Below are 56824 nucleotides of genomic sequence, written 5' to 3'. Positions count from 1 at the left end.
GCGCGGCCACGCCGTGCCTCATTTCTGCGCGGCGCGCAGCTGGAGTCCGTGGCCGTCGGGGCCGGTGAGGGTCAGCCGGTCGGCGGTGACCTGCCAGGTCACGTCGCCCTTCAGTGTGGCCAGCACGGCCCGCTCCAGCTTGTCGACGTCGTCGGCGCAGGCCATCTTCGTGGTGAAGATGTCGGCGAAGGCGATGGTCTTCTCGGCGAGCACGGCCGTGCCGCCGAGGTTGTTGCAGCCGGTGTGGCCCTGCACCTTGCCGTCGGCGAATTCGAGGAAGGCGGTCGCGCCGGCGGGGACGGAGCCGGCGCTCTGCCCGTCGAGCACCGTGTCGACCTGCCAGCGGGTGCCGGTCAGCGGCCGGTCCGGGTCGGCGGACTCCTGGTCCTGCAAGGTGACCTCCATGGTGTCGGTGCGCAGGGTGAGCACGTCCCCGGCCAGCTCCCAGCGCGGCCCGGCCTGCAGGAAGCCGGAGACCAGCGCGTCCTGCTCGTGCAGTTTCGGGTCGCAGCCCATCTCGGTCATGCTCACGTCGCCGGTCATCCGCAGGCGGCCGCCGGACAGGTCGGCGTCGCCGCCCATGCTGTTACACCCGGCGGCGGCCCCGACATGGCCTTTGCCGTCCAGTGTGAGCCGGAGGCGGGTGCCCCTGAACAGCTCGTATGGTTTGCCGTCGCGGACGACGGCGGTGGACAGGAAGGTCCGGCCGGCCAGGACGGCGCCGTCGTCGGGCGGGCCGTCGGCACCGGCGTCGAGGGGCTGCGCGCATGCGGCGAGCAGCAGGACAGCCAGCAGCGGCACTACGCGCACTGTTTTCACGTTACCTTCGACCGCTGCGGGGCCCGCGCGGTTCCGCCCGATCGCCAGAACGCCCGGACCGTCTTCGCGGCCGAGCGTCCTGGCAGCTCGCAGGTGGTGAAGCGTGAGGAAGGGCACCTTCCGCTACGTATATCGATGTGAAGGTGCCCTTCCTTCAGCTCAGGCGCGGCACGGAGTGCCGGTGGGGTGGGTGGGGGTGCCGGTCACGCCGGCCTTGGATTCGCCGATGACGACGTCGGTGAGCAGGGTGTCCAGGACCAGGGCCTGCTGGGTGACGCCGGTGGCGGTGGTGGTGGTGCTGTTGAGCTTCAGGGTGCCGACGACCAGGGGGACGGTGAGGGGGCCGCTGCCGACCGTCACCGTCGCGCCGTTGACCTTCAGGTTGGTGATGGTGGACGAGCCGGTGAACTGCGGGACGAGGCCGCCGGGTCCGGCCACGCAGGTCGCCGAGGCGGTCGAGTTGATGTAGCCGACCTCGATGGTGACCAGGCCCGCGACGGTGATCTTCGTGGAGCCCGCGGCGGCGGTGGAGACGGCCTTGTCGCCCGCTGCCGGTGCGGTGCTCTGGTTGTTCGGGGTCAGGTCGGTGCTCGCGGACAGGCCCGTGGTCTTCACGGTGACCAGGCCCGCGTTGAGCGTGTTGTCGGGGCCGGTCGCGGTGGCGTCCACGCAGGGGTTGCTGGCCGGGTTGGCCTGGGCCGAAAGCTGTCCGGCCAGGTTGAGGGCGGTCGCCGAGCAGGTGAAGACGCCGTCGCGGTCGTTGTCCACGATGGTCGCCTCGCCCGAAGGGTCGGTCAGCGCCGCGCCGCTCGGCGAGCTGAGGCCCAGCTTGAAGGTCTCGTTGAGTTCGTCGACGGCGTCGTCGGCGATCGGCACGGTGACCGTCTTCAGGGTCTCGTTCGGGGAGAACGTGAGCAGTCCGCTCTTGGCCGTGTAGTCGGCGGCCCCGGCGGTGCCGGTGGTGGTCGCGTAGCTGACGCTCACCGGGAACGGGGCGGGCGAGGACAGGGTGACCGTGAAGTCGACCGTGCCGGCGCCCTCGTTGACCTGGACGTCGTACACGCTCAGGCCGGGCACGTGCACGGTCAGGGTCTGCACGTACCCGCGGCCGGCGCCGTCGATGAGGAAGTCGACCTCGCACTGGAAGGTCCCGCCGGCGGCCTCGCCGTCCACATCGACGGTCTCGCTGAACGCCGCGTCGTCACCGCTGGTCACGGTCCGCGACGCGGGGGACAGCGACACCGACAGCGGGTCGTCGCAGTCCACGCTCGGGGTGACCGTCACCTCGATGGCCTGGATGCCCGCCAGGATCGCGTCGGCGACCTGGTTGGCCGGCACGTTGTCCAGGAACACGCCGCCGGTGGCGTCGGTGACGGCCTGGATCTGGCCGTTCTGGTTCAGGCCGCCCGCGCCGACGTTGACCGCGACCACCCGTACGCCGGCCGCTTGGAGTGCGGCGATGACCTGGGCGCGGGTGTGGCCGAGGCTCGGTTCGTGCGAGACCGCGTCGCCGAAGATGACGACGATGCGGGTGCCGCCGGGACGGAACGTGACCGCGCCGGTGGCGAGCTGGTAGAGCGCGTTGAGGCCGTCCTCGGCGATGTCGCCGCCGCCGCCCGCGCTCCACGCGTCGACGCCCGCCTGCACCAGGGCCTGGTCGGCGGTGAGACCCTGGTTGACGGCGAACGGCGGAGTGTCGTTGACGTCCTTGTAGTTGGCCGCCGCGAACTGCGCGCTGGGCTGCGCGCCGCTGACGGCGGTCAGGATGTCGGCGGCGTTGGACTTCACGTTGGCGATGGCCCCGCCCATGCTGCCGGTGGTGTCGGCGAGGAACACGATGTCGGGGTTCGGCGGCACGGCGGGGGTGTGCACGACCTTGGCGATCGTGGCGGAGCCGCCGGGCGGCAGTGTGCGGGTGACGGCGGACGGCTCGACGCCGGGTGCGGCGGCGTACGCCGGCGGGGCCGGCTGGGAGAGCAGGCCTGACGCCGCCATGGCGGCCACCGTCAGGACACTCACGCCCCACCGGTGGGTAGCCTTCCGCCTGTGCAGGTGCAACATCTGGCACATCCTTTCGGGCAGCCCGCGTCGTCCGGCGGGTTTGCCGGAGGCGGGCTGCTGGGTGTGCCTAGAGTCAAAGCGATGAATCTCCACGCCATCAACGCTTGACTATCCGGCGTACGCCGACTAAGTGACCGCACGTGCGAGCGCGACTGCACTGCGTGACGGCCGTTGATCGCCCCGTTCGGCGTAACCTGATCGGACTACGCTGTGCCGGGCCGCGGTGTCGTGAGGTGAGTGAGCACCGCGTACACGTATGACGGGTATTCGATAGCGGGGAGCGCCGGTGGAACGCAGTCCGTTGGCGATCGCGGTGGCGCAGCCGCCGACGGTGGCGTACGACGTGGCGGCCAACGCCGTGACGCACGCCGACATGGTGCGCGCCGCCGGTGCCCGGGTGGTCGTCTTCCCCGAGCTTTCGCTCACCGGCTACCAGCTCGACGCGCCCGCGATCACCGTCGACGACCCGCGGCTGGGCCCGCTCGTCGCGGCGTGCGGCGACACCGGTGCGGTGGCGCTGGCGGGCGCGCCCGCCTGGGACGGGGCCGGTCACGCGTACATCGCGACGCTGGCGGTGGACGGCGCCGGGGCGCGCGTCGCCTACCGCAAGGTGCACGTCCACGAGTCCGAGCAGCGGTTCACCCCGGGCGAGGGACCCGCCGTGGTCGAGGTCGACGGCTGGCGGCTGGGCCTGGCGATCTGCCGCGACATCAAGTTTCCCGAGCACGACGCCGCGACCCTGGACCTGGGCGCTCACGTCTACGTCGCCTCGGTGGTCGACCACCTGCACGAGGCGCACCTCGCCGCCGAACGCGGTCGCCGGGTCGCCGCCGACCGGGCCGTCTGGGTCGCCGTGGCGAGCTTCGCGGGCCCCACCGGCGGCGGCTTCGGCCAGACCGCGGGCGGCTCGGCGGTATGGGCGCCCGGCGGCGTCGTGCTGGCCCACGCCGGTTCCGAGCCGGGCGAGCTCGCCCGGGCGACGCTGCGGCCCTGACTTCACCTACGCTGCCCTTGCGGTCGTGACGGGCAACCCGACCTGCGCCGCCGGCGAGGCGTGGCGAAGAAGGCTCACCAGCCCCGGTATTGCCCCGCGTCCGGCGGCCTGGTGCGGTCAGCCGCGCAGGTAGGCGAGGACCGCCAGGACGCGGCGATGGTCGTCGGCGTCGGGAGGCAGGTCGAGCTTGGCGAGGATGCCCGCGATGTGCTTGGCCACCGCGGCCTCGGTGACGACCAGACGGCGGGCGATCGCCGCGTTGGAGCGGCCCTCCGCGACCAGGCCCAGCACCTCGCGCTCGCGCGGGGTGAGCCGGTGCACCGGGTCGCGGCGGCGGTCCAGCAGCTGGCGGACCACCTCGGGGTCGATGACGGTGTGCCCGTCGGCGACCCGGACCAGCCCGTCCACGAACTCGCTCACCTCACCGACCCGGTCCTTGAGCAGGTATCCGGTGCCCGCGGACCGTCCCGCGTCGATCAGCTCCGCGGCGTAGGTCTGCTCGACGTACTGGCTGAGCACCAGGATCGGCAGGTCGGGCAGTTCGGCGCGCAACGCCAGCGCGGCTCGCAGGCCCTCGTCGCTGAAGCCGGGCGGCATCCGCACGTCGGTGACGACGATGTCGGGCCGTAGCCGCGGCACCTGTTCGCGCAGCGCGTCGGCGTCGCCGACCGCCGCGGCCACCTCGTGTCCGAAGTGGCGCAGCAGGCTGGTCAGGCCTTCGCGCAGCAGCACCGAGTCCTCTGCCAGCACCACCCTCAGCGCTCGCACGGCAGCTCCACCCGCAGCAGGGTCGGCCCGCCGGGCGGGCTGGCCAGCAGCAGCCGCCCGCCGACCGCCGCGGCCCGGTCGGCCAGGCCGGCGAGCCCGGTGCCGCGGGCGGGGTCGGCGCCGCCCGCGCCGTCGTCGTGGACCTCCAGCACCAGTCGCCGGTCCTGCGTCCATGCCGCGACCCGGCCCGCGGCCGCACTGCTGTGCCGGGCCAGGTTGGCCAGCGCCTCGTTGACCGCGAAGTATGCGGTGACCTCGACCGGTGCGGGCAGCCGCCCGTCCAGGCGCAGGTCGAGCTCGACCGGCACGGGGGAGCGCCCCGCGATGTCGCGGATCGCGGCGGCCAGCCCGCGGTCGCTGAGCACCTGGGGATGCACGCCGCGGATCAGCTCGCGCAGCTCGGCCAGCGCCGCCGCGGTCTGCTGCCGGGCGTCGTCGAGCAGCGGTGCGACCGGGTGCTCGTCGGCGACCTGCAGCCGGGCCAGGCCGAGGGTGACGCTCAGCGCGACGAGCCGCTGCTGCGCGCCGTCGTGCAGGTCCCGCTCGATACGGCGGCGTTCGGAGTCGAAGCCCGCGGCCAGCCGCTCCCGCGAGCGCATGACCTCGACCAGGTCGGTGTCGGTCGGCGCGAGCACCGCGCGGGCGATCGCGGCCCGCGCTCCGGCCCAGGCGGTGATCGGGTACGCGGTCAGCGGCAGCAGGACGAGCCCGGCGGCGCACAGCATGCCGGTGAACCACGGGCTGGCGGGCAGTTCGGCGCCGGGGCCGGAGGGCTGGAGCGGGGCGGAGATCAGCATCAGCGGCGGGAGCAGCGACAGCAGCACCACGGCCAGGTCGAGCCACCAGGCCACGCACGCGCTGAGGACGGCGTACCCGATCTCGCGCCAGGTGCCGGGCTCGCGCAGGCGCAGCGGCGGGCGCGCCGGCAGCGGGCGGGTGTCGACCAGGCGCAGCCGCCACCGGTCGAACCCGGCGATCAGCGGCCCGGCGGCCACCACGATCAGCAGCGCGGCCACCAGCAGGCCGATCAGCGCGGTGCGCCCCGGGCGCAGCAGCTCGATGCCGGCCAGCAGCGCCATCGGCAGGGCCGCCGGGAGCAGCCCCGCGGCCAGATACCCCAGGGACCGCCACGGCCAGGCCGAATGCGCCAGCCGCCAGGGCGGGGCAGCGGCGGCGGACAGGGCGGTGCGAGGGATCACCGCACGACCCTAACCTGGACCGATCGCCCGCACAGTAGTGCTGGGACTAGTGCCGATCCTCGCCGTCGCACCAGTGTGCCGGGGCCTGCGCTCGGATGAGGTGGACGCATGACATCAACGGCGACGGTCCGCCTGCACGCGGTCCGCAAGACATACCGGACCGGTGCGCACACGGTCACCGCCCTGGACGGGGTGAGCGCCGACTTCACCGCGGGCAGCTTCACCGCGGTGATGGGCGCGTCCGGCTCGGGCAAGTCGACCCTGCTGCAATGCGCGGCCGGGCTCGACACCGTCGACAGCGGGCAGATCACTGTCGACGGCACCGACCTGGCCGGGCTGTCCGAGCACGCCCGTACGCTGCTGCGCCGGGACCGGATCGGGTTCGTGTTCCAGGCGTACAACCTGGTCGGGGCGCTGACCGCGGCCCAGAACACGGCGCTGCCGTCGCGTTTGGCCCGGCGCGCGCCGCAGCCGGCGGCGGTCACGCGGGCGCTGGCCGAGGTTGGGCTGGCCGAGCGGGCCGGGCACTACCCGGCGCAACTGTCCGGCGGGGAGCAGCAGCGGGTCGCCATCGCCCGCGCCCTGATCACCCGGCCCGCGGCGCTGTTCGCCGACGAGCCCACCGGGGCACTGGACAGCACGTCGTCGGCGGTGGTGCTGGCGGCACTGCGGCGGCTGGTCGACGGGCACGGGCAGACCGTCGTGATGGTGACCCACGATCCGGCGGCGGCCGTGGTCGCCGACCGGGTGCTGGTGCTGGCCGACGGGCGGCTCGTCGACGAGATCACCGGCGCGGACCCCGCACGCATCGCGGCCCGGCTGGCCGCCGGGGCGGTGGCGGCATGATCGCGCTCGCCTCGCTGCGCGAACGGTGGCGCAGCCTGCTCGGCACGCTGCTGACCCTCGCCGTCGCGGTCGCCGTGCTCACCGTGTGCGGCCTGCTGCTCGTCTCGGCACGCCCGGTCGCCCCCGACCGGTACGCGGCGAGCCCCGTGCTGATCCGGCCGGTGCCGCCGACTGCCCCGGAGGCGTTCACCGAACCCCGCCCGTGGCCGAATGAGCAGGCCGAAGCGCTGGCCGTACGGTTGGCGGCCGTGCCCGGGGTGTCGAGGGCGGTGCCGGTCCACCGCTTCTACGCCCAGGTGCTGCGTGACGGCTCGCCCGTCGCGGGGGAACGCGACGCCTACAACTGGTCCGCGGCAGCGCTCGGCGGCCACGTGCTCGCCACGGGCCGGGCTCCTGCCGGTTCCGGGGAGGTCGTGCTGGGCACCTCGCTCGGGGTCCCGGTGGGGGCGCGGGTCGACCTGCTGACCGCGGCCGGGCCGGAGCAGTTCACGGTCACCGGGACGGTGCGCGGGGCCGGGATCTGGGTGGCCGACGGTGTGGCGGGCACTCGCACCGGCGGCGTGCCCTTGATCGGCTTGCTGACCTCGACCGATGCCGATGCCGATGCCGATGCCGACGCTGACGGCGGCGATGCTGCCCGCGTCGCCGCGGCGGCGACTGCGGTCGTCGGTGCGGACGGCGTCGTGCTGGCCGGCGACGCGCGCGGCGCGGCGGAACCAGTCGGTGACGCCCGCACCCGGTGGATCGGGATGCAGGTGCTGTCCGCCCTGTCCGCGCTGGGACTGTTCGTGTCGGTGTTCATCGTGGCGTCGACGTTCGCCTTCGCGACCCGCCAGCGCGAGCGGGAACTGGGCCTGCTGCGGCTGCTCGGGGCGGTGCCGCGGCAGGTGCGGCGCTGGGTGCTCGGCGAGGTCGTGCTGCTGGGCCTGCTCGGCGGCGCGTGCGGGGTCCCGGTGGGACTGCTGGCCGCAGGGCCGGTGGCGCGCTGGCTGGCGCGCACCGGATTCGAGCCGGCGTCGTTCACCGTGCTGTACCAGCCGGTCGTCCCGGTTGCCGCGATGGCCGCCGGGGTGCTGGTGGCGCTCGCGGGAACCTGGGCCGCGGCCCGCCGCGCGGGCCGGGTCGGCCCGCTGGCGGCGCTGCGCACGGCGGCAGTCGACGACCGCCCGGTGACCCTGGTGCGGATGCTCGCCGGTGGCGTGGCGCTGGCCGCGGCCGTCGCCGCCGGGGTCGCCGCGACCCGGGCGTCCGGCGCGGACCTGGGCACCTACGCGCTGTACGCGGCGATGGCGCTGGTCACCGCGGGCAGCCTGCTGGCCCCGGTGCTGCTGCCGCCCGCGGTGCGCCTGCTCACCGCGCCGTTCGCGCGCGGCCGGGGCGCGACCGTGCTGCTGGTGCGCCAGCACGTCGCGACCGCGGCCCGGCGGTCCGCCTCGGCCGCCGCGCCGGTGCTGCTCTGCGTGGCGTTCACGGTCCTCATCGGTGGGATGGTGCAGACCACCACCGCCTACTACGGGCTCAACCGGGTCACCGCCGCGAACGCCACGGCCGTGGTCGTGCCCGACGGCACGGCGGGCCTGTCCGACGCCGCGGTCACCGCCGCGGGCGGCCGGTCCGCCCTGCCGACCACCCTGTACGACGGCGTCGAACCGCTGCCCGCCGCCGGTATCACCCCCGCCGAGCACGTGCTGCTGACCGTCGCCGACGGCAGCCTGACCGCCCTGCACCGACCCTCGGCCGCAGGTCCATCGGACGTCGCGGGTCCTGCGGAGCAGGCCGGACCCGGTGTCGACCATGCGCTGCCCGCCGGGTCAGGCCCCGGACGGTCGGCCGGCCCGGTCGTTCCGGTCGCGGTGGCCGAGGGATTCGCCGCCTCGGCGGGCTGGGTCGCCGGAAGCACGCATCCCGTGTTCGGTCCGGACGGCCGCCCGATCACGCTGGAGGTCGTCGCGGTGCTCGTCGGCCGACCACTGCCGGCCGGCATCCTGCTCGACCGGGCGGTGGTACGGGCGATGGACCCGTCGGCGCTGACCGTCGTCGTCTACTCCGGACAGCCCGTGCCGGAGAGCGCGCTCGCCGGTCTGGGCGCGCGCCCGCTGTCCGCCGCGGCCTACGCGGCGAGCGGCCAGGACGAGGACGACCGCCTGGTGTGGGTGTTCACCGCGCTGCTGATCGCGGTGTCGGCCGGGTTCGGCCTGCTGGCGGTGGTGAACACGATGCTCATGTCGACCACGGGCCGGGCCGGGGACCTGCGGGTGCTGACGCTGTCCGGGGCCACCCGCGGCCAGGTGCTGGGCATGCTCGCCGCGGAGACCGCGGTGGTGGTGGTCACCGGGGCGGCGCTGGGGCTGGCCGTGGCCGTCGCGGCCCTGGCCGCGCTCGCCCGCGGGTTGAGCGCGCAGCTCGGCGTCGCGGTGCCGATGGTGATCCCGTGGGGCACGCTGGCCGCGACCGTCGGCGTGTGCCTGGTGCTGGCGGTGGCCGCGGCGGGCCTGCCCGCGCTCGGCTCCGGCCGGGCGACCCGCGGCTCGGCGAGTGTTTGAGCAGGTGGTCGCCTGGGGAACGTCAGGGAATGCACGGGGGAGCGGGAGTGTCGGACGCCGACCGTGCTCGGGACGGGACGGCGAGGTGCGCGAATGACCCAGGTGACGTACGACCCGTGGCACGCGGCCCTGTTGGATCTTCTGCACCTGACCCAGCAGGCGCAGGACGACGAGGTCGCCGAGTGTGTCAGCGCGGCGCTTCGCCCGCTCGGCCTGGAGGCCACCTGCTACCTGGTCGACGAGGAGCAGCGCCACCTGCGTCCGCTGCCGGAGCGCGGCCGGGAGCGGCCCGACGCGCTGGGCGTGGAGGGCACGGTCGCCGGGCGGGCCTTCACCAGCGTGCACACCCAGCGGGTGGGCGACGGCGCCGGCGGGCGGCTGTGGGTGCCGCTGGTGGACGGCACCGAACGCCTGGGCGTGGTGGACGTCGTGCTGCGCCGCGACGACTGCGACATCGAGGTGCTGCAGGACTGGTGCGAGAGCTACGTGGGCCTGGTCGGGCACCTGCTGGCGGTGAAGATGCCGTACGGCGACTCGCTGCAGCAGGTCCGCCGGACCCGGCCCATGACGGTGGCGGGCGAGCTGCTGCTGTCGACGCTGCCGCCGATGACGTTCACCTCCGAGCGGCTTGTGATCAGCGCGGTGCTGGAACCGCACTACGACATCGGCGGGGACGCCTTCGACTACGCGCTCGACGGCGAGACGGCCTGGTTCTGCGTGCTCGACGGCATGGGCCGTGGCCTGCCCGCTGCGGTCATGACGGTGACCGCGCTGGCCGCCATCCGCGCGGCCCGGCGCGACAACCGTGGCCTGTACGCGATCGCGCAGGCCACCGAGGACGCGCTGCGCGACCAGTTCGCCGACACCGCCTACGTCACCGGGGTGCTGTGCGAGCTGCACACCGGCACCGGGCGGCTGCGCTACATCAGCGCCGGGCATCCCGCGCCGCTGCTGCTGCGCCGTGGCCGGGCCGTCGGCGAGCTGACCGGCGGCCACCGGCTGCCGCTGGGGCTCGACGACGGCACGATCGACGTGGCCGAGGAGATGCTGGAGCCGGGGGACCGGCTGCTGCTGTACACCGACGGCATCGTCGAGGCGAGTGACCGGCGGGGGGAGCTGTTCGGCGTCGAGCGGCTCGCCGACCTCACCGAGCGGGCGGCGCAGGCGAAGCTGCCCGCCCCGGAGACGCTGCGCGGGCTGGCCCACCGGGTCGCCGAGTTCCGCGACGGCCCGCCCCGTGACGACGCGACGCTGATGCTGGTCGAATGGTCGGCGGAGGCGGCCCGGCGGGTGCTGCCCTGATCAGTCGGCGCTCAGCCGGACACCATGCCGAGCATCATGGTGACCTGGGCGGTGCGGGAGGAGTCGACGCGGGTCGCGAACTCCAGCACTTTCGGGTTGACCCCTGAGGCCAGCTCCATCCGGGCGTACTCGATGGCCTGGTGCTGGTGGCCGAGCAGCAGGTTGAGGAAGACCTTGTCGAACTCGGCGGCGGGGGCGTCGCGCAGCGCCTTGACCTCGTCCGGTCCGGTCGCGGGCAGGCCGCCGTGTCCGGCGTGCAGGTTCGGGTCGGTGGCGGGCGTGAGCGGCTTGGTCCAGGCGCGCAGCCAGCCCTGTACGGCGGTCAGCTCGTCGGCCTGCGTCACGTCCATCGCCGCGGCCAGATCGCGCACCTTCGTGTTCGCGCTGCGGGCGGCGGCGAGCTTCAGCAGCTCGGCGGCGGGACCGTACTGCGCGGACATCATCTGCAGGAACATCACGTCGGTGTCGTTGTACCCGCCCGACTCGGAGACCGCCGGCGGCGGCGACCCGGACGGCGGCGCGAACGACGGCACGGACGACGGCCTGGCGCTGACCCCGGGCGGCGCGTCACAGGCGGCCAGGGTCACCAGGGCGACGGCGAGCAGGACGAAGCGCTTCATGTGCGGGTGGCTCCTCGTGACCGGGCGTGCGGGCGGCGGCTCGGGGTGGGCCGGTCCGCGGCTCGGGTGAGCCGCGGACCGGGTCAGGCGGTGATCAGATGCGCTGCCACAGGGCAGGCACGTTGGGCGGCTCCCAGCCGGCGAGCGCGGTGTGCGCCTGCAGGCAGCGGTAGCTGAGCCCGCCGTAGGTCACGGTCGCGCCGACGGCGTACGCGGTGCCCGCTGCCCAGGTCCCGCCGGCCGGCGGCGGGTTGGACGGCGGCGGCGACTGCGGCGGGTTGGGCGAGGGCGACGTCGGAGGCGGCGTCGGGTTGCCGCCGCCGCTGCCGACCTGGAGGTCTACGCAGGAGTAGAACGCCATCGCGGTGTCGTAGATGTTCCACCGGGCCAGCACGGTGAACCGGCCGGTGCGCCCGCCGAGACTGACGTTGTGCGAGACCGTCGCACCGGGCTGGGCGCCGTTGTCGTTGAAGACCGCGATGCGGGTGCTTCCGACGAAGTACTCCCAGGTGCTGGTGCGGTGGCGGGCGGTGAGCACCCAGTTGAAGGTGACGTTGTTGCCGACCGAGGCCGCGGGCCAGTTCTTGCTGTTGTCGTTGAGCACCGCGAACCGGCTGCCGCCGCCGTTGCACTGCATCGAGCCCTTGGGGGCCTCGACGCTCTGCGGCTCGTAGACGATGTCACCGCAGCCGGTGACCCGACCCTGGGCGCAGTTGGCCTGGCGGCTGGGCGGGGACGAGATGTACCCGTGCGCGCTCGCCGGATTGGCGATCAGGCCGGACACCAGGATCGTGAAGATGGACAGGACGGGTAGGACGATCCGTTTTCGCATGTCTCCTCCTCGCTTCTGTGCGGGATGGACGGACCGGGAGGGACGAGTGCCGGTGTCGTGAGAGGAGACATCGACACTCGTTCACGAAAACATAAAATAAACAGTCCTAACTGTAAATACGCTTAACTGAGATTGCGTTCAAGTTGGCACGTGTCCGGACATGCACGAAGCCCCGGCCGCGTTCCGGCCGGGGCTTCGTGCATGTCGTCGGTCAACCGGCCAGGTGACCCCAGCCCGCCTCCAGCTCACTCCACGATCCCTGCGCGACCACCTCGCCGTTGATCAGCACGACGACCCGGTCCGCCTGCACGAGCGCGGCCCGCTTGGACGTCGAGCCGACCACGGTCAGCCCGTGCGCGCGCAGCGCCTGCCACAGCGCCAGCTCCGTGGTCACGTCCAGAGCGGACGACACGTCGTCGGCGATCAGCAGCTCGGTGCCCGGCGCCAGGGCCCGGGCCAGCGCCAGCCGCTGCAGCTGGCCGCCGGACAGCCGGGTGCCCTTGTGCCCGATGAGCAGCTCCATGCCGCTGCCCGCCGCGGCCAGGTCGTGCTCCAGCTGCGCCGTCGCCACCGCCTGCGCGGCGTCGACGTCGTGGCCGAGGCGGATGTTGTCGCCGACCGTGCCGGACAGCACCCGAGGCAGCTGCGCCACGTACCCGACCTGGTTGGGGCGCAGGAACACCTCCGGCTCGGCGACCCGGTCGCCGTTCCAGAGCAGCTCGCCGTCGTGGTGCACGATGCCCGCCAGGGCCCGCAGCAGCGACGACTTGCCCGAGCCGACCGGGCCGAGCACGAGCACCAGGTCGCCGCGCTCCACCGCGAGGTCGACCCCGCGTACGCCGACCGTGCCGTCCTCGTGCACCGCGCCGAACTTCGACAGCTCCAGCCGGTGCAGCGGGTTGCGCGGCGCGGCCACCGGACCGGGCGCGGTGCCCGCGGACAGGTCCACGCCCGGCACCGCCGCCGAGTAGGCGCCCACCCCGGCCATCGCCACGGTGCGCCTGGTCCACACCCGCGCCGACGGCAGCTGCGACACCAGCGACGCCGTGGTCCACGCGAACCAGCGCGCCGAGCCCAGCGTCGACACCGCGACCAGGGCCGCGCCCGCGCCCAGCTCGCCGGCCATGAACAGCGCCCACACCGCGATCGGCAGCAGGCCCGCCAGCAGCGAGGGCGTCGACCGCGCCCACACCTGCATGGCGATCTCCTGGCGCTGCCGTTCGCTGCGGGCGGCGTCGAGCCGGGCCAGCTGGCCCAGCACGGGCCGGGTCGCGCCGGCCAGCTTGACCGTGCGCGCCGACGACAGCGACGACACCAGGAACGTGGCGAACGCGGCCCGCGCCGCCACGGTGTGCGCGGCCGAGCGTTTCAGCACCGGCGCGAAGACCGTCGCGGCCAGCGCCGAGACCACCATCGTGCCGGTGAAGAACAGCGCGGGCACGATCGAGCCGGACACCAGCGTCATCGCGACGATCATGACGATGCTGATGGTCTGGTCGACCAGGTTGTCGGCCAGCATCACCACTCGCTCGTTGTCACCGCCCTGCGCGACGACCTCGGCCGGGGTGTGCGCGCTGACCCGGCGCGGCCCGGTCTGCCCGTGCACCAGCCGCAGGTTGATCCGCAGCATCTGGCGGACCCACCACTCCGGATACCACAGGCCCGCGAAGTAGCCCGCCGGAGTGGTCACGGCCAGCCCGGCGACGATGCCGACCGCCGGCCACCACGGGCTGCCGGAGCCGTCGACCACGTCGGCCCACAGCCACGGCAGCACCGTGCCGTCCAGGCCGAAGAGCACCATGACGGTGAACAGCGCGACCGACACCTGGCCGAAGCGGAAGTCGTTGACGGTCAGCCGGAAGATCTCGCGCAGGGTGCGCACCCGCTGCGGGGCGGGCAGCGGCGGCGGGTCGGCCTTGGGCGGCGCGACCAGGTCCCCGCCCGGGCCGTCGCCCGCGCTCACGGCCAGGCCGTCCGGCCGGGCCGAGCCGCCCTGCGGTACGTCGCCCGCCGCGCCCTCACCCGCCGACTCCAGGCCGTACGCGGTCGCCAGGACCAGCTCGCCGTCGGCCGCGCTGCTGTGGCTGGTCGCCAGCAGCTGGGCGAACCGCGCCGACTCCGACAGCGGCCCGGCCTCCACGACCCGGCCGTCGGCCAGCACCACGACCTCGTCGCAGTCGCGCACCGAGGACAGCCGGTGCGCGATGACCACGCCGATGCGCCCGCGCAGCAGCCGCTGGGCGGCGTGCTGCACGCGCGCCTCGGTGACCGGGTCCATCCGGGCGGTGGCCTCGTCGAGGATCACCACCTGCGGGTCGCGGACCAGGATGCGCGCGAACGCGACCAGCTGCTCCTGGCCCGCCGACAGCTTCTGGCCGCCCTCGCCGAGCTTCGTCCGCAGGCCGTCCGGCAGGGTGTCGACCCACGAGGTCAGACCCAGCTCGTCCATGGCCTGCCCAGCGGCGTCGAGCAGCTCCGGGTCGAACAGCGCGATGTTCTCCGCCAGCGTGCCGGCCAGGATCTCGGTGCGCTGCGGCACGATCGCGACCCAGCGCCGCAGCGCCTCGACCTCCAGGTCGAGCAGGTCCGTCCCGCCCAGGAACACCGTGCCCCGGGGCACGTCCACGGCCCGGGTCAGCACCTTGGCCAGCGTCGACTTGCCCGAGCCGGTCCGGCCCACCAGGGCGTACGAGCGCCCGGGCGCGAAGGTCAGGTCCAGCTCCCGCAGCGCCGGGCGGCGGCGGTCGGTGGAGTAATGGAAGGTCAGCCCGCGTACCTCGATGTTGCCGGTGGCCGGTGCCGAGCCGCCGGTCGGCTCCTGCGGGGTGTCGCGCAGCAGCTGGACCCGCGCCCACGCGCCCAGCGCGTGCTGGAGCTCGGGCAGCATCCGGCTGACCTGCTCGACGGTGCCGCCGAAGGCCAGCGCCAGCAGCCACGCGCCGGTGAGCCGGGCCGCGCCCAGGTGGCCCGCCGACAGCGCCCACACGCCGCCGAGCACCAGCACGGCGATGCCCGCCCGGGTCACGCCGGAGGCGATGGTGCTCACCCGCGACGACAGCGCCCACACGCGACGGCCGCGTCGGAGCACCTCACTGGAGCGCTGGGCGTAGAGGCGCAGCACGTACGGGCGGCCCAGGCTGGTGCGCACGTCGTCCTGGCCGTGCACCGACTCCTCCTGCACGGCGGCCAGGTCCGACCAGGCCTCCTCCTCGTGCATCCGGGCCGGGCCGATCGCGGCCGTCGGGCGGCGCAGCCCGAACCCGAGCACCAGCGACAGCAGCAGCATGGCCAGGCCGGCCGGCCACCACACCACGAACGCCGTCACCACGGACAGCACCGCGACCGCGCCCGACTGGGCCAGCCGGACCCCGCTGCCGCGCAGCTGCGAACCCACCTGGTACACGTCGCCGTCGATCCGGTCGAGCAGCTCGCCGACCGGGGTGCCCTCCAGCGTCGGCAGGCTCTGCCCGAAGGCGACCCGGCACAGCCGGCGGCGCACGTCGGCCGCCCAGTCGGCGGTGAGCCGGGCCATGATCAGGCTGAGGACGAGGTCGCTGAGCACCACCACCGCCAGCGCCGTGGCCAGCGCGGTGAAAGCGAGCGTGGACCGGTCCACCAGCACGATGCCGGCCAGGGCTGCGGCCAGCGCGGCAGAGGCGGCGCCGGCCACGATGAGCACCAGCACCGCCAAGGTTCGGCGGGGCGACGTGGCCCACAGGTCACGGAACAGACGCATGGCAGGCCCCTTGCAGCTGGTTTGATCTGGTCCCCAGCATGCAAGGCCGCGCCGCCCGAGCTCAACGCAATTACGGAGGCACCGGCGTGGTGATCACCACAGTGGGCTACTCGGCGACGCGCAGCGCCACGAGCATGCTCAGGAACGCGCCCGGGTGCACGATCGGGATGCGGTGCCGGCGGGCCTGGCGGGCCTTGCCCGACATGGTGTCGGGATCGGCCGCCACCAGCAGGCGGGTCGTCCGGGTGACGGCGCGGCCCACGGTCAGCCCGGCCATGCGGGCCCGTTCCTCCCACAGCTCCCGCGGCTCGGCGGTCTGCCCGGTGAACACCACCGTGTCGCCGGGCAGCAGCCGGAACGCCGGGGCGGGCAGCGGCCGCGTGGTGCGGCGGTGCGGATCGTCGGAGTCCGGGTCCAGCACCCGGTCGACGTCGGCGCGGCCCAGCCCGAGCAGCGCGGCGACGGTGTGCAGGTCGGCGCGCTCGGTCTCGGTCACCTGGCCGTCGTCGGCCGCCTCGACGGCGAGCGCCTGCAGGTAGAGCCGGTGCAGGTCCAGCACCTCGTCCCGGCTGAGCCCCAGCGCGTACGCGGCGTCGACCAGCGCGTCCGCCTCCATCGTGGAGACGTGCCGGTCGAGCAGGGCGTGGTCGAGCAGCGACAGGTAGCTGTCGGCCTGGGGCGGGGTCGGCACCCGGGGCAGCCGGTCGACGAGCCTGGTGAGGAAGTGCTCCTCCACCTCGTGCGGGTGGCGGCGCACCACCGGCAGCACCTCGTCGGACGGCAGCGGCGGCCAGGTCAGCGTGGCGGCGTCGAGCACCAGCTGCTGCCACGGCGGCGGCGAGCCGACCCGGTGCAGGTAACGCGCCAGCAGCCCGGCGGCCGCGCGGGCGTCGTCGAGCGCGCTGTGCGCCCGCTGCTGCGGGATGCCCGCCGCCAGGCAGCAGTCGCGCAGGCTGCGCCCGGCCGAGGGCAGCAGCTGGGCGGCGAGGTTCATGGTGCACAGGCCGTACTCGCGCCCGACCGGGGCCTGCAGCCCGAGCCGGGAGTATTCGGCGACCAGGAACGCGGCGTCGAAGGCGAGGTTGTGCGCCACGATCACCCGCTCGCGCAGCATGGCCCCGACCTGCCCGGCGAGGTCGGCGAAGACCGGGGCGCGGCGGGCCTCCGCGGCCGTGATGCCGTGCACGTGCTGCGGGCCGAGGTCGCGCTCCGGGTTGACCAGGCTCGACCAGTCGCCGGTGATCCGGCCGGACGCGTCGACGTGCACGATCGCGATCTCGCAGATCCGGTCGTGCCAGGTCGTGCGCAGCCCGGTCGTCTCCACATCGATCACCGCGTACACGCCGTCACCTCCACCGACCCGGCCCGACCGTCCCATCACGACCCGTCCCCGGGGATCTCACCCTATGTCCTGCGGCGCGGGCGCGGCTCCGCCGAGCGCACCGACGCGCCCGCGAATCCGGTGAACGTCACCTCCGGCGAACGCCGACCCACCCGGCGGCACGCGGCGGCGGGCTCAGGCGCGCCGGGAGCCCTCGGGCCAGACCACCACCACCGGCATGCCCAGTGTCCGCGCCCGGGCGACCACGGCCGCGGTGCCGCCCTGGTCGGCGGCCGGTCGTCCGTCCCACACGGCGACGAGCAGGTCGCAGTCGGCGAGCATGGCGGCGTTGGCGTCCTCGTACGCGGCACGCCCCGCCCGCGCATGCGCCATCACCCGGACCGACGCGGCGTGCCAGGCCATCCGGTCGAACGCCGCGGCGTGTTCCGCGGTCACCTTCGTGGCCCGGTAGTCCGCGGCGGGCAGCACGACCTCCAGCCGCCCGCCGTGCGCCACCACCGCCTCCGCGAAGACCGTGTCCGCGCCCGGGGCCAGGCACGACACCCCGACCAGCTCTTCCGGGCAGTACGCGGCCAGCAGCTCACGCAGCGCCGCGGCGACCAGTTCCGCGGTGTCCGCGGTCAGGTTGAGGTGCCCGGTGACGCCGATGCGGGTCGGCTCGGTGCCTGCGTCCATGGTCAGGCGGGGTCCTCGCGCCACAGCCCGTCCGGGTCGACGAAGCGCTGGGCCAGGGCGGCTTCGGCGTCAGGAGTGCCGATCTCGGCGAGCCGCCGGGCCGCGGCCTGGTGCGCCCAGTGCAGCATCGGGTCGGGCCGGCTGACGACCTCGCGCAGCGCCTCGATCTCGGCGGCGTCGGACATGCCGCACAGGCCCTCGATGGCCGCGGTGATCACCGTCGGCCGGGCCGAGCGCACCTTCTCCAGCAGCGCGGGCCGTTCGGTCTCCTCCTGCCCGCCGGCGCGGGCCGCGACCGCGACCATCTCCTCCCACGCCTCGGAGGAGTTCCACCACCGGTCGACCAGGTCGGCGACCGGTGCGCTGGCGGCGTTCTCGCGCGCCGTCGCTATCTCGTAGATCGCGGCCCGGACCGCGCCGACGCAGCAGAACCGGGGCTCGCGCCGCAGCGTGTCGTGTGCCTCCAGCAGCGCCGGGAGCGCTCGCGGGTCACGGGCCGCCTGCAGTCGGCGGGCGAAGGGGCCCCAATGCTCGTCGGCCGCGGGGCGTTCGTCGAACGCCGGGTCGGGCACCGGCGCGACGGGCTGCGACGCGTACGCGCCACCGCCGTCGAGGGTCGACTCCTGCTGCATCCGGCCGAGGTTCCGGCGACTCCTGGCGATTCCCACCGGATCATTGAACACTGCGCGGCCGATCACCCGATAGGGCGTACGCGCCTTCCCTCGATCGGATTACGGCGGGCGCGCACCGCCGTGGGCAGCGCACGCTCGGCCATAGCAGATCATCAATGGCGTGGGATGTCTCATGTGTGCCACCTCGATGCGGTGTAGCGATCTCTAGCATCGAAATTCGCATTGATTCCCATTCATGGAGGTGTGCTTTGAAGCGTGCTCTCATCGCCTTCGCCGCGGCCTCGGCACTGATCGCGACACCCGCGTTCGCCGCCGACGGCAACCTGCCCGGCGGCACCAGCATCGCCGTCACCATCGCGACTCCGGCAGACGGGGCCGCGGTCGCGCCGGGGCCGGTCACCGTCACGGGCACGGCCTCGGTGGGCACCGGTGTGCCGGTGGCGGGCACCTCGCTCATCTACGTGCTGGACGCCTCCAGCAGCACCGCCAACCCCGGGGCACCGAGCTGCGGCAACATCCTGCAGTGCGAGATCGCCGCCGGGCTGGCCCTCAACGCCCAGGCGCAGAGCGGCACGATCGGCGACGTGGGCATGGTGGCCTTCGGCGTCACCGCGGCCACCGCCGACGTGCAGCCGGGCGCGGGCGACCAGCTGCTGACCGGCCCGGCCACGGACGGCGACGGCAACGGCGTACGTGACATCGAGGAGGTCATCTCGTCGACGTTCATCAACGGGGTCGCCAAGTTCACCAACAAGAACGTCGGCGGCGGCCAGACGAACTTCGCCGACGCCATCGCCAAGGCGCGTACGGTCGCCCAGGCCTCGACCCGGGCCCGCAAGGTCGTGGTGTTCATGTCCGACGGCTTCGCGGTGGGCGGCGGCAGCATCAACGTGCCGCTCGCGGGCATCCCGGACGACATCGACATCTACACCTTCGCCGTCGGCGGGGGCGCCGACTGCGACTACGCCGGGCCGAACAACGAGGGCAGCCTGGAGCAGATCACCGCCGCGACCGTGCCGGGCGGGCACTGCGTGCAGGTCACCGACGTCGCCTCGCTCCCGGCGATCCTGCCCGCCGTCATCGGGTCCCGCCTCACCGCCCTGTCGATGCGGGTGGACGGCGGCGCGTTCACGCCGATCGGCAACGCCGCGATCACTCCCGACCTGCCGCAGGACGGCCCGGTCAACGTGAACTACAGCGTCGCCACCCCCGCGCTGGGCATCGGCAGCCACGAGATCTGCGTACGCGCCGACGGCACCGACGGCGGCGGGGCCGGTCAGGTGACCGACTGCCACACGGTCGTCGTCAACGGACCCGGGGGCGCGTTCGCCGTGGAGGCGACGGGCCTGGTCAAGGTCCCGCGCACCCCGGAGGCGGTCTGCCCGCCCGGCGCGACCAAGACCCAGGTCGCGGTCGACCTGCCCCCGCTGGTGACCACGGGTGCGCTGAACGCGAGCTGCTCCGCCACGGGCGGCACGACCACCGCGCGCTCGTCGGTGGACGGTGCGACGCTGCTCGGCGGAGCCATCCAGCTCAGCGCCGTTTCGAGCACCTGCACGGGCAGCAGTAGCGGCGTCAACCGGTCCTCGCAGGTCGTGGGCACCATCAACGGCACGCCGATCAGCGCCGGACCGGCCACCATCGGCATTCCCGGCGTCGCCACGGTCCACCTGAACGAGAGCACCACCGGCCCCGGCGGTCGCCTGGTGCAGAACGCGGTCCGCGTCGAGGTGCTCGGCCTGCTGGGCATCGTCACCCAGCAGATCGTCCTGGGTAGCTGCTACCTCGGCTGACCCCGCCCAAGATTGCGACGATCTTGCGCGAACTGTTGCCGATACACCCGAATGGAGTGTGTCGTCCCCACAGTTCGCGCAAGATCGTCGCCAAGGCAGGAACGGTCAGCCTTTGACGCCGGTGAGGGTGACGCCCTGGACGAAGGCTTTCTGGGCGAAGAAGAACAGGACCACTACCGGGATCATGGTGAGCATGGTGGCGGCGCTGACCAGGTGCCATTCCACGTGGTGCATGCTGCGGAAGCTGGCCAGGCCCAGGGAGACGGTCCAGTTCTGCTCGTTCTCGCTGGTGTAGAGCAGGGGGCCGTAGTAGTCGTTCCAGGCGTAGAAGAACTGGAACATGGCGGCGGCGGCGATGCCGGGGCGGGCCATCGGCAGGACGACCTTGAGCAGGGTGCGCCACTCGCCGGCGCCGTCGACGCGCGCCGCGTCCAGGTACTCGTCGGGGATGGTGACGAGGAACTGGCGCAGCAGGAAGATGGAGAACGCGTCACCGGCCAGCATCGGCAGGATCAGCGGCCACAGTGACCCGGTCAGCCCGGCGTCGGCCCAGAACAGGTACAGCGGCACGGTGGTGACCTGCGGCGGCAGCATCATCATGCAGACGATCGCGACCATGGTGACCGAGCGCCCGCGCCACCGCAGCTTCGCCAGCCCGTACGCGGCGGGCACGCTGGCCAGCAGCATGAAGCCGGTGGCCAGTGCCGCGTACAGCAGGGTGTTGACCAGGTAGCGCAGCAGCGGGGCCTTGGCGAACGCCTCGGCGTAGTTCTCGGGATGCCACGAGGTCGGCCACAGTTGCGAGGTCAGCGTCTGGTCGCTGGTCATGAACGAGGTCAGCCCGAGGAACACGACCGGGGCCAGGAACATCACCGACAGCGCGATCGCCACGGCGTGCCGGGCGACGAAGAGCAGCACGTTGCGTCGTGTCACCGGGTGAACTCCTTGAACCGGCGCAGCAGCAGCACCGTCGCGGTCATCGAGACCACGAACAGCACCACGGCCAGCACGTTGGCGTAGCCGAGCACGTGGTACCGGAAGCCGACCACGTACAGCCAGAGCGGGTAGGTGAACGTCGAGCCCTCGGGGTAGCCGAACGTGTCCGAGATGCCGCCGCCCCCGGTGACCTGCCCGGAGGCGACGCTGGCGGCGACAGCCGCCTGGGTGAAGTACTGCAGCGTGCCGATGATCCCGGTGATCGCCGCGAACGCCAGCACCGGCGAGATGCTGGGCAGCGTCACGTACCGGAAGCGCTGCCAGCTGCCCGCGCCGTCCAGGGCGGCGGCCTCGTGCAGTTCGGCGGGCACGTCCAGCAGCGCCGCAATGAAGATCATCATGAGGTCGCCGATGCCCCACATCGCCAGCACCACCAGCGACGGCTTGGCCCAGGCGGGGTCGTTGAACCACAGCGGCGGGTCGTCCACGCCGAGCGCCGACAGTGCCGTGTTCACCGGGCCGGTGCCGGGCTTGAGCAGCAGCACGAACGCCAGCGTCGCGGCGACCGGCGGGGCGAGCGCGGGCAGGTAGAACAGCGTGCGGTACAGCCCGCGGGCGCGCTTGACCTGGTTGAGCAGCAGCGCGGTGAGCAGCGCCCCGAGCATGCGCGCGGGCACCATCACGACGACCAGCCACAGCGTGTTCTTGGCCGCCCGGACGACGTTGTCGTCCTCGAACAGGAAGCGCCAGTTGTCCAGTCCGACCCACTCCGGGGCCTGGATCAGGTTGAACCGGGTGAACGAGAAGTACACCGCCGACACCAGCGGGTAGACCAGGAACAGGGCGAGCCCGGCCAGGGTCGGCGCGACGAAGACGTACGGCGTCAGCCGCCGCCGCAGCCGGGTGAGCCTGGGGGAGGGGGTGCGGGACGTGCCCGCACCCCCGGTGAGCGGCAGCGACATCAGCCCGCCAGCTTGACGAGGTTGTCGATCTGCTGGTCGACCTTCTTCAATCCGCCCGCCAGGTCGGTCGTGGTGCCGGCCTGATAGGACTGCAGGAACCCGGACAGCTCCTCCTGGTACGCGGCCCCGATCGCGCTCGGCGGCGTGGTGACCGTGGCGGGGTGGGCGAAGATGTCCAGGAACACCTGGAACTCCGGGTCCACCACCAGCTCCGTGCTGGTCAGCGCGTCGGTGGTGCTGGGCACGTTGCGGATGCCGTTGCTCAGTTTCACGATGGCGGCGGTCTCGGTGGTCAGGAAACGGACCAGGGCCCAGGCAGCCTCGTTGTTCTTCGCGGTGCGCGACACCCCGATCACGTTGCCGGTGACGTAGCCGCCGCCGTAGCGGGCCGGGTCGGCCACCGGCAGCGGCGCGACGCCGAACGACACGTCCTTGGCCTGGTCGCGCAGGAACGCCATGCGCCACTCGCCGTCGACGTTCATGGCGACCTTGCCCTTGTGGAAGGCGTTGTCGGCGGACCACTCGTCGCCCAGCCCGGCCCGGAACTTCTCCAGCTTGTCGTAGCCGTACCAGTCGACCAGGTCCTTCTGCCAGCGGATCAGCTCCTGCCACTTCGGGTCGCTGCCGATGGCCGAGGTGCCGTCGGCGTTGAGCCAGTTCGCGCCGACGGTCGGGGCCAGGTGCGACGGGGAGTTCTCGTAGAAGCCGAAGGACGGCAGGAAGCCGGCCCGCTCGATGGTGCCGTCGGGCTTGCGTACCGTCAGCTTCTTGGCGAGCTCGGTCAGCTCGGCCAGGGTCTTCGGCGGCCCGGCCACGCCGGCCTCGGCGAAGATCTTCTTGTTGTAGTACAGGCCGTACACGTCGGCGAGGAACGGCATGGCGCACCGCTTGCCCCGGAACTCGGTGTAGGACCGGATCACCTCGGGGTAGCGCTTCAGGTCGATCCCGTCGCGCTGCAGGTACGGCGTCAGGTCGGTCCAGGCGCCGGAGGAGCAGAACTTGCCGACGATGTCGGTGGAGTAGCTCAGGCCGACGTCGGGGCCCTGGCCCGCGCCGATGGCCTGCAGCATCTTGGTGTCGTCCTGGCCGCCCTTGACGGTGACCTTCACCTTGGGGTGCTTCGCCTCGAAGTCCTTGACGATCTCGGCGATCGCGTTCGCCTCGCGGTCGGTGAAGAAGTGCCAGAGCTCGACCTCGCCCGACGCCTCGACGCCGGGACTGGCCAGGGGCGCGGACTGCTCGCCGGGCGTGCAGGCGGCCGTGGCCAGCAGCCCCGCCGCCAGTGCTGTCACCAGCAACCGGCGCGGTCCATGGGTACGGAACACGTGTGGCTCCTTCGCTCGTATCGGTGCCGCGCCGGTGCACGGCGCGGCCGCGGGCGGGTCTCCCCGCAGACGGCAACACTGTTAGGAAGATTGACTAACTAATGCGTCGAGGATCGAGCGTGCGAGCACCGCTGTCAACACCCACCGAGGTGACCCGTGGCCACCACGCGCCCGTTCCGATCCGATGTGGAGCGCCGGCACCCACCCCGGCTCGCCGGTGTTCCTGGTGAAGGTTGATTTAAGCGATCATTAAGTCGCTCCGGCTTGACGCCGTCCCATCGACGAACTTAGGGTAATTGATAGTAAGTTAATCTTCCTAACAGATGTGCGGGGTCGGTCCTCGATGCCACCCGTCACGTCCGCACACGACGCCCCCGTGGAGGCGCGCATGTCACGAAAGCTGAGAAACGTCCTGGTCGCCGGTGCGGTGTCCGTGCTGGCCGCGGTGTCCCTGGCTGTCGCGGTCGGTTCCGCCAGCGCGGCCACCACGCCGACCGCCACGTTCACCAAGGTGTCCGAGTGGGGCTCCGGGTTCGAGGGCCGCTACACCGTCGCCAACGGCGGCAGCAGCACCATGAACTCGTGGCAGGTGTCGTTCACCCTGCCCGCGGGCACCACCATCAGCTCGCACTGGGACGCTGCCCGTTCGGGCAGCGGCCAGCAGGTCGTCTTCGCCAACCTGTCCTGGAACGGCACCATCGCGCCGGGCGCCTCGGTCGTCTTCGGCTTCATCGGCGCGGGCTCCGGCAGCCCCACCGGCTGCCTGCTCAACGGCCAGCCGTGCGCCGGCGGCACCCAGCCCAGCCCGTCGGCCTCGACGCCGCGGCCACCGTCGCCGTCCGCCTCGCCCTCGAAGCCGCCGTCGCCTTCCGCGTCACCGTCGAAGCCGCCGTCGCCGTCGGCCAGCCCCAGCCCGACCGCGAACCCCGGCACGCCTGTCGCCGCCAACGGCCAGCTGCGGGTCTGCGGGCGGCAGCTGTGCAACAAGAACGGCAAGGCGATCCAGCTGCGCGGCATGAGCACGCACGGCATCCAGTGGTACGCCAACTGCGCGACCGCCGGTTCGCTGGACGTGCTGGCGCAGGAGTGGACGGCCGACGTGCTGCGCATCTCCATGTACATCCAGGAGGACGGCTACGAGACCGACCCGCGCCGCTTCACGGACCTGGTGCACAACTACATCGAGCTGGCCACGGCCCGTGGCATGTACGCCATCGTGGACTGGCACATGCTCGACCCCGGTGACCCGAACTACAACCTGGACCGCGCGAAGACATTCTTCGCCGAGATCGCGCAGCGGCACGCGAACAAGGTCAACGTGCTGTACGAGATCGCCAACGAGCCCAACGAGGTCAGCTGGTCCGCCATCAAGAGCTACGCCGACCAGGTCATCCCCGTGATCCGCCAGCGTGACCCGGAGGCCGTGGTGCTCGTCGGCACGCCCGACTGGTCCTCGCTGTCGGTGTCCGGCGACGGCAACGGCGTCGCGACCATCACCGCCAACCCGGTCACCGCCGGCAACCTGATGTACGTCTTCCACTTCTACGCCGCCTCGCACGGCAACGCGTACTACAACACGTTCGCCCAGGCCGTGGACACGCTGCCGATGTTCGTCACCGAGTTCGGCACCCAGCAGGCGACCGGCGACGGCCCCAACGACTTCACCAACGCCCAGCGCTACCTGGACCTGATGGCCGCCAAGAAGGTCAGCTGGACCAACTGGAACTTCTCCGACGACTTCCGCTCCGGAGCCGTCTTCACCACCGGCACCTGCGCCACCGGCCAGTTCTCCGGCACCACCCGGTTGAAACCGGCGGGCGCCTGGATCCGCGACCGCATCCGCACCGCGGACGACTTCTAACCCCCACCCCCGCGTCGATCATGAACCTATGGCACGGCTCGACGGCGTGTCGGCGGCACAACTTCATGATCGACGCGGGGGTGGCCGCAGCCCGGGGCGCGGTGGTGGCTGACGAGCCGTCACCCGCTCCGGGCTCCTGGTTTGCTGGAACGGCAAGGTTGTTTGCGTGGGAGCGGGTGGCGGCGGGAGGGTGGCGGTGGAGGTGGTCGCCATGGCCGACGCGCACGCGCAGCACGCAACCGAGACGCAGCAGGTAACCGAGATCATGTTCACCGCGGAGTTCTGGGACGAGCGATACGGCTCGACCGACCGGGTCTGGAGCGGCAACCCGAACCCGCACCTGGTCGCCACCGTCGCCGGGCTCGCGCCGGGGGACGCGCTCGACGTCGGCAGCGGGGAGGGCGCCGACGCCGTCTGGCTGGCGGGGCAGGGCTGGCGGGTGACCGGGGTCGACGTGTCCAAGGTGGCGCTGGGGCGCGCGGCCGCGCACGCCGCGGAGCGGGGCGGGCAACTCGCCGAGCGCATCACCTGGCAGCAGGTCGACGTCCTGTCCTGGGATCCGGCGCCCGCCCGGTACGACCTGGTGTCTGCGCAGTTCATGCACCTGCCCCGGCCCGCGCTGGCGGCGCTGCACCGGCGGCTGGCCGCGGCGGTGCGTCCCGGCGGGACGCTGCTCATCGTCGGGCATCACCCCTCGGACCTGGAGACCGCGATCGGCCGTCCCCGGCTGCCGGAGCTGATGTTCACCGCGGAGCAGGTCGCGGCCACGCTGGACGAGCGCGCCTGGGAGATCCGCGCGGAGACGCCCGGTCGCGAGGTCACCGGCCCCGACGGGCTGCCGGTGACCATTCACGACGCGGTGCTGACCGCGGTCCGTCGCGGTTGAACCGCCGCCTGCCGTATGGGCCCGGCCGCGTGTTCTCATGAGTGGACCATGCGAATCGAGAAGCAGACCTACCTGAACGCCAAAAGCGTGGGCAGCGGCCGGACCATCTCCGGTCTCGAGCTGGTGCGCTGCGCGTTCACCGGATCGAACCTGTCCCAGTTCGACGACCCCGAGCTGGGACTGGTCGTCCAGGAGGTGACCGCGACGCGATGTGTCGCCGCACGCTCGTTCCTCAGCGGCGTACGCATCGAGGACGTGGTCGTCGACGGGCTGACCACCACATCGGGACTGCGGCTGTTCGGCTGCGGCCTGCGCCACGTGAGGTTGCGCGGACGAGTGGGCACGTGGTTCGTCCTCGCGCCCAACCCGACGCTCCCCGGCGACGTGCGGATTGCTTTCACGACGGCGCTCGTCAAGTACTACCGGGGTGTCGACTGGGCGCTCGACATCACCGAGGCGGAGTTCGACAGCGCCAACCTCAGCTTCGTTCCGGGCGACCTGGTCCGGCGCGATCCGGAGACGCAGTTCCTGCTGCGACGATCCAGCTTCGCCGACGTCGACCCGAGCACCCTGCCCTCCTTCGCGAGCATCGCCGTCCGGCGTTTCGAGGAGACGCCGCTGGACAGCATCGTCGCCGTGGCCGCGAGGCGGTCGAAGCGGTTCACCGAGTCGCTGGCCCACTTGCAAGAGCTGCGCGACCGCGGTCTCGCCGAATAGCCGGACCGCCGGCCGTGGCGTACGGGCACCGCCCGCACGCCACGGCCGGTCGCCCCTCAGACGCCGGCGGCCACCGGCTCGCGCACCGGCTCCGCGGCGCGGTGCAGCTTCTCGCCCTCCACGTCCACGTTGGGCAGGATGCGGCTCAGCCAGCCCGGCAGCCACCACGCGGCCCGGCCGAGCAGCGACATCAGCGCCGGCACGATGGTCATGCGGACCACGAACGCGTCCACCAGCACACCGAACGCCAGCGCGAAGCCGATCGACTGGATGAGCGTCTCACCGGAGAACACGAACCCGCCGAAGACGCTGATCATGATGATGGCGGCGGCGGTGACCACCCGCGCCCCGTGCCGGAAGCCGGTGACGACCGCGTCGCGGGCCGCCGCGCCGTGCACGAAGTCCTCGCGCATGCGGGTCACCAGGAACACCTGGTAGTCCATCGCCAGACCGAACAGGATGCCGATCAGCAGCACCGGCAGCATGCTCATGATCGGACCGGTCTCGTGCACGCCGAACACGTCGCCGAGCCAGCCCCACTGGAACACGGCCACCACCGCGCCGAACGTCGCCGCGAGGCTGAGCAGGAAGCCCAGCGTCGCCTTCAGCGGCACCAGCACCGACCGGAACACGAGCAGCAGCAGCAGGAACGCCAGCCCGACCACGACCGCCAGGTACGGCAGCAGCGCCTCGTCCAGGCGCGTGGACACGTCGATGGCCAGCGCGGTGACGCCGGTGACCGCGATCGTCGCCCCGGTCCCGGCCGTGATGGCCGCCTTCTGCTCCCGGATGGTGTGCACCAGGTCGGCGGTGGCCACGTCGTTCGGGCCGGTCTTCGGGATGACGGCCAGCAGCGCGGTGCGCCCGTCGCCGCTCATCTCGTTCGGCGCCGCGTAGAGCACGTTGTCGATCCCGGACAGCCGGGTCACCAGCTGGCCGACGGCGGCCTTCGGGTCCGCGCCCGCAGGCAGTTCGGCCACGACCACCAGCGGGCCGTTCAGGCCGGGCCCGAATCCGGTGCTGACGATGTCGTATGCCTTGCGCTGGGTGGTGTCGGTCGCCTGCATACCGTCGTCGGGCAGGCCGAGGCGCAGGTCCGCGGCCGGGATCGCGAGCACGCCGAGCGCCGCGACGGCCACGATCAGCACGGGCCACCGGAATCGGACCACGAAACGAGCCCAGCGCTCGCCCATCGGGACCGGGCCGGAGTCGGACTCCGGGTCAGGCGTGGCGTGGCCGAACAGGCGGCCCTTGACCAGCCGCTCGCCGGTGAAGCCGAGCAGCGCGGGCAGCAGCGTGATGGCGACCAGCACGGCCACGGCGACGGTCGCCGCGGCGGACAGGCCCAGACCGGCCAGCAGCGGGACGCCGACGATCGCCAGCGCGGCCAGCGCGATGATCACGGTGAGCCCGGCGAAGACGACGGCGGAGCCCGCCGTGCCGACCGCGCGCCCGGCCGCCTCGGCGCCGTCCTTGCGCACCAGCAGCTCATGCCGGAACCGGGAGACGATGAACAGGGCGTAGTCGATGCCGACGGCCAGGCCGAGCATCAGTGCCAGGATCAGGCTGTTGGAGTTGATGTCGGCGAACCGGGCCGCGATGGCCACGCCGGCCAGGCCGATGCCGATCCCGACGACAGCGGTGAGCAGTGGCAGCCCGGCGGAGACCAGCGAACCCAGGGTGATGATGAGGACCACGGCCGCCACGGCGATGCCGATGACCTCGACGACGCCGGTCTTCGGGTTGGCCCGCAGCGCGTCGCCGCCGATCTCCACGGTCAGGCCCGCGTCGCGGCCGAGGGCGGCGGCGTCCTGCAGCGCGTCACGGTCGGCGTCGGTCAGCTCCATGCCCTGCACGCCGTACGTGACCTGGGCGAAGGCGTAGCGGCCGTCCGGCGAGATGGACTTCGCGGTGTACGGGTCGACGACCCGCGCGACCTGCGGCGCACCCTTCAGCGCGCCCACCACCTGGCCGATGGCCGCCTGCACGGCGGGATCGACGACGGTCTTGCCCTCGGGCGCGGCGAACACGACGCGCGCGCCCGCCCCACCGGCGTGGGCTTCCGGGAAGCGCTCGGTGAGCTGGTCGATGGCCCGCTGGGCCTCGGTGCCCGGGATGCTGAAATCGTTGGACATCTTGCCGGACATCGTCGCCGCGCCGGCTCCGGCGAGCGCGAGCAGCAGCACCCAGAGGCCGAGGACGATCCAGCGTCGGCGGTATGAGAACCGGCCGATCCGGTACAGGAATGTCGCCACGTCGAGTACTCCAAACGAGGGATGGGTGGCTGTCATCGCGGCGAAACACGCTGTTCACCAGCCTGTTCGGGGGTCGCCGCACCAGGGCCGACCCTAGCCGTTCGGCAAGGAGTGAGCAAGCCGATCGGCAAGGAGTGAACCTGTCGATCGGCAAGTTTTCAGCTTGTCGTTCGACAGGTTTCCAGCTTGTCGACCGGCTAGGCGGATGGCCGCTGATCAGCTAGATTTGCTCAGGACGGGTGACTTCCCCCGCCGTCGATGATCTGGTAAGGAGGGTGCCGTGAGAGCTGCGACACACGCTGACTCGCGCGGCCCGGAACGCACCCGGCAGCGCCTGCTCGACGAGGCCTGCCGGCTGTTCGCCATGCACAGTTTCGCCGGCACCTCGCTGCAGATGATCGCGGACACCCTCGGGGTCACCAAGGCCGCGGTCTACCACCACTTCAAGACCCGCGACGACATCCTCACCGCGGTGATCCAGCCGGCCATCGAGGAGATGCACGCCATCATCACGGCGGCCGAGGCGCAGCGCACGCCGTCCGCCCGGGCCGACGCGATGCTGTCCGGGCTGGTCGACCTGACCGTCAAGCACCGCGGGCTCATCGCCATGATCGGTACGGACCCCGGCGTCACCAGCGCGCTGCAGAGCCACCCGGACGTGGTGGAGCTGTTCCGCCGCCCCGGCGAGCTGATGGCGCTCGACGGCTCGGCCGAAGCCGAGATCAACGCGACGCTCGCGCTGGCCGGCATCGCCACCACGGCCTCGTCGCCGGTGATGCAGCACCACGACGCCGACGTGCTGCGCCGGTGCCTGCTCTCCGCCGGTCGCCGCATCCTCGGCCTCCGCACCCGCAGACCCTGACCGCCTCCGGTCTCCGTCCCCGCCCCGCGCTCGCCCGGGACACGCGCTCGCGCGCCGACACGTGTCCGCGCGTCGCCAAGATCGCTCGACTTGCCTGGCACCTGTGCGAATCTTGAGCGTTGATTCGCACAGGTGCCAGGCAAGTCCGATGGTCTTGGCGGGCGAGGTCCGGTGGGCGGGGTGCGCCGGTGCGGGCACTGATGTCTCAGCGAGGAAGGGGCACGGCGGTGGAGTACCTGGTCGACATGCGGACCACGGTGCCGGAGGGCACCACGGACGATGAGGTCGCCGACATGCGTCGGCGTGAGGCGGTGCGCGCCGCCGAGCTGGTGGAGCAGGGCAACCTGCTGCGGCTGTGGCGGCCGCCGCTGGCCCCGGGCGAGTGGCGGACCTGGGGCCTGTTCCGCGCCGACGACGCCGACCAGCTGGAGACCGTCCTCGCGTCCATGCCGCTGCGCGCCTGGCGGACCGAGGACGTCACACCGCTGACACCACACCCGAGCGACCCCGGCCAGCCGCCACGCTGACCCGGCACGGCCGAGCAAGCCGGCCTGGCACCTCTTCATCCACGACGTGGGAGTGAGAGCACGGATGAGCATCGCATTCACCCGCGCGCTGGGCGTGAGCCTGCCGCTGATCGCCGCGCCGATGGCGGGCGGCGCGGGAACACCGGCCCTGGTCATCGCTGCCGCGCGCGCCGGTGGGCTCGGCTTGCTCGCCGCCGGGTACAAGACACCGCAGGCGCTCGCCGCGGAGATCGCGACGGTCGCCGCGGCGTCCGTGCCGTTCGGCGTGAACCTGTTCGCGCCCAACCCCGTGCCGGTCGACCCGGCCGCCTACCGGCGCTATGCCGACCTCCTCGCGGTCGAGGCCGAGCGGCACGGCGTCACGCTGCCCCCGACACCCGTCGAGGACGACGACCACTGGCACGACAAGCTCGACGTCCTCCGCGCCGATCCGGTGCCGCTGATCAGCTTCACCTTCGGCATCCCAAGTCGAGACGACCTGGCCGCGCTGCGGGCGACCGGCGCGCTCCTGGTGCAGACGGTCACCGGCGTGGACGAGGCGATGGCCGCCGCGGAGGCCGGGCTCGACGCGCTCGCCGTGCAGGCCCCGGCCGCAGGCGGGCACTCGGGCACGCTGACCCCGACCCGGCCGGTCGCCGATACGACGCTGCCGGACCTCGTCGCCGCGATACGGCACGCGGTGGACCTGCCGTTGATCGCGGCCGGGGGCGTGGCGGCCGCGGCGGACGCCGCCGCGGCCGTCCGGGCGGGCGCGGCCGCCGTCGCGGTCGGAACCGTGCTGCTGCGGTGCGACGAAGCGGGCACGTCGGCGGTGCACCGGGCGGCGCTGGCCGACCCGGCCCGGTCCGGCACGGTCGTCACCCACGCGTTCACCGGCCGTCCCGCGCGGGCGCTGCGCAACGACTTCACCGACCGGTACGGCGAACTCGCCCCGTACGGCTATCCCGCCGTGCACCACCTCACGGCCGGTCTGCGCCGAGCGGCGGCAGCGGCCGGCGACACCGAGCGGGTGCACCTGTGGGCCGGCACCGGCTTCCGCGAGGCCACCGCCGAACCGGCGGCCGCCATCCTCACCCGCCTGGCGACCCTGCTCTGACCGCACGACACCGGCCGCCGAACCCCGGCCCGCGACACGGAGCCGCGGAGCGGACGGTCAGGAGACCGGGGCGAGGCGGCTCAGCAGGGTGCGGGCGGCCTCGGCGACCAGTGACCGGTCGTAGCTGATGATCACATCGAACTCGCGGTCGGCCTCGCGCTCGCAGGCCGTCGGCAGTTGCCGGGCGAACAGGCCGCCCGAGAAGTAGCTGCCCAGCACGATCACGGTCCACTCCGCGGTCAGCGGATCGTCGTCGGCGAGCGGGCCGCCGCGGATGCCGGGAGCCGGCTGCGGTGCGATGCCGTGCCCGAACACCGCGGTCAGCGCCCCCTTGTCGGCGATGGACAGGTAGCGCTGCCGGGTGTGCTCGGTGAAGTACGGGGCGTCCTGGAACGCGCCGAGCAGCACCGTGGCCTCGGGCGCGTGTTCGCTCATGCTCTCCAGGTGGTTGCTGAGCGGGATCAGCTGCCGTTTGGTGGCGCGGGTGGCACGGCGTCGCCGTCGGGCGACCTCGAACGGCGTGCGTGCCCCGGTGTCCGGGGCTGTGCTGTACGGCAGGTCGGTGTCGGGCCGTTCGAACTGGGAGGGCAGCGGGCCGGGTCGGCCGAGCAGCCAGCCCTGGCCGAGGGTCGCGCCCATCGAGATCGCGGCCGCGAGGTGGCGCTCGGTCTCGATGCCCTCGGCGAGGATGATCGCCCCGGTGCGTTCGGACTCCGCCAGCACCGCGTTGACCACCTGCGCGGTCTCGTGGGTCGGGCGGCCCTGCACCACGTGCCGGTCCAACTTGATGATCTCGGGGCTGAGCAGCGCCAGCAGGGACAGGCTCGCCGGGTTCACGCCGACGTCGTCCAGCGCGATGCGGGTGGACTGGCCGCGTACTCGGGCCACCGAGGTGAGCAGGGCGGCCGGGTCGTCGCTCAGCGACCGCTCGGTGATCTCCATGACGACCTGGAGTTCGCGGCTCGCCGTCTCGATGGTGTCGGTCAGCCCGGCCGGGCAGGCGCTGCCCATGGTGGACGGTTCGACGTTGACGAACAGCGGCACGTCCCACGGCAGGCCGGCGGCCATCGCGGCCCGGAACGCCGCGGCCCTGGCGACCCAGTCGAGTTCGGTGAGCCGGCCCGCGCGCTGCGCCTGCGCGAACAGCTCGGCGGGATTGCGCAGCTCCGAGCCGGCCGGGCCACGGGCCAGCGCCTCGTATCCGGCGACCCGGCCGCTGCGCAGCGAGATGACCGGTTGGAACACCGGGTAGACGGCCCGCTTGGTCACCGTCCGGTCGAGCTCGGTGGACCCGTCCTGCGGTTGGTTCACTGCGTCACCAGCCCCGCCAGCTAATCTGCACGTTTTGTACCGGTTGTAAGGCTAACGGCCGAACGCCCTCCGACCCGGCACTTCCGCGTACTGCGCCGACGGCCTTCGTCGACGCCTTGTGCGGCTTTTGATGCTATTTCAGGGAAATTGCTGTTATGTGCGACCTGGTTCCTGCGATTTCACCGAAACTGCAGGAACCAGGCCGCGGGACGGCTCGGTGGAGGCGGGTGGGCTACTGGGTGGCGAGGGCGGCGGTGGGGGACAGGCGGGCGGCGCGCAGCGCGGGATAGAGGCCGGCGAGCACGCCCACCACGACGGTGACGCCCAGGCCGGCCGCGAGCGCCGAGACCGGCACGGCGACCGGCCAGCCCTGCGTGGTCGCGTACACGGCGGTGACCGCCGCGCCGAGCAGCGCCCCGGTGACGCCGCCGAGGCCGGACAGCAGCAGCGACTCGATGAGGAACTGCGCGGCCACGGCCGGCCGGGTGGCGCCGAGCGCCCGGCGCAGGCCGATCTCGCCACGCCGCTCCAACACCGAGATGATCAGTGTGTTGGCCACGCCGACGCCGCCCACCAGCAGCGCCACCGCGCCCAGCCCGAGCAGCAGCGCGGTGAAGGCACGGTCGGTCGCCTGCTGCGCCGCCAGCGCGTCCGACGGGCGCGACACCCGGGCCGACAGCGGGTCCGCGGGGTTCGCGGTGGCCGCCAGCACGGCCCGGACCGCGAGCACCTGATCCGGCACGGCCCGGCAGTACACGGTCGTCGGATGCCCGTCGTAGCCGAGCCGCGATGCCGCCACCGGCCCGCCGACCAGCGCCGCGGAGTCGAGGTCGCGGACCAGCGGCACCGGATCGAGGATGCCCGCGACGGTGAACCACTGCCCGCCGAGCCACACCTGGGCGCCGGCCTCGGCGACGCCCAGGCGCTCGGCGGCGGTCGCGCCCAGCACCGTCACCGGGAAGTCCGCCGTGGCCGGGTTGAGCCACGCGCCCGTGGCGACCCGGCCGCCGACGGTGTCGAGCAGGCCCAGGTCGGCGGCCAGCACGGCGATCGCACCCGACTGCTGCGCCGGGATGCGGTCGTTGCGGTACACCCGCGCCTGCCGCAGCAGCCCGACCGCGTTCACCGAGGTGACGGGTCCGATCCGGCGGATCATCGGCACCGCCTCGGCGGGCAGCACCGCGGGGTCGCCGGAGAACACGCCCTCGCCGGGGGACACCGTGAGCAGGTTGGTGCCGAGCTCGGCCAGGGTGCGGTCGAGGTCGGCCCGTGAGGAGGCGGAGATGCCCAGCACCGCGAGCATCGCGGCGATGCCGATGGCGACGCCCAGCGCGGACAGCACCACCCGCAGCGGGCGGGTGCGCAGTCCGCTGCCGCCGAGCAGCAGCAGATCCGTGCCGCGCAGCCGGGCCGGCCGGGGAGCGGGGAGAGTCATGTGGCGTACGCCTTCCGGTCGGCGGTGTCGCGGGTGATCCGGCCGTCGCGCATCTCCACCCGCCGCGGCAGGCTCTGCGCGATGCCCTGGTCGTGGGTGATGACCACGACCGTGGTGCCCGCGGCGTGCGACTGCCGCAGCAGGTCGAGCACCGCCGCAGCGGACACCGAGTCGAGGTTGCCCGTCGGCTCGTCGGCGAGGATCACCTCCGGCTGTTTGACCAGGGCGCGGGCGATGGCGACGCGCTGACGCTCGCCGCCGGACAGCTCGTGCGGGCGGTGGGTGAGCCGCTCGGCGAGGCCCACCTGCCGCAGGGTCTCGGCCGCACGGGCGCGGCGGGCGCCGCGGGGGACTCCGGTGTAGAGCAGGCCGTCCGCCACGGCGTCGAGCGCGTGTACGCCCGGGGCGAGGTGGAACTGCTGGAACACGAACCCGACGGCGCGGGCGCGCAGCGCCGACAGCGACCGGTCGTGCAGCGCGCCGGTGTCGAACCCGGCCAGGCGAACGGTGCCCGCGGTCGGCCGGTCGAGCAGGCCGACCAGGTGCAGCAGGGTGGACTTGCCCGACCCGGACGGGCCGACGACGGCGACCAGCTCGCCACGGTCCACGGTCAGGTCGACCCCGTGGACGGCCGTGACGCCGCCGGGATAGGTCCTGGTCACCCCGTCGAGCTGGAGGACAGCCGTCATCGCGGCACCACGACCTGAACGCCCTCGGCCAGCTCGCCGGCGGTGACCTCGACCCGCCCGTCGGCGAACAGGCCGGTGCGCACGGCGACGTACCGCGTCGTGCCGCCCTGCGCGATCTGCACCCCGTAGCCGCCCTCGGCGAGCGCGACCAGCGCGGTCACCGGCACGGTGAGCACACCGTCGCGCCGCTGCGCCGTGAACCGCACGGTCACCCGGCCCGCCGCGCCGTCCACCGCGGACTGGTCGGCGACCAGCACGTACACCTCGATCGCCGGTTCGCCGCCGTCGGACTCGGCAGGCAGGCCCACCCGGTCGACCGTGCCCGGGACCTCCGCGCCGGCGGCCAGCCGCACGGTCACCGCGGTGCTGGGCACGCCGAGCTGCCGCCGCAGCTCCGTCAGCCGCAGGGTGACCGAGCGGATCGCGCCGGTGTGGCTGAGCACCTCGCCGTCGGCCGGGTCGCCCACCCGCAGCGCGTGCGCGGCGATCCGCACCGGCCCCGGCGCGTACACCACCCGCTGCGGTTCCACCGTGCCGGTGTCGGCCAGGCCCAGCGACCGCTGCCAGCGCTTGACCGCCGCTCCGGTCGCCGCGGTGAACGCCGTGTCGACGGTGAGGTCGCCCATGCGCAGCGCCCGCAGGTTCGCTTCGAGTTGCCGCACGTCACCGCCCCGGCAGCCCGTGATCAGCGTCCGGTACGCGGGCAGCGCCCCGTACAGCAGCACCACCGGCTGGTCGTCGACGCGCAGCAACGGCTTGCCGCGGACCACCGTCGAGCCGACCGGCGCCAGCCAGGTGACCAGGCCCAGCCCGCCGCCGCCCGCACCGTCGGCCGGTGCCTCGCCGTCAGCCGCCGGGCGTACGTAACGCAGCGGAACGACCTCGCCGAAGCCGAACTCGCCCTCGACGTCGGTGAAGTCGACCAGGTCGCCGCGGGTCACCGCGACCGTCTGCGGGGGTGCGCTCGCGGCCGGTGCCGGGTCCCCGTCGCACCCGGCCATCATGCCGACCGCCCCGACGGCCACCGTCCCGAGGACAGCGCGCCTGCCGACCCGGACCCGGGCCAGCCCGCGCGAGGCGCGCCCGCCGCGACCGAGGCCGGTCCGATCGAGCCCGGCGGGGTCGGGGCCACGGTCGAAGCCCGTCACGGCTTGGGTGCCGCGGTCGGGGCCGGCGGGAGCAGGTTGCGGCACTTCTCCAGCGCCGCCATGGCGGCCTTGTCGTCCTGCCGCAGCCAGTGGTTCAGCTGCCCCGTCACCGGGTCGGGATCGGGCACGTCGGCCACGCCGTTGTCCCGCATGCACTGCGCGTACGCCCGCAGCTTCGTCACGTCGTCGGGCGTGCGCGGGCTCGGCGCGGCCGCCGGCGGCAGGAACTTCGTGCAGCCGTCCAGCGCGGTCTGGAACGCGTCCTTCAGGCCCATACCGAGGTCGTCCATGGCGTGCAGCAGCGCGCTGCGGCCCGACTTGTCGCCGGGCACCGGGTCGGGCATGTCGGTCACACCCGCGGCGCGCATGCACGCGACGAAATCCAGCTCGCGCTGCACGGGATCATCCGACGGCCCGCTGGGCGCGGCGGTGGGGGCGCCCGCGCCGGGCGTGCCCGCGGTCGCGACACCCGGCGAGGCTTCGCCGCCCGAACAGCCGCTCGCCAGCATCGCCAGCATCAGCACCGCGCTCCACCTGCGTGTACGCATCGTCTAGGGTCCTTTCCGAAAGCGCGGCGGGTTCCGCGCCGGGCAAGACACGTAGCTCTCGCCCCGGCGGGTTGCCTCGCTGCCGGAGCACAGGGGCTGTGGCGGTCGTCATAGCGCGCCGGGCAACCCGGCACGGTGCGCGCTCCGTGTCTTACCCGCGCGCACCGCCCATGGGGGCGGGCAGGGACGGCGCGGCGCGGAACGTGAGGTGGCACGCGGTGGGGTTGCTGGGATGGCGGGACCGCCGCGCCCACGAGGCCGACTTCGTCGCGTTCTACACCGAGCGCGGCGACCACCTGCGCAACACGGCGTACCTGCTGTGCCGGGACTGGCACCTGGCCGAGGACCTGACCCAGACCGTGTTCACGAAGCTCTACCGGGCCTGGCACCGCATCGACCGGCACGACGCCCTCGACCAGTACGCGCGCCGGGTGCTGCTGCGCGCGTTCCTGGACGAGCGGCGGCGGCCGTGGCGGCGCGAGTACGCCACCGAACCGGGCAGCGCCTCGCTCGACAGCACGGTGCGCGACTCCTACGCCGACGACGGCTCGGCGCTGCACGCCGCGCTGGTCCGGCTGCCCCGCCGCCGCCGCGCGGTGCTGGTGCTGCGCTTCTGGGCGGACATGTCGGTCGAGCAGGTGGCCGAGGCGATGGAGTGCTCCACCGGCACGGTCAAGAGCCAGACCGCCCGCGGCCTGGCCCAGCTGCGTGAACTGCTCGGCGACAGCACTGTCGGCACCGACGGACATCCGTGGGGGAATCGATGAACGACGTGAAGGACCTCTGCGAGCGGATCCTCGACCAGCCCGCGCCGCCGCTGCGCGACAGCGCGCAGGTGCTGGCCGTCGCCCGGCACGCGGCGCAGCGCCGCGCCCGGCTGACCGCCGCGGTCGGCGGACTGGCCTGCGCCGCCGTGGCCGCGGTGGTGGTGACGGCGGCACTGCCCCGGACCGCGGGCGAGCTTCCCGTCGCGCAGCCCCCCTCGGCCACCGCCCTCGCGTCCGCGGCGGCGATGCCGCCGGTGCCGGGGCCCGACGCCGCCCAGGCGCACGGCGGGCGCATCGCCCAGCTGCTGGCCGAGGCGGTGCCTGCGGGATACACCGGCAGGCCGGCCGACGCGACCTCCACCTGGCGGCTGGACACGGACACCGCTGGGACGCCGCGCTACATCTCGCAGACCCGGCTCATCGTGTCCGACGGCGCGGGCGAGGGAGTGCTGTCGGCAGCGCTCGCGGGCGACCGGCACGCCGCGCCGGTCGGTGACCTGTGCGCCGACGCGGTGACCGCCCGGCTCGCCGAGTACAGCGCCGTCGGGCCCGGCACCTGCGACGTGGTGTCGGTCGGCGGTGCGGCGGTGCGCGTCGACACCGCCGCCGACCGGGCCGTCGTCGCCACCCGGTTCCTGGCGGGCGGCTACCTCACCATCCGGTGGAGCCCCATGACCTGGTCTGCCGTGTCGCCGTCGGCGAGCGCGCAGCCGTGGATGCTGCTGGACGGCGGCGGCCGTCCCGCGCTGGACGCGGCCGCGTTCACCCCGGCCGGGCTGGCGGGACTCGCCGCCGACCCGCGCCTGCTGCCCTGACCCGTCAGGGGCGGATGAGCACCTTGAGCGCCGTGCGGTCGGCCATCGCCTGGTAGCCACCGGGCACCCCGTCGAGGCCGACCGTGCTGTCGAACACCCGGCCGGGCTGCACGCTGCCGTCGAGCACATCGGGCAGCAGCTCCTCGATGTAGGCGCGGGCCGGGGCGATGCCGCCGGTGAGCGTGATGTTGCGCCGGAACTCGTCCCAGCCGAACGGCACCTCCGGGTACTGCGGCGCGCCCACCCGGCTCACCCGGCCGCCGGCCCGGACCACGGCGACCGCGGTCTCGATGGCGGGCCGCAGGCCCACGCACTCCAGCACGGCGTGGGTGCCGTCGCCGCCGGTCAGTTCCAGCACCTTCGCGACGCCCTCGTCGCCGCGCGCGGCCACCACGTCGCTCGCGCCGAAGTCGCGGCCCAGGTCGGTGCGCCCCTGATGGCGGCCCATGAGGATGATCTGCTCCGCGCCGAGCCGCTTGGCGGCCAGCACGGCGCACAGGCCGACCGCGCCGTCGCCGATAACGGTCACCGTCGTGCCCGGGCCCACCCCGGCGGTCACCGCGCAGTGGTGGCCGGTCGGGAACACGTCGGACAGCGACAGCAGCGAGGGCAGCAGCGCCGAGTCCTCGCCGACGGACAGTTTGACCAGCGTGCCCTGGGCCTGCGGGACGCGTACCGCCTCGCCCTGGCCGCCGTCGACGCCGTTCGCGCCCCAGAAGCCGCCGTGCCGGCAGGAGGTCTGCAGGCCCTCGCGGCAGAAGTCGCAGGTGTTGTCCGCCCAGACGAACGGCGCGACCACGACGTCGCCCTTCTTCAGCCCGGAGACGTCCGCGCCGACGTCCTCGACGACGCCGAGGAACTCGTGGCCGATCCGGTCGCCCTGCTCGCTGGCCGGCCGTGAGCCGTAGGGCCACAGGTCGCTGCCGCAGATGCAGGAGCGCAGCACGCGTACGAGGGCGTCGGTGGGCTCGCGCAGCACCGGGTCGGGCACGTCCTCCACCCGTACGTCACCGGCACCGTAGATCAACGTGGCTCGCATGGGTCTCCCCGTTCCGTGATCGTCGCAGGCACGGCCGGGGCCGACCTGGTCCAACGATCAGTATCGGGGCGGAGAGCATGTCATATCCGGTCAATCAGGGCATTGCGTGCGGCGGCCCGGGCAGGGGAGGACGCCCGGGCCGCCTTGCCCGCGTCAGTCCTCCTGGAAGTACGAGATGAGTCGCAGGATCTCCAGGTAGAGCCAGACGAGTTCGACGAGGATGCCGAACGCGCCGAGCCAGCCGTACTTGCGGGGCAGCCCGGCGGCGATGCCGTCCTCGATCTGCTGGAAGCTGATCACGAACATCAGCGCTGCGACGACGATGCAGATCAGCGAGAAGATGATCGCGATGGTGCCGCCGTCGCGCAGCGGGCCGGCCGATCCGGTGAACAGGCTGATGCCGAAGTTGACCAGCATGACCACGGCCAACCCCGCGGCGGCTCCGATCACGACCTTCATGAACTTCGGCGTCGCCCGGATGATCCGGGCCCGGTACAGCGCGGCCATGATGAAGAAGACACCCAGGGTCGCGATGACCGCCTGCAGGACGATGCCGTTCCAGCGGGTCTCGAACGCCTTGGACACCGCGCCGAGGAACACGCCCTCGACGAGCGCGTACGCGAACAGGATGACCGGGTTGGTGATCTGGGCGAACGAGATGACCAGGCCCAGCACGAGCCCGACGAGCATCGCGGCGATCCAGGTCACCGCCAGCGCCTGCGTCGGCACCAGGATCCAGGTCGCGGCGGCCGCGGCCACCGCCGCACCGATCAGGGACACGGTCTTGACCACGACGTCGTCGATCGTCATGACGTCGCGGGTGGACTGGACGGTCTCCGGGTATCCGTATCCGGCCGGCTGCTGGTAGGTCTGGCCGCCGTAGCTGTAGGGCTGGCCGCCGGGCACGGAGTAGGTCGGCTGCTGCGCGGCGGCGGTGATCCGCCCGAGCACCGGGTTAGAGGACTTCACGCAGGTCTCCTTTGTCTACGGGCGGTGCGAACGAGGGGGTGGGTGGTGCGGGCCTCCGGCTAGGACAGGCCCGCACCACCCGGTTCGGCGGTCAGAAGTCCCCGAAGTCGCCTCCGAAATCCCCGCCGCCGAAGTCGTCGAAACCGGCGTCGACCGCTCCCGTGTCCGGCAGCCCGGCCGCGGATGCGGCTTCGCCCAGGTCGGGAGCCATCGCGTCGCCGATCATGTCGCCGATCACCATGCCGCCGAGGAAGCCCAGCGCCGCGCCGCCGACCCCGGCCGCCATCGCGCCGGCCATGCTGGGCTTGCCCCGGTAACCGCCGTACTTGTAGCCGCCGTGACCACCGTGGCCGCCGTAGGCGTATCCGGGACGGCTGTGCTGCCCGTATCCGGGCTGCCCGTATCCCGGCTGGCCGTAGCCGCCGGGCGCGTGGCCGTAGCCGGGCTGGGCGGGCGGCTGCAGGAACGCTCCCGGCGCCGCCGCGGGCGACGCGAGCTTCTCCAGGGCGGTGGTCAGCCAGCGGTCCACCTCGGCGACCCAGCCGCCCTCGCTCGCGGCCAGCCGCTGCAGGTCGGCAGCCGACAGGTCGTGCCGGTCGGGCGCACCGAACCGGCCGGTGAGCTCGGCCAGCACCACGAGGCCGTCGCCGGCCGCGGCCACGGTGAAGGTGAGCAGCGGGATGTGCGGGCCGTGCTGCCCGCCCTCGGGCAGGGGGGCGTAGCAGGTGATCGCCTGCGCGGCGGGCACGGGCAGTCCGGCCATGCCGCCGGGGCGCAGCTCGTTGCGTACGAACCGGCACCCGATCGTGCCGAGCGCGTCCATGATCTGCTGCTGGGCCGGCGAGGCGTCGATGCGGGCGGGGTCGAAGTCGCCCTTGGCGCTGCCCGAGGCGACCGACACCTCGGTGCGCACACCGACGCCGACACCCGGCAGCGGCTGCCCGTACAGCGCGGTGAACGGGGCGTGGGCGGGCACCGTCACCGTGAACGGCACGGCCTGGCTGGTTCCCGACGGCAGCCGCAGCTGCTGCGCTACCTGGTAGCGGGCCAGTTCCAGCTCGCCCGCCGGTCCGGTCGCGGTGAGCAGCAGAGAGATCGCGGTGATCTCGGTGTCGGATTTGGCGCGCAGATTCACCTGGCCGCTCAGCGAGCCACCCGGGACCGCGGGGTGCGGCGACAGTACGGTGTCGACCTCGACGCCGCCCAGCCCGAGTCCGGCGAGCAGTTTCTTGAAGACCATGTGCTTCCTCTCCTGGTGGAACGCCGCCCGGCGTCAGCCGCGCGGTGGCAGTTGCCGGGCGGCCGGCGATCAGGTCGTCGGGGATGGCGGCCGCCTCGATGGGGGATCAGCACGGCGACGCCGGCGTTCCTCGCCTCAGCCGCGGGCTCCTCGCCGGCGGTCGGAACCGGTGCCGTTCGCGGCGGCCGGCGGTATGATCAGCCACGAGGCTGACACTAACACGTGAAACTGTACGGTTGCTGGAACGAGGCTGCTCATGGCGCTGATGCGGATAGGCGAGCTCGCCGCTGCCGCGGGCGTGAGCAACCGGACCGTCGACTTCTACACCAACCTCGGGCTGATCACCCCTGCCTCGCGCACCACGGGCGGCTTCCGGCTGTACGACCCGGCGACCGTCGAGCAGATAGCCACGGTGCAGCGGCTGGAGTCCAGCGGTATGGCTCTCGACGACATCGCGGCTCACCTGCAGGGCGCGGGGGCGGCCGACCTGGTCACCGCGCTCGCGCGGCTGGACCAGGACCTGACGGCCCTGCGTGCGCTGGCCGAGACCGCCGCCGGAACCGCGCACGGCCTCGCCACGACGCTCGCCGTACGCGCCAACCAGCTGCTGGCCGCGGCGGCGGAGCTGCTTTCCGCGATGCCGCCGCCCTGAGCGGCCGAACGGGCGACCGCCGCGCGGCAAGACCGCCGACCGGTGCTGGGCTATGGTGCCGCGATGAGCGAACCGTCCGTCCAGGACCGTCCCACCCTGCGCGCGCGGCTCGGGCGGCCCGCGAGCCGTACGGTCGTCGCGCTCGCGCTGCTGGCCGCGCTCAGCAGCGGCCTGTTCGCGGCGAGCGTCGCGAGCTGGGCCGCGTGGTGGACGATCCGTCCGCTGACCACGGCCGAGGCGGTCGAGGTGCTCACCGAGCTGATGCCGGGCACCGACATCACCGCGCACCTCAGCCCGGAGCCGGACGCGGTGTTCGTCATGTACGGCGAGCCCGTCACCTGGCAGCGCGTGGACACGCTGCTGCTCGGCGACGGCGGCGAGTACGGCCTGGCCGGGATCGGCGGATCGCTGGGCCACGACGTCGGCCCCGGCGAGCAGAAGCAGGTCCTCGACGGCGTCGTCGAGCGGCTGCGGGCGGGCGGCTGGACCGTCGGATACCCCAAGGTGACCTTCCTGGATCCGTGCGGAGCGGGCTGCGATCCCGACACCGCCGCGCGCGAGACCGTGCTCAACGCGGGTCGCGGCGATCAGGTCGTGTCCGTGAGCGGCTTCGCCGCGGGCAGCCGTGGCAGCAACGGCTTCGGTATCACCCTGACCCGGCCCACCCCGGTGGCCGGGTATCCCGCTGCGGTCGTCGCCGGGCTGGCCGGCGCGCTGGCCGGCTGGTGGCTGTTCGCCTGGGCGAGCCGCCGCACCGCGTCGCGTGGCGCCGGGGTCACCACGACGCTGTTCGGATTCGCGATGTTCCTGTGGTGGGCGCCCATCGTGCTGACCGCGCCGCAGCTGCTGCGGCATCACCTGGGGGAGTACCACTACTCCTGGCACCCGATGTGGGAGTGGCTGGGCCTGCCTGCGTTCAGCCTGCTGTTTCTGGGCGGCCTGGCGCTCGCGCTGCTCGCGCTCGCCGTCGCGGCACTGCCGACCCGGCGGGTGCGCCCGCACGACGTCCTACCGCATCCTGGCCCGGACAGCGCCGTCGCGTCGGTCTGACCAGCCCGCTGCGGATCGGGCGGCGGCGGTGGCGGTCAGCCGTCACGGCGACCGGTCACCGCCGTTGCTGCGGTCGCCCTGCACGCGGTGGCTTACTCGACCGCCTGCGGGGCGGCCGGCTCGGGCACGTCCCCGGACGCGCGGACAGCCGCCTGGTGCACGGCTTTGCGCTCGTGTTTGGCGCGCCGCTCCCAGGCGTCCCACATGCCGTGCGCCACGGCGTTGCGGACGAGCCAGTAGAAGATGAACATCCCTGCCACGGCCCAGAAGAACCGGCTCCAGCCATCTGCCATGGCCCCACCGTATTCGCCGCGGTCAACGTCTACCGGTCAGGTGCGTTTGCGGGCGCGAAGGACGGTGTCGTGGAGCGTGTGGCCGTGGCCGTGGCCGTGGCCGTGGCCGTGGCCGTGGGTGTGGTCGTGGGTGTGGTCGGGGTGGCCGATGATCGGGCGGTGCCGGTCTTCGGCGACGAGGATCTCCCAGCGGTCGGGGTCGAGTCCGGCGGCGACGTCGTCGGCGGTGAAGTGCACGTCGCGGGCGGCGGCGTGGGACACGCCGGGCCGTGGGTCCGCCGGGTGGTGGCCGACGATCAGCAGGGTGCCGCCCGGCGCGACCGCGGCCGCCAGCCGGTCGACCAGCGATTCGCGGGAGGACGTCGGATGCACGTAGTGGGAGCAGACCAGGTCGAACTGTGCGACGGGCGGGGCCCAGTCGGACAGGTCTGCCTGGAGCCAGTCGATCCGGGCGGCGATCGTGTCGCCGGCGGCCCGCGCGTGCGCGCGTGCCTCGCGCAGCGCGCCGTCCGCGATGTCCACGGCGGTGACCTGCCAGCCCTGGGTGGCCAGCCAGATCGCTTCGGCTCCCTCGCCGCAGCCCGCGTCCAGCGCCGTGCCGGGGGTCAGCGCCGACGCTTCCACGACCAGATGGGGGTTGGGCGGCTTGGGGCGGCCCGCGGCGGGGCCGTGGTAGTGGCCTTCCCAGTACGCCTTGCTGAACTCCTCGGTCATGACGGTCCCTTCCGCGCGTGCGTCGACCCTGGTCACGGTGGGCCGCGGCCAGGTGACAACCATGCGAGGTGCCCGGCCGCATTCGCAAATCCTGTTGCTGATCTGGCAAAGTGGGTGCATGGACGACGACCTTGACCAAGCCCTTGGTGCGGTCGGCCCCCGGCTGCGCGCGCTGCGCCGGCAGCGGGAGACCACCCTGGCCGACCTGTCGACGGCGACCGGGATCTCGGTGAGCACCCTGTCCCGGCTGGAGTCCGGCTCCCGCAAACCGACCCTCGAACTGCTGCTGCCGCTGGCCAGGGCACACGGCGTCACGCTGGACGAGCTCGTCGACGCCCCGCCGACCGGCGATCCGCGCATCCACCTGCGCCCGGTCACCCGGCATGGGATGACCATGCTGCCGCTGACCCGCCGGGCGGGCGGCATCCAGGCGTACAAGCTGGTGATCCCCGCCGACAGCCGCCGCCGCAACCCGGAGCCCAAGACCCATGAGGGCTATGAATGGCTGTACGTCCTCAACGGCCGGCTGCGGATGGTGCTGGGCGAGCAGGACTTCGTGCTCGTGCCCGGTGAGGCGGCCGAGTTCGACACCCGTGTGCCGCACTGGTTCGGCGCGGCCGACCCCGAGCCGGTCGAGTTCCTCAGCCTGTTCGGCACCCAGGGCGAGCGCGCGCACCTGCGGGCCAGGCCGAAGCAGAAGGGCGCCGCCTGAGCGGTGTCGAGATCGGATCGTGACCGGCATTGCCCCGACCCGTTATCCCCTATATTATCTATCGAAGTTATAGGATTAGGCGGACATCGCACGCTGCGCGCCTGCTGCCGGCCGCGCCGTCACGAGCAGGAATCCATGGGGCCGTGCACATCTCAGCGCGACACGACTATGCGGTGCAGGCGATGCTGGCCATCGCCGCGGCGGGCGGCGGTCCGGTGAAGACGAGCGATCTGGCCGTCATGCAGGGCATACCCGCCAGCTACCTGCCGTCGATCCTCGCCGACCTGCGGCGCGCCGAGCTGCTGAGCAGCCGCCCCGGCACGGACGGCGGGTTCAGCCTGGCCCGGCAGCTCGAGCAGATCAGCGTCGGCGACATCATGCGGGCGGTCAGCGGGGCGCTGGCCAGCGTCCGCGGCCGCCCTCCGCACACCATCACGTATACGGGTGCGGCCACCGCGCTGCCCGGACTCTGGCAGTCGGTCCACACGTTCACCAGCGACCTGCTGGACAGCACCACCCTGCTCGACCTGCTCGGCGACGGTCAGGCGGCCGGGCCGCGAACCGATCGCGACACCACGGCGGACGGCGCCACCCGGCACCGCCCATGACCGTGGCGCGGCGGACCACCGCGCACGGGGGCCTCCGGGAGATGGCGCGTCAGGACCGTGCCATACCGCCCGGAGGCCTCCGTGCCGCGGCATCAGACCGCGCCGAGCAACCTGGGCTGCCCGACCGTCGCGGCGACCTCCGGCGCGACGCGCACCTGCACCTCGGAACCGACCTGCAGGTCCAGGGACAGGAACTCGTTGCGGGTCAGGGTGACCGTGACCGGCTGCTCGCCCACGGCGACCACGACCCTGATCTCGAAGCCGACCCGGGTGACCCGCGTGATGCGGCCCGGGACCGCGTCCGGCTCGCCGCCGGTCAGCAGCTGCAGGTCGTGCGGACGCACCAGGCGGTCGCCCAGCTCGGTGACCGGGCCGAGGAAGCGCATGACGAAGTCGTTGGCGGGGGCGTCGTACAGCTCGTCGGGCGACCCGATCTGCTCCACCCGGCCCTCGTTGATGACCACGATCTCGTCGGCGACCTCCAGGGCCTCCTCCTGGTCGTGCGTGACGAACACGGTCGTCACGTGGACCTCGTCGTGCAGGCGGCGCAGCCAGTCGCGCAGCTCCTTGCGGACCTTGGCGTCGAGCGCGCCGAACGGCTCGTCGAGCAGCAGCACGGTCGGCTGCACGGCGAGCGCGCGGGCCAGGGCCATGCGCTGGCGCTGGCCGCCGGACAGCTGCGAGGGCAGCCGGTCGGCGAACTGGGACAGGTGCACGAGATTGAGCAGCTCGTGGACGCGCTCGCGGATCTCGTCCTTGGGCCGCTTGCGGATCTCCAGTCCGAACGCGACGTTGCGCGCGACCGACAGGTGCTTGAACGCGGCGTAGTGCTGGAACACGAAGCCGACGTTGCGCTTCTGCGGCGACAGCTTCGTCGCGTCGACGCCTTCGATCTCGATGCGGCCGCTGTCGGCGGTCTCCAGGCCGGCGATGATGCGCAGCAGTGTCGACTTGCCGCCGCCGGACGGGCCGAGCAGCGCGGTGAGCTGCCCGGAGGGGATGCTCACGGACACGTTGTCGAGCGCGACGAAGTCCCCGAAGCGCTTGGAAACGTTGACGATCTCGATACTCAACGGTCTTCCTTCGGCCGAATGACTGAGACGATGATGATGCAGGCGACCGCCACCAGGGCGAGCAGGAACGCGGTGGCGTACGCGCCGCCCTTGTCGAAGTTGAGGTACTTCTCCTCGACGACCAGGGTGGCGGTGCGGGTCTCGCCGAGCACGTTGCCGGACACGACCTTGACCGCGCCGAACTCGCCCAGCGACCGGGCCAGGCTCAGCACGACGCCGTAGACGACACCCCACTTGATCGACGGCAGGGTGATCCGCCGGAACGTCTGCCAAGCGTTCGCGCCCAGGCTGCGGGCGGCCTGCTCCTGCTCCTCGCCGACCTCCTCCAGCACGGGCACCACTTCGCGGATCACCAGCGGCAGCGCGACGAACACGGTGGCCAGCACGATGCCGGGGGTGGCGAAGATGACCTGGAAGCCCACGCTCTCCAGGCCGGGTCCGAACCAGCCGTTGCGGCCGCCGTACACGAGCACCAGGGCGAGGCCGACGACGATCGGCGACACCGACAGCGGCATGTCCAGCAGGGCGCTGAGCAGACGTTTTCCGGGGAAGTCGTATCGGACGAGCAGCAGCGAGATGCCGACGCCGAACAGCGTGTTGATGACCACGGCGATGATCGCGACCTGCACGGTGAGGCTGATCGCGTGCACGATGTCGGGATCTTCGAGGATGCCGTTGATGTTGTCCATGCCGTCGGCGAACGTGTTCTTGCCGACCAGGTACACCGGCCACGCCACCAGGAAGAACAGGTAGGCGATCACGAGCAGGCGGACCAGGTGGGTGACCGGGCCGCGGCGGGTGCGGGTGCTGGGGTGGCTAGCCACGGCGCACCATCCTCCGCTGGATGACGTCGAGCAGCACGATGACGGCGAACGAGATCGCCAGCAGGATCGTGGCGACCGCCGCCGCGCTGTCCAGGTTGTCGTTCTCGATGCTGCTGAGGATGCGCACCGAGGTGACCTCCGTCTTCATCGGCAGGTTGCCCGACAGCAGCACCAGCGAGCCGTACTCGCTGACCCCGCGGGCGAACGACAGCGCGGCGCCGGCGGCGATCGCGGGCGTCAGGCTGGGCAGGATGATCCGCCGGAAGACGGTGAACCGGCTGGCGCCCAGCGACATCGCCGCCTCCTCGACGTCGCGCTCCAGTTCGGCCAGCACCGGCTGCACCGTGCGGACCACGAACGGCAGGGTGACGAACAGGAACGCGAGGAACACCGCGGGGCGGGTGTTGGCGATGTCGATGCCGAGCGGGCTGGTCTTGCCGTACAGCGACAGCAGGACCAGACCGGCGACGATGGTCGGCAGCGCGAAGGGGATGTCGATCAGGATTTCGAGCGCGCGCTTGCCGAAGAACCGGTCCCGGACCAGCACCCACGCGATCATGGTTCCCATGACGATGTTCACCAGCGTCACGGCGAACGCGGTGCCAACGGTGAGCTCGATCGCCGCGGCGGTCTGCTCGTTGGTCACCGCCTGCCAGAACGCGCTCCACCCGCCCGCCGACGCGGTGACCACCACGGCGGCGAGCGGGATGAGCACGAGCAGGCTGAACCACATCATCGCCACGCCGAGGCCGAGTCCGGAGACTCGGGTCAGCGGGCGGCCGGCCCGGACCGGCCGGCGAGAGGTCGCCGGCCGGTCCGGGGAGAGCGCGGTCGAGGTCACTTAGCCTTGCCCGAGGCTGCGATGACCTTGACGATGATGCCCTCCTTCTCGTCGAAGAACTTCTTCGACAGAGCCGACCAGCTCTCGAAGTCCTTCGACACGGTGAGCAGCTTCTGCGGCGTCGGGAACGGGTTGGCCGGGTCCTTGGCGCCCTCGATGCCGGTGGTGTCCACGCCCTCGATGATCGGCCGGAAGCCCTTGAGCGCGAACTGGCGCTGGCCGTCCTTGCTGAGCACGAAGTTCAGCCACTCCTTGGCCTTGGGGTCGGCGTTGGTCAGGACCGCGCCCGGGTTCTCGATCAGGATGGTGGTCGCGGGAACGACCCAGTCGAACTTCTCGCCCGCCTGGGTGGCCAGGATGGCCTCGTTCTCGTAGGCCAGCAGCACGTCGCCGGTGCCGCCCAGGAAGCTGGTGGTGGCGTCGCGGCCGCTGCCCGGCAGGGCGACGACGTTGGCGAACAGCTTCGTCAGGAATTCGGTGGCCTGCGCGTCGGTGCCGCCGTTGGCGGTGATGTGGCCCCACGCGGCGAGCGCGTTCCACCGGGCGGCGCCCGAGGAGGCCGGGTTCGGGGTGACGATCTGGACGCCCGGCTTGATCAGGTCGTCCCAGCCCTGGATGTTCTTCGGGTTGCCCTGGCGCACCGCGAGCACCACGATCGAGGAGGACACGATGCCCTTGTTCGGGCCCGCGTTCCAGTCCTTGGCCACCAGGTTCGCGTCGACGAGCCGGGTGACGTCGCTGGAGACCGAGAAGTGCACGTAGTCGGCTTTGAGGCCGGCCACGACCGCGCGGCTCTGGTCGCCGGACGCGCCGTACGACGTCTGGAACTTGACGCCCTTGCCGGCGTCGGTCTTGTTCCACTCGGCCGCGATCGCCTTGTTGGCCGCCTCCGGCACCGCGAAGCCGACGATGTTCAGCGTGGTGCTCGATCCCGTGGTGCCGCCGTTGTCGGTCCCGCCGCAGGCCGACAGCGCCAGGACGGCGGTGACGGCGAGTGCGGCGGCTGCTCTGATCCGGTTCTTCATGCGGAACCTGTCCTCCTCGGGCGCAAACGCGCACACCGAATAACGCCGAGAGCTCGGCGCGATCGGTAATCATCAATGTTTGGGGGTGCAGTTCTGTGGTGGGACATGGTCGGCCGGCACGTGCGACGTCGGGCTCCGATGCCACGACCTCCGGTGGGTGCCCGGTGGGGACGTGATCCGGACGACCACGAAACGAATATCCCACTAATCCGCTAGACTTTCAAGGGTTTGCCGCGCGGGGCCACGGAATACAAGACATATGCCCGAATTAGGAAATAATGACCAGCCGAACGGCTGAGTGCGCGCATCGGGTGCGTGACGTGTGCCATGGGTGTGAAACAGGGTGAAAAACCCTGAAATGTGGCAGAAGGCCAGGTAGGTTGTTTCATCTCTAAACCGACAAGTCCGATAAGCTCGTGATGTTAGCTTCGGAGGGTCGGCCCGACGGTGTGCCGCGACGTACTCGTTTCCAGCCTTTCGAAGCAGGGAGTCGCCCCATGAGCACCGGCATGGCAACCACCAAGGACGGAACCCAGATCTTCTACAAGGACTGGGGTACGGGACAGCCCGTCGTCTTCAGTCACGGCTGGCCGCTCACCGCCGACGCCTGGGACGACCCGATGTGGTACGTCGTCTCCAACGGCTTCCGCGGCATAGCGCACGACCGCCGCGGCCACGGCCGATCCAGCCAGCCGTGGGAGGGCAACGACCTCAACACGTACGCCGACGACCTCGCCGCGGTGATCGAGAAGCTCGACCTGCGCGACATCGTCCTCGTCGGACACTCCACCGGCGGCGGCGAGGTCATGCGCTACATGGCCCGGCACGGCACCGACCGGGTCTCCAAGGCGGTGCTGGTCGGCGCGATTCCGCCGCTGATGCTGCAGACCGACGCCAACCCCGAGGGCCTGCCCCGCAGCGTCTTCGACGAGTTGCGGGCCGGTGTCGAACGCGACCGGTCGCAGTTCTGGAAGGACCTGAGCGCCCCGTTCTTCGGCGCCAACCGCGACGGCAACAAGGTCAGCCAGGGTCTGCGCGACGAGTTCTGGCTGCAGGGCATGACGCTGGGGTTCAAGGCCGCCTATGACTGCATCAAGGCCTTCTCCGAGACCGACCAGACCGAGGACTGCAAGAAGTGCGACGTGCCGGTGCTGATCATCCAGGGTGACGACGACCAGATCGTGCCCATCGTCGCCTCCGGCATGAAGTCGTCCAAGCTGATCCCGAACAACACCTTCAAGATCTACCCGGGAGCGCCGCACGGGCTGTTCGCGACCCACCAGGACGAGTTCAACGCCGATCTGCTCGCCTTCCTCAAGGGCTGACCCAGGTCCGGCAGGAGGGGAGCACCCGTGCTCACGCTGGGTTTTCTCGTCGAGATGGAAGCCAAGCCCGGTCACGAGGGCGAGGTCGCCGAGTTCCTGCGGCAGGCCAAAGCACTGGTGGACGCCGAACCCGGCACGATCGTCTGGTACGCCTTCCAGGTCGGCCCGACGTCGTTCCGCATCTTCGACGCCTTCAACAACGAGGACGACCGGCAGTTCCACCTGGCCGGAAAGGTGCGCCAGGGCCTGGAGGCCCGTGCGGACCTGTTCGACCCGCCACCGAAGATCAATCCGGTGGACCTGCTGACCTACAAGATGCCGGCCTGACCGGACCTCCCGAGGAGCCCTGCCCCGCGGCAGGGCTCCTCGGCCTGCTACGCGTCGTCCAGGAAGTCGTCGATCATCGGCGCGAGCCAGGCCGCCCGCTGCGGGACCATGGTGTGCGAGGTGCCCGGCAGCACGGCCAGGCGGCAGGCCGGCAGACCCGCCAGATCGCCCACCACGCCGCCGCCGAGCAGCCGGAACATGTGCACGGCGTGCTCGGGGGCGACGATGTCCGAGTCGGCCAGCACCAGCATCACCGGCGCGTCCAGCGCGCGGATCTGCGCGGGCGTCCACCGCGGCAGGTTCGCGTCGAGCACCTTCATCTTGGTGACCAGATCGGACCAGCCCGCCGGGTCCGGCGCGGTGCGCAGGTACTCCTCGTGGAACTCCGAGCCGTGCAGGTGTTCGGGCCGCAGGTCCGCGATGCCGTCGAGCAGGCCTGGATGCAGGCCCGCGTCGTCGAAGCTCACCGACGCCAGCACCAGCCGGCCCACCCGGCCGGCGTGGTGGGTGCCCAGCCGCAGCGCGACCGCCGCGCCCATGCTCCAGCCGAACACGTCCGCCCGCGCCACGCCCAGGCGGTCGAGCAGTTCGACCACGTCGGTGGCGAACGCCTCGACCGTCAGCGGCCGGTCGATGTCGGGGGTGCGCCCGTGCGCCTGCAGCTCGACGGCGATCAGCCGCCGGGTTCTCGCCAGCAGCGGCAGGATCGAGCCGAACGACGTGCCGATGCCGGAGAGCGCGCCGTGGATCAGCACCAGCGGGCGGCCCTCGCCCGTGCCGTGTTCCTCGTGATAGATGTCCATGCCCGCACGATGCGCCGCGGCGCTTACGGTCCGCTTCCGGTCGCGCCGCCGCGGCTAGGATCAGCGACGTGCAGTTCGGCGTGCTCGGGCCGCTCGCCGTCACCACCGACGCCGGCGAGCCGGTGGTCGTGCCGGGGGTCAAGGTCAGGCAGCTGCTGGCGGACCTGCTGGCCAACCGCAACCAGGTGGTGTCGGCCGACCGCCTCATCGACGACCTGTGGGGCGAGGACTCGCCCGCCGACCCGGGAGCGGCGCTGCAGGTGCGGGTGTCGCAACTGCGCAAGGCCCTCAACGACGCCGAGCCGGGAGCCCGCGACCTGATCGAGTCGCGGCCGCCCGGCTACCTGTTGCGCACCGACGCCGTCGACGCCGACCGGTTCGCCGAGTCGGCCGACTCCACCGACGCGGACCGGCTCGCCGCGGCCATGGCGCTGTGGCGCGGCGACGCGTACGCCGACTTCGCCGACGAGGAGTTCGCCCGCGCGGAGCGCGCCCGGCTCGCCGAGCAGCGACTTGCCGTGCACGAGCGCCTCGCCGAGGCCCGGCTGGCCCGCGGCGAGCACGACCTGGTCGCCGCCGACCTCGCCGAGCTGGTCACCCGGCATCCGCTGCGGGAGGGCCTGCGGGCGCTGCAGCTGCGTGCCCTGTACGCCTCCGGTCGCCAGTCCGAGGCCCTGGACAGCTACGCCGACCTGCGCGACCGGCTCGCCGAGGAACTCGGCCTGGACCCGGGTCCGGAGCTGGTCGCGCTGCACCGCCGCGTACTCGAACACGATGCGGGCCTCGCCACCCCGCCTCGGGCCGCGCTCGTCCGCAACAGCCTGCCCGCCCGGCTCGACGAGCTGGTCGGCCGCGCGGAGGCGCTGACCGAACTGCGCCGGCTGATCCCGGCGCAGCGCCTGGTCACGCTGATCGGGCCGGGCGGTGTCGGCAAGACCCGGCTGGCCACCGAGGCCGCCCGCGAGCAGAGCTTTCCCGACGGCGTCCACCTGGTCGAACTCGCCCCGCTGCCGGCCGGCGCCGGGCACGTCGCCGACCGGGTGCTGGCCACGATGGACCTGCGCGAGGTGGCGGGCGCCAGCGTCTCCGCCGCCGACCGGCTGTCCGCCGCGGTCGCCGGACGGCGGCTGCTGCTCGTGCTCGACAACTGCGAGCACGTGATCGAGCCGGCCGCCGCGCTGGTCGCCCGCCTGCTGCGGGACGCACCGGAGCTGCGCGTGCTGGCCACCAGCCGGGAACCGCTGGGCCTGACCGGTGAGCTGCTCTGGGAGGTGCCGCCGCTGGCCGTGCCGGACGGCGGCGACGACCTCGACACGGTCCGGCGCTCGGCCGCGGCCAGGCTGTTCGCCGTACGCGCGGCGGCGCAGCAGCGCAGTTTCCGGCTCGACACGAGCACGGCTGGCGCGGTGGCCCAGCTGTGCCGCCGGCTCGACGGCCTGCCGCTGGCGCTGGAACTGGCCGCGACCAGGGTGCGCGCGCTCGGGGTGCAGGGTGTCTTGGACCGGCTCGACGACCGGTTCCAGCTGCTCACCACGCAGCAGCGGGACATGCCGCCGCGGCAGCGCACACTGAGCGCGGTCATCGGGTGGAGCTGGGACCTGCTGGACGAGGCCGATCGGGCGGTGCTCGCCGGGCTCGCGGTGTTCCGCGACGGCTGCACGCCGCAGGCCGCCGAGCAGGTCTGCCGGACCGATCTCGACACCCTGGCCCGGCTGGTGGACCGGTCGCTGGTGGTGCTGGACGAGCACCCGGCGGGTCCGCGCTACCGGCTGCTCGAATCGGTGGCCGCGTTCTGCCTCGAACGCCTCGCCGACGCCGACGCCGTCCGCGCCCGCCATGCGGCGTACTACACCGACCTGGCCGAACGCGCCGACCCGCGACTGCGCGGCGTGGACCAGCAGCAGTGGCTGGCCCGGCTCGACGCGGAGGCGGCCAACCTGCGCGCGGCCCTGGCGCACGGCGGCGGGCTGCGCCTGGCCAACGCCCTGACCTGGTACTGGTTCCTGCGCGGCAGGATCACCGAGGCGCGGCAGGCGCTGGCCGCGCCCGGCGACGCGGCGGAGCAGTCCCGGGCCGCGGCGTGGCGGATCGGGTTCGCGCTGCTGCAGGGCGAGGCGATCGCGCCGGACGAGGTCCGGTCCGCGCTGGCCGGTGACTCCGACGGCCGGGCGACCTGGTTCACCGCGAACGCGGTGCTCGACCACGCCGAGGTCGCGTTCGCGTCCGAGCTGCTGGACGCGGCCGGCGACGACCGGTGGACCGAAGCGGCCGTGCTCAGCACGCGGGCCAAACTCGCGCACGCCGCCGGGGATCTGGCCGCGCTGGAGGCCGCCGCCACGCGCAGCGCCGCCCTGTTCGCCGAGTTCGGCGACCGGTGGGGGCGGCTGCAGGCTAATGACTGGGTCGGCGGCCTGGCGGAGATGAAGGGCGAGCACGATCGCGCGATCGCCCTGCACCAGGAAGGGCTGGGCTGGGCCGAGGAGCTGGCGCTGTGGCCGGAGGTGTGCAGCAAGCTGTCCTGGCTGGCCTGGCTCGCGGTGCAGACCCGCGACTACGCGGCGGGCCGGGAGCTGGCGGAACGCGCCTACCGGATGGCAGTCGAGCAGGGCATGTCGAGCGCGATCGTCTTCGCCGAGACCAGCCTCGGCATGGCCGCGCGCCGGCAGGGCCGGCTCGACGTGGCCGCCGTGCACCTGACGCGTATCGCCGAGCAGGGCCGCGCCGAGCGGCAACCGACGTTCTACCTGCCGATGATTCTGGTCGAGCTGGGCCACGTCGTGGAGCACACCAGCGACCGCGCCGCGGCGCTCGCCCTGCATGTCGAGGCGTACGACGCCGCCGAGGCGATCGCCTCCCCGCGCGACGCGGTGTTCGCCCTGGAGGGCATGGCGTCGGCGGCGGGTGCGCCCGAGGTCGCGGCTCGGCTGCTCGGTGCGGCCGCCGCGGCCCGGACCGCGGCGCAGGCTCCCGCCTCCCCGGTCGAGCGCGACGACACCGACCGGGTGACGGAGCGGCTGGTCGCCGCGCTCGGCGCGGAGCGTTTCGCGGCGCTGCTCGCCGAGGGCGCGGCACTGAGCCCGGGACAGGCCCGGGCTCAGGTCGAAGCGCAGGTCACTCGGCGGCCTTCGGCCGGTACGAGACGATGACGACGCCGCTCTTCATCACCTTGGTGTCGACCAGCTCGAACGACGCCTTGACGTCCTTGAGCGGGGTGGTCAGGCTGTCGCCGCCCTCCAGCACCGGGCAGATCCAGAAGCGCACCTCGTCGACCAGCCCGGCCCGGATGAGCTGCGTGGTCACCGAGCCGTAGCCGTACTGCAGGATGTCCCCGCCGTCCTGCGCCTTGATCTTGGCGACCTCCTCGACCAGGTCGCCCTGGAGCACCTCGCTGTTGCGCCACGCGGGGTCGGTCAGCGTGGTCGAGGCGACGTACTTCTTGACGCTGTTGAAGTAGGCCGCGCCGGTGCTCGGGTCGCTCTCGTCCCGGGTCGGCCAGGCCGCGGACATGCCGTCGTAGGTGGCGCGGCCCATCAGCAGCGCGTCGGCGGTGCTGGTCTGGAAGCCGGCGAAGGCGGCCGCCTCGTCGTCGAAGTACGGCATGGTCCACATGGGGTTGTCGATGACGCCGTCGAGGGTGATGTAGGTCGAGTTGATGAGCTTGCGCATCGGAGTCTCCTGGGTGTCGGTGGTGCTCGCTGGCTGCACCCCGAACACTGCCCGGTCGCGCTTACGATTCGCTTCAGGTCGCCCTACGGCGGCCCGTCAGCGCCGCGGCACGGGCCGCACCGGGTCCGGCCCCAGCTCGTCCAGCACGTACCCGGCGGGGTAGTGCCGGGTCGGCTGGCCGGGGGTGAAGAACTCCGCGGGCAGCGCCTTGAAACGCCGTGTCAACGCGTTGACCCGCAGCAGACCGCGTACCGCGATCCGGATGGTGCGGGCGGGTGCGGGCACGCCGAGCGCCCGGCGCACGTCCTCGTCGAGCAGGGCGTCGCTCGCCGCCCCGGCCCACCGGCGCAGCGCCTTCGGGAAACGGGTCGCCAGCAGGTCGCGGGTGGCGTCGATGAGCCGGGTGGCGGCTTCGTCCTGGCCGAAGTTCGCCTGTTCGAACGCGTTGAACCACTGTTCGAACCCGGCCCAGGTGTCCGGCACGTCGCGCACGTTCATGAGCCGGCCGACCTCGCGCCAGAAGTGCCAGGTCGCCTCGCGTTCGTGCGGGCGCAGCCGGCGCGGGCCGTACCGGTCGATCCACCGGGTCGGGATGAAGACGAACGTGCCGAGCACGTACCGGTACTCGTCGGGCGTGATGTCGTAGACGCGGTGGATGCGGTTGAGCGACGCGATGACCTGCCGGCCGCGCGGGTGGTGCGGGCCGTGGGCGATCAGCTCGTACATCATCAGCCCGGTGTCGTCGGCGCGCTTGCGGGTGCGCTCGGTCATCTCACCGGTGTCGACGAGCAGCCGCGCGATGGCCGGCACCGCGAAGGTGCGGTAGAAGGCCAGGTTCAGGCCGATGCGCAGGTCGGCGCCGAACTCGCGCAGCGCCAGGTGCCGGTAGACGGCGAGGTGTCCGGCCGACAGGTCCGGGTGGCGCGTGTCGCGGGCCGCGGGCGAGGTCACGACGGGTTCCGCACGGCCGCCGCGGCGGCCGGGTCGCGCCGGGACGCCAGCGCGTCGAGCGTATGGTCGACCAGGCGCGTGCGATAGGTCTGTGCCAGCCGCGCCAGCCACACCGCTTCGTGGTCCTTGGCCACCTCGACCATCTCCACGTGGATCCGGTGGCCCGGCGCGCCGCCGCGCCTGGTCCGCAGGGCGTCGGCGACCTGGACGGACTGCGCGACGAGGGCCACGGCCTCGGCGTCGAAGCCCTCCTTCATCGCTTCGGTCGCGCCGACCCGGTACGCGAGGTCGTCCATCCAGGGCCGCAGTTCGGACAGCCCGTCGTGGATCTCGATGGTGCGCTGCATCAGCCGGCGGCCGTTGCCGTACCAGTTGACCAGCCAGCCCGTGGTGCCGTACCGGACGGGGCC

At 72.8% G+C, this 56824-nt stretch carries 52 protein-coding genes (1 of these 52 only partly in view); 20 read left to right on the top strand and 32 right to left on the bottom strand.

Annotation, left to right across the window (positions count from 1 at the left end; all coding sequences use genetic code 11):
• Positions 1-18: 18 nt before the first annotated feature.
• Positions 19-810 carry an META domain-containing protein gene (locus HAV39_RS00780; RefSeq protein ID WP_191837194.1) on the bottom strand — a complete coding sequence of 264 codons (792 nt, stop codon included), beginning with the start codon at positions 808-810 and terminating at the stop codon, positions 19-21.
• Positions 811-978: 168 nt separating this feature from the next.
• A complete protein-coding gene (locus tag HAV39_RS00775) occupies positions 979-2838 on the bottom strand; it encodes a Calx-beta domain-containing protein (RefSeq protein WP_203736784.1) in 1860 nt (619 codons plus the stop codon).
• A gap of 328 nt (positions 2839-3166) precedes the next feature.
• Here HAV39_RS00775 and HAV39_RS00770 point away from each other — a divergent pair, with 328 nt between their 5' ends.
• Positions 3167-3874, top strand: a complete 708-nt coding sequence (locus HAV39_RS00770) for a carbon-nitrogen hydrolase family protein (protein WP_239121082.1) — start codon at positions 3167-3169, stop codon at positions 3872-3874.
• Positions 3875-3991: 117 nt separating this feature from the next.
• Here the strand turns inward: HAV39_RS00770 and HAV39_RS00765 are convergent, their stop codons facing one another.
• A complete protein-coding gene (locus HAV39_RS00765; protein ID WP_191837563.1) occupies positions 3992-4642 on the bottom strand; it encodes a response regulator in 651 nt (216 codons plus the stop codon).
• Entirely contained in the window at positions 4630-5841 is a 1212-nt protein-coding gene (locus HAV39_RS00760; RefSeq protein WP_191837192.1) for a sensor histidine kinase, read from the bottom strand. The genes HAV39_RS00765 and HAV39_RS00760 overlap by 13 nt, the downstream gene beginning before the upstream one ends.
• A 108-nt stretch (positions 5842-5949) precedes the next feature.
• On the opposite strand from HAV39_RS00760, the gene HAV39_RS00755 reads away from it, so the two are divergent.
• The 3 genes from HAV39_RS00755 to HAV39_RS00745 all read left to right on the top strand — a co-directional run bounded on the left by HAV39_RS00755 (position 5950) and on the right by HAV39_RS00745 (position 10532).
• Entirely contained in the window at positions 5950-6687 is a 738-nt protein-coding gene (locus tag HAV39_RS00755) for an ABC transporter ATP-binding protein (protein WP_191837191.1), read from the top strand.
• Positions 6684-9230 (top strand): FtsX-like permease family protein, encoded by a 2547-nt coding sequence (locus HAV39_RS00750; protein ID WP_191837190.1) that lies wholly within the window; start codon positions 6684-6686, stop codon positions 9228-9230. The genes HAV39_RS00755 and HAV39_RS00750 overlap by 4 nt, the downstream gene beginning before the upstream one ends.
• A gap of 93 nt (positions 9231-9323) precedes the next feature.
• The gene (locus HAV39_RS00745) at positions 9324-10532 is read left to right on the top strand and encodes a PP2C family protein-serine/threonine phosphatase (protein ID WP_191837189.1); all 1209 of its coding nucleotides are present in this window, start codon (positions 9324-9326) and stop codon (positions 10530-10532) included.
• A gap of 11 nt (positions 10533-10543) precedes the next feature.
• Here HAV39_RS00745 and HAV39_RS00740 read toward each other — a convergent pair whose 3' ends face one another.
• The 6 genes from HAV39_RS00740 to HAV39_RS00715 form a co-directional block, all read right to left on the bottom strand.
• Entirely contained in the window at positions 10544-11152 is a 609-nt protein-coding gene (locus tag HAV39_RS00740) for a DUF305 domain-containing protein (protein WP_191837188.1), read from the bottom strand.
• 94 nt (positions 11153-11246) lie between these two features.
• Complete coding sequence (locus tag HAV39_RS00735; RefSeq protein ID WP_191837187.1) at positions 11247-11984, bottom strand: lytic polysaccharide monooxygenase; 738 nt, start codon at positions 11982-11984, stop codon at positions 11247-11249.
• Between the two features lie 211 nt (positions 11985-12195).
• Positions 12196-15720 carry an ABC transporter ATP-binding protein gene (locus HAV39_RS00730; protein WP_191837186.1) on the bottom strand — a complete coding sequence of 1175 codons (3525 nt, stop codon included), beginning with the start codon at positions 15718-15720 and terminating at the stop codon, positions 12196-12198.
• A 106-nt stretch (positions 15721-15826) separates the two neighbouring features.
• Complete coding sequence (locus tag HAV39_RS00725; protein WP_191837185.1) at positions 15827-17062, bottom strand: exonuclease domain-containing protein; 1236 nt, start codon at positions 17060-17062, stop codon at positions 15827-15829.
• Positions 17063-17236: 174 nt separating this feature from the next.
• Positions 17237-17737, bottom strand: a complete 501-nt coding sequence (locus tag HAV39_RS00720) for a hypothetical protein (RefSeq protein WP_191837184.1) — start codon at positions 17735-17737, stop codon at positions 17237-17239.
• A 2-nt stretch (positions 17738-17739) separates the two neighbouring features.
• Positions 17740-18369 (bottom strand): HEAT repeat domain-containing protein, encoded by a 630-nt coding sequence (locus HAV39_RS00715; RefSeq protein WP_191837183.1) that lies wholly within the window; start codon positions 18367-18369, stop codon positions 17740-17742.
• A gap of 248 nt (positions 18370-18617) precedes the next feature.
• Here HAV39_RS00715 and HAV39_RS00710 point away from each other — a divergent pair, with 248 nt between their 5' ends.
• Positions 18618-20162 (top strand): choice-of-anchor P family protein, encoded by a 1545-nt coding sequence (locus HAV39_RS00710; RefSeq protein WP_191837182.1) that lies wholly within the window; start codon positions 18618-18620, stop codon positions 20160-20162.
• 105 nt (positions 20163-20267) lie between these two features.
• Here HAV39_RS00710 and HAV39_RS00705 read toward each other — a convergent pair whose 3' ends face one another.
• Genes HAV39_RS00705 through HAV39_RS00695 form a run of 3 tightly spaced genes read right to left on the bottom strand, consistent with a single transcriptional unit; the run spans position 20268 to position 23385 of the window.
• Positions 20268-21095, bottom strand: a complete 828-nt coding sequence (locus HAV39_RS00705) for a carbohydrate ABC transporter permease (protein WP_239121058.1) — start codon at positions 21093-21095, stop codon at positions 20268-20270.
• Positions 21092-22060 carry a carbohydrate ABC transporter permease gene (locus tag HAV39_RS00700; RefSeq protein WP_191837181.1) on the bottom strand — a complete coding sequence of 323 codons (969 nt, stop codon included), beginning with the start codon at positions 22058-22060 and terminating at the stop codon, positions 21092-21094. The genes HAV39_RS00705 and HAV39_RS00700 overlap by 4 nt, the downstream gene beginning before the upstream one ends.
• Entirely contained in the window at positions 22060-23385 is a 1326-nt protein-coding gene (locus HAV39_RS00695; protein ID WP_239121059.1) for an ABC transporter substrate-binding protein, read from the bottom strand. The genes HAV39_RS00700 and HAV39_RS00695 overlap by 1 nt, the downstream gene beginning before the upstream one ends.
• A gap of 388 nt (positions 23386-23773) precedes the next feature.
• On the opposite strand from HAV39_RS00695, the gene HAV39_RS00690 reads away from it, so the two are divergent.
• The 3 genes from HAV39_RS00690 (at position 23774) to HAV39_RS00680 (ending at position 26849) form a co-directional block, all read left to right on the top strand.
• Positions 23774-25246: a cellulase family glycosylhydrolase gene (locus HAV39_RS00690; protein WP_191837180.1), complete on the top strand. Its 1473-nt coding sequence runs from the start codon at positions 23774-23776 to the stop codon at positions 25244-25246.
• Between the two features lie 211 nt (positions 25247-25457).
• The gene (locus HAV39_RS00685) at positions 25458-26132 is read left to right on the top strand and encodes a class I SAM-dependent methyltransferase (protein ID WP_203736753.1); all 675 of its coding nucleotides are present in this window, start codon (positions 25458-25460) and stop codon (positions 26130-26132) included.
• Between the two features lie 48 nt (positions 26133-26180).
• Entirely contained in the window at positions 26181-26849 is a 669-nt protein-coding gene (locus HAV39_RS00680) for a hypothetical protein (protein ID WP_191837179.1), read from the top strand.
• Positions 26850-26905: 56 nt separating this feature from the next.
• Here the strand turns inward: HAV39_RS00680 and HAV39_RS00675 are convergent, their stop codons facing one another.
• Complete coding sequence (locus HAV39_RS00675) at positions 26906-29104, bottom strand: MMPL family transporter (protein WP_191837178.1); 2199 nt, start codon at positions 29102-29104, stop codon at positions 26906-26908.
• Between the two features lie 280 nt (positions 29105-29384).
• Here HAV39_RS00675 and HAV39_RS00670 point away from each other — a divergent pair, with 280 nt between their 5' ends.
• The 3 genes from HAV39_RS00670 (at position 29385) to HAV39_RS00660 (ending at position 31589) form a co-directional block, all read left to right on the top strand.
• Positions 29385-29966, top strand: a complete 582-nt coding sequence (locus HAV39_RS00670) for a TetR/AcrR family transcriptional regulator (RefSeq protein ID WP_203736428.1) — start codon at positions 29385-29387, stop codon at positions 29964-29966.
• 227 nt (positions 29967-30193) lie between these two features.
• Positions 30194-30493: a muconolactone Delta-isomerase family protein gene (locus HAV39_RS00665; RefSeq protein WP_191837177.1), complete on the top strand. Its 300-nt coding sequence runs from the start codon at positions 30194-30196 to the stop codon at positions 30491-30493.
• A 64-nt stretch (positions 30494-30557) separates the two neighbouring features.
• Positions 30558-31589, top strand: a complete 1032-nt coding sequence (locus HAV39_RS00660; protein WP_191837176.1) for a nitronate monooxygenase — start codon at positions 30558-30560, stop codon at positions 31587-31589.
• Positions 31590-31646: 57 nt separating this feature from the next.
• Here HAV39_RS00660 and HAV39_RS00655 read toward each other — a convergent pair whose 3' ends face one another.
• From HAV39_RS00655 to HAV39_RS00635, 5 genes are all read right to left on the bottom strand, one after another.
• The gene (locus tag HAV39_RS00655) at positions 31647-32900 is read right to left on the bottom strand and encodes a sensor domain-containing phosphodiesterase (RefSeq protein ID WP_191837175.1); all 1254 of its coding nucleotides are present in this window, start codon (positions 32898-32900) and stop codon (positions 31647-31649) included.
• A 232-nt stretch (positions 32901-33132) separates the two neighbouring features.
• Positions 33133-34335: an ABC transporter permease gene (locus HAV39_RS00650; protein ID WP_191837174.1), complete on the bottom strand. Its 1203-nt coding sequence runs from the start codon at positions 34333-34335 to the stop codon at positions 33133-33135.
• Positions 34332-35024, bottom strand: coding sequence for an ABC transporter ATP-binding protein (locus tag HAV39_RS00645; RefSeq protein WP_191837173.1), 693 nt, complete (start codon positions 35022-35024; stop codon positions 34332-34334). Before HAV39_RS00645 ends, HAV39_RS00650 begins: the two co-directional genes overlap by 4 nt.
• Positions 35021-36172, bottom strand: coding sequence for a peptidoglycan-binding protein (locus HAV39_RS00640; protein WP_239120777.1), 1152 nt, complete (start codon positions 36170-36172; stop codon positions 35021-35023). The genes HAV39_RS00645 and HAV39_RS00640 overlap by 4 nt, the downstream gene beginning before the upstream one ends.
• The gene (locus HAV39_RS00635; RefSeq protein WP_191837172.1) at positions 36169-36720 is read right to left on the bottom strand and encodes a hypothetical protein; all 552 of its coding nucleotides are present in this window, start codon (positions 36718-36720) and stop codon (positions 36169-36171) included. Before HAV39_RS00635 ends, HAV39_RS00640 begins: the two co-directional genes overlap by 4 nt.
• Positions 36721-36938: 218 nt before the next feature.
• Here HAV39_RS00635 and HAV39_RS00630 point away from each other — a divergent pair, with 218 nt between their 5' ends.
• Positions 36939-37487, top strand: coding sequence for a SigE family RNA polymerase sigma factor (locus tag HAV39_RS00630; protein WP_308440414.1), 549 nt, complete (start codon positions 36939-36941; stop codon positions 37485-37487).
• Positions 37484-38302 (top strand): hypothetical protein, encoded by an 819-nt coding sequence (locus HAV39_RS00625; protein WP_191837171.1) that lies wholly within the window; start codon positions 37484-37486, stop codon positions 38300-38302. Before HAV39_RS00630 ends, HAV39_RS00625 begins: the two co-directional genes overlap by 4 nt.
• 4 nt (positions 38303-38306) lie before the next feature.
• On the opposite strand, the gene HAV39_RS00620 is transcribed toward HAV39_RS00625, so the two are convergent.
• From HAV39_RS00620 to HAV39_RS43160, 3 genes are all read right to left on the bottom strand, one after another.
• A complete protein-coding gene (locus HAV39_RS00620) occupies positions 38307-39341 on the bottom strand; it encodes a zinc-binding dehydrogenase (RefSeq protein ID WP_191837170.1) in 1035 nt (344 codons plus the stop codon).
• Positions 39342-39494: 153 nt separating this feature from the next.
• Entirely contained in the window at positions 39495-40310 is an 816-nt protein-coding gene (locus tag HAV39_RS00615; protein ID WP_191837169.1) for a Bax inhibitor-1/YccA family protein, read from the bottom strand.
• 91 nt (positions 40311-40401) lie between these two features.
• Positions 40402-41550, bottom strand: coding sequence for a sporulation protein (locus tag HAV39_RS43160; RefSeq protein WP_191837168.1), 1149 nt, complete (start codon positions 41548-41550; stop codon positions 40402-40404).
• Between the two features lie 256 nt (positions 41551-41806).
• Between HAV39_RS43160 and HAV39_RS00605 the strand changes: the two genes are divergently transcribed.
• Complete coding sequence (locus HAV39_RS00605; protein WP_191837167.1) at positions 41807-42202, top strand: MerR family transcriptional regulator; 396 nt, start codon at positions 41807-41809, stop codon at positions 42200-42202.
• Positions 42203-42265: 63 nt separating this feature from the next.
• Positions 42266-43252: a hypothetical protein gene (locus HAV39_RS00600; RefSeq protein WP_191837166.1), complete on the top strand. Its 987-nt coding sequence runs from the start codon at positions 42266-42268 to the stop codon at positions 43250-43252.
• A gap of 92 nt (positions 43253-43344) precedes the next feature.
• Here HAV39_RS00600 and HAV39_RS00595 read toward each other — a convergent pair whose 3' ends face one another.
• Positions 43345-43545, bottom strand: a complete 201-nt coding sequence (locus HAV39_RS00595; RefSeq protein ID WP_191837165.1) for a hypothetical protein — start codon at positions 43543-43545, stop codon at positions 43345-43347.
• A 36-nt stretch (positions 43546-43581) separates the two neighbouring features.
• Positions 43582-44259 (bottom strand): class I SAM-dependent methyltransferase, encoded by a 678-nt coding sequence (locus HAV39_RS00590; protein WP_191837164.1) that lies wholly within the window; start codon positions 44257-44259, stop codon positions 43582-43584.
• A gap of 118 nt (positions 44260-44377) precedes the next feature.
• Between HAV39_RS00590 and HAV39_RS00585 the strand changes: the two genes are divergently transcribed.
• Both HAV39_RS00585 and HAV39_RS00580 read left to right on the top strand, forming a co-directional pair.
• Positions 44378-44971: a helix-turn-helix domain-containing protein gene (locus HAV39_RS00585; protein ID WP_191837163.1), complete on the top strand. Its 594-nt coding sequence runs from the start codon at positions 44378-44380 to the stop codon at positions 44969-44971.
• Between the two features lie 143 nt (positions 44972-45114).
• A complete protein-coding gene (locus HAV39_RS00580) occupies positions 45115-45579 on the top strand; it encodes an RrF2 family transcriptional regulator (RefSeq protein ID WP_191837162.1) in 465 nt (154 codons plus the stop codon).
• A gap of 92 nt (positions 45580-45671) precedes the next feature.
• On the opposite strand, the gene HAV39_RS00575 is transcribed toward HAV39_RS00580, so the two are convergent.
• The 4 genes from HAV39_RS00575 to HAV39_RS00560 are packed head-to-tail and all read right to left on the bottom strand — an operon-like array spanning position 45672 to position 49342.
• Complete coding sequence (locus HAV39_RS00575; RefSeq protein ID WP_191837161.1) at positions 45672-46652, bottom strand: sulfate/molybdate ABC transporter ATP-binding protein; 981 nt, start codon at positions 46650-46652, stop codon at positions 45672-45674.
• Positions 46649-47476, bottom strand: coding sequence for a sulfate ABC transporter permease (locus HAV39_RS00570; protein ID WP_191837160.1), 828 nt, complete (start codon positions 47474-47476; stop codon positions 46649-46651). The genes HAV39_RS00575 and HAV39_RS00570 overlap by 4 nt, the downstream gene beginning before the upstream one ends.
• Positions 47469-48317, bottom strand: a complete 849-nt coding sequence (cysT, locus tag HAV39_RS00565) for a sulfate ABC transporter permease subunit CysT (protein ID WP_191837159.1) — start codon at positions 48315-48317, stop codon at positions 47469-47471. The genes HAV39_RS00570 and cysT overlap by 8 nt, the downstream gene beginning before the upstream one ends.
• Positions 48314-49342, bottom strand: a complete 1029-nt coding sequence (locus HAV39_RS00560; RefSeq protein WP_120320751.1) for a sulfate ABC transporter substrate-binding protein — start codon at positions 49340-49342, stop codon at positions 48314-48316. The genes cysT and HAV39_RS00560 overlap by 4 nt, the downstream gene beginning before the upstream one ends.
• Before the next feature lie 497 nt (positions 49343-49839).
• On the opposite strand from HAV39_RS00560, the gene HAV39_RS00555 reads away from it, so the two are divergent.
• Together HAV39_RS00555 and HAV39_RS00550 are read left to right on the top strand one after the other, a co-directional pair.
• Positions 49840-50667 (top strand): alpha/beta fold hydrolase, encoded by an 828-nt coding sequence (locus HAV39_RS00555; protein ID WP_120320752.1) that lies wholly within the window; start codon positions 49840-49842, stop codon positions 50665-50667.
• Positions 50668-50694: 27 nt separating this feature from the next.
• Positions 50695-50994 (top strand): putative quinol monooxygenase, encoded by a 300-nt coding sequence (locus tag HAV39_RS00550; protein ID WP_203736429.1) that lies wholly within the window; start codon positions 50695-50697, stop codon positions 50992-50994.
• 47 nt (positions 50995-51041) lie between these two features.
• Here the strand turns inward: HAV39_RS00550 and HAV39_RS00545 are convergent, their stop codons facing one another.
• Complete coding sequence (locus HAV39_RS00545) at positions 51042-51797, bottom strand: alpha/beta fold hydrolase (protein WP_191837158.1); 756 nt, start codon at positions 51795-51797, stop codon at positions 51042-51044.
• 68 nt (positions 51798-51865) lie between these two features.
• Here HAV39_RS00545 and HAV39_RS00540 point away from each other — a divergent pair, with 68 nt between their 5' ends.
• Positions 51866-54943: an AfsR/SARP family transcriptional regulator gene (locus HAV39_RS00540; protein WP_191837157.1), complete on the top strand. Its 3078-nt coding sequence runs from the start codon at positions 51866-51868 to the stop codon at positions 54941-54943.
• On the opposite strand, the gene HAV39_RS00535 is transcribed toward HAV39_RS00540, so the two are convergent.
• The 3 genes from HAV39_RS00535 to HAV39_RS00525 all read right to left on the bottom strand — a co-directional run.
• The gene (locus tag HAV39_RS00535; RefSeq protein ID WP_191837156.1) at positions 54909-55463 is read right to left on the bottom strand and encodes a dihydrofolate reductase family protein; all 555 of its coding nucleotides are present in this window, start codon (positions 55461-55463) and stop codon (positions 54909-54911) included. The genes HAV39_RS00540 and HAV39_RS00535 overlap by 35 nt on opposite strands.
• A 96-nt stretch (positions 55464-55559) precedes the next feature.
• Positions 55560-56414 (bottom strand): oxygenase MpaB family protein, encoded by an 855-nt coding sequence (locus tag HAV39_RS00530; RefSeq protein WP_191837155.1) that lies wholly within the window; start codon positions 56412-56414, stop codon positions 55560-55562.
• A protein-coding gene (locus HAV39_RS00525) for an MAB_1171c family putative transporter (protein ID WP_191837154.1) crosses the window boundary here: on the bottom strand, positions 56411-56824 show its 3' end. Its footprint extends 816 nt past the window's final position; 414 of the gene's 1230 nt are visible here — the last part of the coding sequence; its start codon lies beyond the right edge, outside the window; it ends in the stop codon at positions 56411-56413. Before HAV39_RS00525 ends, HAV39_RS00530 begins: the two co-directional genes overlap by 4 nt.

Source organism: Catellatospora chokoriensis, from assembly GCF_011297315.1.
GTDB lineage: Bacteria > Actinomycetota > Actinomycetes > Mycobacteriales > Micromonosporaceae > Catellatospora > Catellatospora citrea.
Note: the sequence above shows the minus strand (reverse complement) of the source record. Positions and strands in the feature narration are given on the sequence as shown.

Coding starts and splice junctions, on each gene's coding strand:
- HAV39_RS00755 (WP_191837191.1), top strand. CDS start 5,950: ATGACATCAACGGCGACGGTCCGCCTGCACGCGGTCCGCAAGACATAC.
- HAV39_RS00750 (WP_191837190.1), top strand. CDS start 6,684: ATGATCGCGCTCGCCTCGCTGCGCGAACGGTGGCGCAGCCTGCTCGGC.
- HAV39_RS00745 (WP_191837189.1), top strand. CDS start 9,324: ATGACCCAGGTGACGTACGACCCGTGGCACGCGGCCCTGTTGGATCTT.
- HAV39_RS00740 (WP_191837188.1), bottom strand. CDS start 11,152: ATGAAGCGCTTCGTCCTGCTCGCCGTCGCCCTGGTGACCCTGGCCGCC.
- HAV39_RS00735 (WP_191837187.1), bottom strand. CDS start 11,984: ATGCGAAAACGGATCGTCCTACCCGTCCTGTCCATCTTCACGATCCTG.
- HAV39_RS00730 (WP_191837186.1), bottom strand. CDS start 15,720: ATGCGTCTGTTCCGTGACCTGTGGGCCACGTCGCCCCGCCGAACCTTG.
- HAV39_RS00720 (WP_191837184.1), bottom strand. CDS start 17,737: ATGGACGCAGGCACCGAGCCGACCCGCATCGGCGTCACCGGGCACCTC.
- HAV39_RS00715 (WP_191837183.1), bottom strand. CDS start 18,369: ATGCAGCAGGAGTCGACCCTCGACGGCGGTGGCGCGTACGCGTCGCAG.
- HAV39_RS00700 (WP_191837181.1), bottom strand. CDS start 22,060: ATGTCGCTGCCGCTCACCGGGGGTGCGGGCACGTCCCGCACCCCCTCC.
- HAV39_RS00690 (WP_191837180.1), top strand. CDS start 23,774: ATGTCACGAAAGCTGAGAAACGTCCTGGTCGCCGGTGCGGTGTCCGTG.
- HAV39_RS00685 (WP_203736753.1), top strand. CDS start 25,458: ATGGCCGACGCGCACGCGCAGCACGCAACCGAGACGCAGCAGGTAACC.
- HAV39_RS00680 (WP_191837179.1), top strand. CDS start 26,181: ATGCGAATCGAGAAGCAGACCTACCTGAACGCCAAAAGCGTGGGCAGC.
- HAV39_RS00660 (WP_191837176.1), top strand. CDS start 30,558: ATGAGCATCGCATTCACCCGCGCGCTGGGCGTGAGCCTGCCGCTGATC.
- HAV39_RS00650 (WP_191837174.1), bottom strand. CDS start 34,335: ATGACTCTCCCCGCTCCCCGGCCGGCCCGGCTGCGCGGCACGGATCTG.
- HAV39_RS00645 (WP_191837173.1), bottom strand. CDS start 35,024: ATGACGGCTGTCCTCCAGCTCGACGGGGTGACCAGGACCTATCCCGGC.
- HAV39_RS00635 (WP_191837172.1), bottom strand. CDS start 36,720: ATGCGTACACGCAGGTGGAGCGCGGTGCTGATGCTGGCGATGCTGGCG.
- HAV39_RS00625 (WP_191837171.1), top strand. CDS start 37,484: ATGAACGACGTGAAGGACCTCTGCGAGCGGATCCTCGACCAGCCCGCG.
- HAV39_RS00620 (WP_191837170.1), bottom strand. CDS start 39,341: ATGCGAGCCACGTTGATCTACGGTGCCGGTGACGTACGGGTGGAGGAC.
- HAV39_RS43160 (WP_191837168.1), bottom strand. CDS start 41,550: ATGGTCTTCAAGAAACTGCTCGCCGGACTCGGGCTGGGCGGCGTCGAG.
- HAV39_RS00605 (WP_191837167.1), top strand. CDS start 41,807: ATGGCGCTGATGCGGATAGGCGAGCTCGCCGCTGCCGCGGGCGTGAGC.
- HAV39_RS00600 (WP_191837166.1), top strand. CDS start 42,266: ATGAGCGAACCGTCCGTCCAGGACCGTCCCACCCTGCGCGCGCGGCTC.
- HAV39_RS00595 (WP_191837165.1), bottom strand. CDS start 43,545: ATGGCAGATGGCTGGAGCCGGTTCTTCTGGGCCGTGGCAGGGATGTTC.
- HAV39_RS00590 (WP_191837164.1), bottom strand. CDS start 44,259: ATGACCGAGGAGTTCAGCAAGGCGTACTGGGAAGGCCACTACCACGGC.
- HAV39_RS00585 (WP_191837163.1), top strand. CDS start 44,378: ATGGACGACGACCTTGACCAAGCCCTTGGTGCGGTCGGCCCCCGGCTG.
- HAV39_RS00560 (WP_120320751.1), bottom strand. CDS start 49,342: ATGAAGAACCGGATCAGAGCAGCCGCCGCACTCGCCGTCACCGCCGTC.
- HAV39_RS00555 (WP_120320752.1), top strand. CDS start 49,840: ATGAGCACCGGCATGGCAACCACCAAGGACGGAACCCAGATCTTCTAC.
- HAV39_RS00545 (WP_191837158.1), bottom strand. CDS start 51,797: ATGGACATCTATCACGAGGAACACGGCACGGGCGAGGGCCGCCCGCTG.
- HAV39_RS00535 (WP_191837156.1), bottom strand. CDS start 55,463: ATGCGCAAGCTCATCAACTCGACCTACATCACCCTCGACGGCGTCATC.